The sequence below is a fragment of the Marinomonas sp. AWM4_232 genome, from assembly GCF_056158325.1.
Window position 1 is genome coordinate 2,857,501 of sequence record NZ_JBSWTA010000001.1, and the last position, 56,230, is coordinate 2,913,730.

Annotated in this window: 56 protein-coding genes, 2 tRNA genes and 2 rRNA genes (2 of these 60 running past the window's edge); 41 read left to right on the plus strand and 19 right to left on the minus strand. The window is 46.1% G+C overall.

Annotation, left to right across the window (positions count from 1 at the left end; translation table 11 throughout):
* The 4 genes from ACXAC1_RS13515 to ACXAC1_RS13530 all read left to right on the plus strand — a co-directional run.
* Positions 1–773, plus strand: a 23S ribosomal RNA gene (locus ACXAC1_RS13515) (it extends 2,114 nt beyond the left edge of the window).
* Positions 774–983: 210 nt separating this feature from the next.
* A 5S ribosomal RNA gene (gene rrf, locus ACXAC1_RS13520) occupies positions 984–1,098 on the plus strand.
* Positions 1,099–1,533: 435 nt separating this feature from the next.
* Positions 1,534–2,697 carry an IS256 family transposase gene (locus ACXAC1_RS13525; protein ID WP_475058256.1) on the plus strand — a complete coding sequence of 388 codons (1,164 nt, stop codon included), beginning with the start codon at positions 1,534–1,536 and terminating at the stop codon, positions 2,695–2,697.
* 540 nt (positions 2,698–3,237) lie between these two features.
* Positions 3,238–3,894, plus strand: a complete 657-nt coding sequence (locus ACXAC1_RS13530; protein ID WP_475062077.1) for a hypothetical protein — start codon at positions 3,238–3,240, stop codon at positions 3,892–3,894.
* On the opposite strand, the gene ACXAC1_RS13535 is transcribed toward ACXAC1_RS13530, so the two are convergent.
* On the minus strand, positions 3,854–4,813 hold the full coding sequence (locus ACXAC1_RS13535) for a LysR substrate-binding domain-containing protein (RefSeq protein WP_475062079.1): 960 nt from the start codon (positions 4,811–4,813) through the stop codon (positions 3,854–3,856). The two genes, ACXAC1_RS13530 and ACXAC1_RS13535, sit on opposite strands and share 41 nt — an antisense overlap.
* 103 nt (positions 4,814–4,916) lie before the next feature.
* Here ACXAC1_RS13535 and ACXAC1_RS13540 point away from each other — a divergent pair, with 103 nt between their 5' ends.
* A complete protein-coding gene (locus tag ACXAC1_RS13540) occupies positions 4,917–5,804 on the plus strand; it encodes a DMT family transporter (RefSeq protein ID WP_475062080.1) in 888 nt (295 codons plus the stop codon).
* A 40-nt stretch (positions 5,805–5,844) separates the two neighbouring features.
* On the opposite strand, the gene ACXAC1_RS13545 is transcribed toward ACXAC1_RS13540, so the two are convergent.
* Positions 5,845–6,408 carry a hypothetical protein gene (locus ACXAC1_RS13545; protein ID WP_475062081.1) on the minus strand — a complete coding sequence of 188 codons (564 nt, stop codon included), beginning with the start codon at positions 6,406–6,408 and terminating at the stop codon, positions 5,845–5,847.
* Positions 6,409–6,645: 237 nt separating this feature from the next.
* On the opposite strand from ACXAC1_RS13545, the gene iscR reads away from it, so the two are divergent.
* The 18 genes from iscR to ACXAC1_RS13635 all read left to right on the plus strand — a co-directional run bounded on the left by iscR (position 6,646) and on the right by ACXAC1_RS13635 (position 24,619).
* Entirely contained in the window at positions 6,646–7,137 is a 492-nt protein-coding gene (gene iscR, locus ACXAC1_RS13550; protein WP_133563711.1) for a Fe-S cluster assembly transcriptional regulator IscR, read from the plus strand.
* A gap of 50 nt (positions 7,138–7,187) precedes the next feature.
* Positions 7,188–8,624, plus strand: coding sequence for a Fe-S cluster assembly protein SufB (gene sufB / locus ACXAC1_RS13555; RefSeq protein ID WP_133563713.1), 1,437 nt, complete (start codon positions 7,188–7,190; stop codon positions 8,622–8,624).
* Between the two features lie 19 nt (positions 8,625–8,643).
* Entirely contained in the window at positions 8,644–9,429 is a 786-nt protein-coding gene (gene sufC / locus ACXAC1_RS13560) for a Fe-S cluster assembly ATPase SufC (protein WP_475062083.1), read from the plus strand.
* Between the two features lie 2 nt (positions 9,430–9,431).
* Positions 9,432–10,655, plus strand: a complete 1,224-nt coding sequence (sufD, locus tag ACXAC1_RS13565) for a Fe-S cluster assembly protein SufD (protein WP_475062084.1) — start codon at positions 9,432–9,434, stop codon at positions 10,653–10,655.
* Between the two features lie 11 nt (positions 10,656–10,666).
* On the plus strand, positions 10,667–11,884 hold the full coding sequence (locus ACXAC1_RS13570; protein ID WP_475062086.1) for an aminotransferase class V-fold PLP-dependent enzyme: 1,218 nt from the start codon (positions 10,667–10,669) through the stop codon (positions 11,882–11,884).
* 8 nt (positions 11,885–11,892) lie between these two features.
* Positions 11,893–12,246, plus strand: coding sequence for a HesB/IscA family protein (locus tag ACXAC1_RS13575; protein ID WP_475062088.1), 354 nt, complete (start codon positions 11,893–11,895; stop codon positions 12,244–12,246).
* A 4-nt stretch (positions 12,247–12,250) separates the two neighbouring features.
* On the plus strand, positions 12,251–12,781 hold the full coding sequence (gene sufT, locus ACXAC1_RS13580) for a putative Fe-S cluster assembly protein SufT (protein WP_475062090.1): 531 nt from the start codon (positions 12,251–12,253) through the stop codon (positions 12,779–12,781).
* Positions 12,782–12,925: 144 nt separating this feature from the next.
* Positions 12,926–13,351, plus strand: a complete 426-nt coding sequence (locus ACXAC1_RS13585; RefSeq protein WP_199461509.1) for a SufE family protein — start codon at positions 12,926–12,928, stop codon at positions 13,349–13,351.
* Positions 13,352–13,403: 52 nt separating this feature from the next.
* Positions 13,404–14,555 (plus strand): IscS subfamily cysteine desulfurase, encoded by a 1,152-nt coding sequence (locus ACXAC1_RS13590; protein ID WP_475062092.1) that lies wholly within the window; start codon positions 13,404–13,406, stop codon positions 14,553–14,555.
* Positions 14,556–14,710: 155 nt separating this feature from the next.
* Positions 14,711–15,118: a nucleoside-diphosphate kinase gene (ndk, locus tag ACXAC1_RS13595; protein WP_115468729.1), complete on the plus strand. Its 408-nt coding sequence runs from the start codon at positions 14,711–14,713 to the stop codon at positions 15,116–15,118.
* A 154-nt stretch (positions 15,119–15,272) separates the two neighbouring features.
* Entirely contained in the window at positions 15,273–16,388 is a 1,116-nt protein-coding gene (gene rlmN, locus ACXAC1_RS13600) for a dual-specificity RNA methyltransferase RlmN (RefSeq protein WP_475062094.1), read from the plus strand.
* Positions 16,389–16,706: 318 nt separating this feature from the next.
* Positions 16,707–17,672 carry a RodZ domain-containing protein gene (locus ACXAC1_RS13605; RefSeq protein ID WP_475062096.1) on the plus strand — a complete coding sequence of 322 codons (966 nt, stop codon included), beginning with the start codon at positions 16,707–16,709 and terminating at the stop codon, positions 17,670–17,672.
* A 9-nt stretch (positions 17,673–17,681) separates the two neighbouring features.
* Positions 17,682–18,794 (plus strand): flavodoxin-dependent (E)-4-hydroxy-3-methylbut-2-enyl-diphosphate synthase, encoded by a 1,113-nt coding sequence (gene ispG / locus ACXAC1_RS13610; protein ID WP_228191215.1) that lies wholly within the window; start codon positions 17,682–17,684, stop codon positions 18,792–18,794.
* Positions 18,795–18,805: 11 nt separating this feature from the next.
* Complete coding sequence (gene hisS / locus ACXAC1_RS13615) at positions 18,806–20,086, plus strand: histidine--tRNA ligase (protein ID WP_475062098.1); 1,281 nt, start codon at positions 18,806–18,808, stop codon at positions 20,084–20,086.
* A gap of 44 nt (positions 20,087–20,130) precedes the next feature.
* Positions 20,131–20,772: a YfgM family protein gene (locus ACXAC1_RS13620; protein ID WP_133563738.1), complete on the plus strand. Its 642-nt coding sequence runs from the start codon at positions 20,131–20,133 to the stop codon at positions 20,770–20,772.
* 3 nt (positions 20,773–20,775) lie between these two features.
* Positions 20,776–21,909, plus strand: coding sequence for an outer membrane protein assembly factor BamB (gene bamB / locus ACXAC1_RS13625; protein ID WP_475062100.1), 1,134 nt, complete (start codon positions 20,776–20,778; stop codon positions 21,907–21,909).
* A 96-nt stretch (positions 21,910–22,005) separates the two neighbouring features.
* Entirely contained in the window at positions 22,006–23,343 is a 1,338-nt protein-coding gene (der, locus tag ACXAC1_RS13630) for a ribosome biogenesis GTPase Der (protein ID WP_199461530.1), read from the plus strand.
* Between the two features lie 166 nt (positions 23,344–23,509).
* Positions 23,510–24,619, plus strand: coding sequence for an enoyl-CoA hydratase/isomerase family protein (locus ACXAC1_RS13635; protein ID WP_475062102.1), 1,110 nt, complete (start codon positions 23,510–23,512; stop codon positions 24,617–24,619).
* Here the strand turns inward: ACXAC1_RS13635 and rsmS are convergent.
* Positions 24,588–24,857, minus strand: coding sequence for a pleiotropic regulatory protein RsmS (gene rsmS / locus ACXAC1_RS13640; protein WP_475062103.1), 270 nt, complete (start codon positions 24,855–24,857; stop codon positions 24,588–24,590). The two genes, ACXAC1_RS13635 and rsmS, sit on opposite strands and share 32 nt — an antisense overlap.
* Positions 24,858–24,872: 15 nt before the next feature.
* On the opposite strand from rsmS, the gene ACXAC1_RS13645 reads away from it, so the two are divergent.
* The 4 genes from ACXAC1_RS13645 to ACXAC1_RS13660 all read left to right on the plus strand — a co-directional run bounded on the left by ACXAC1_RS13645 (position 24,873) and on the right by ACXAC1_RS13660 (position 29,271).
* Positions 24,873–25,511: a class I SAM-dependent methyltransferase gene (locus tag ACXAC1_RS13645; RefSeq protein WP_475062104.1), complete on the plus strand. Its 639-nt coding sequence runs from the start codon at positions 24,873–24,875 to the stop codon at positions 25,509–25,511.
* 102 nt (positions 25,512–25,613) lie between these two features.
* Complete coding sequence (locus ACXAC1_RS13650) at positions 25,614–27,917, plus strand: YgiQ family radical SAM protein (RefSeq protein ID WP_475062105.1); 2,304 nt, start codon at positions 25,614–25,616, stop codon at positions 27,915–27,917.
* A 257-nt stretch (positions 27,918–28,174) separates the two neighbouring features.
* A complete protein-coding gene (locus ACXAC1_RS13655) occupies positions 28,175–28,774 on the plus strand; it encodes a DUF6198 family protein (protein ID WP_133563750.1) in 600 nt (199 codons plus the stop codon).
* Positions 28,774–29,271, plus strand: a complete 498-nt coding sequence (locus ACXAC1_RS13660; protein ID WP_475062107.1) for a GNAT family N-acetyltransferase — start codon at positions 28,774–28,776, stop codon at positions 29,269–29,271. The genes ACXAC1_RS13655 and ACXAC1_RS13660 overlap by 1 nt, the downstream gene beginning before the upstream one ends.
* 118 nt (positions 29,272–29,389) lie before the next feature.
* Here the strand turns inward: ACXAC1_RS13660 and ACXAC1_RS13665 are convergent, their stop codons facing one another.
* From ACXAC1_RS13665 to ACXAC1_RS13680, 4 genes are all read right to left on the minus strand, one after another.
* Complete coding sequence (locus tag ACXAC1_RS13665) at positions 29,390–29,971, minus strand: fasciclin domain-containing protein (RefSeq protein ID WP_475062109.1); 582 nt, start codon at positions 29,969–29,971, stop codon at positions 29,390–29,392.
* Between the two features lie 83 nt (positions 29,972–30,054).
* A complete protein-coding gene (gene msrB, locus ACXAC1_RS13670; protein WP_475062111.1) occupies positions 30,055–30,534 on the minus strand; it encodes a peptide-methionine (R)-S-oxide reductase MsrB in 480 nt (159 codons plus the stop codon).
* Between the two features lie 113 nt (positions 30,535–30,647).
* The gene (locus tag ACXAC1_RS13675) at positions 30,648–31,343 is read right to left on the minus strand and encodes an anti-sigma factor (RefSeq protein ID WP_475062113.1); all 696 of its coding nucleotides are present in this window, start codon (positions 31,341–31,343) and stop codon (positions 30,648–30,650) included.
* Positions 31,340–31,882, minus strand: coding sequence for a sigma-70 family RNA polymerase sigma factor (locus tag ACXAC1_RS13680; protein WP_475062115.1), 543 nt, complete (start codon positions 31,880–31,882; stop codon positions 31,340–31,342). The genes ACXAC1_RS13675 and ACXAC1_RS13680 overlap by 4 nt, the downstream gene beginning before the upstream one ends.
* Positions 31,883–32,067: 185 nt before the next feature.
* On the opposite strand from ACXAC1_RS13680, the gene efpL reads away from it, so the two are divergent.
* Positions 32,068–32,640, plus strand: a complete 573-nt coding sequence (efpL, locus tag ACXAC1_RS13685; protein WP_475062117.1) for an elongation factor P-like protein EfpL — start codon at positions 32,068–32,070, stop codon at positions 32,638–32,640.
* Between the two features lie 95 nt (positions 32,641–32,735).
* Here efpL and ACXAC1_RS13690 read toward each other — a convergent pair whose 3' ends face one another.
* Genes ACXAC1_RS13690 through ACXAC1_RS13700 form a run of 3 tightly spaced genes read right to left on the minus strand, consistent with a single transcriptional unit; the run spans position 32,736 to position 36,167 of the window.
* Positions 32,736–33,800, minus strand: a complete 1,065-nt coding sequence (locus ACXAC1_RS13690; RefSeq protein WP_475062119.1) for an SO_0444 family Cu/Zn efflux transporter — start codon at positions 33,798–33,800, stop codon at positions 32,736–32,738.
* Positions 33,801–33,809: 9 nt separating this feature from the next.
* The gene (gene zntR, locus ACXAC1_RS13695; RefSeq protein ID WP_244937022.1) at positions 33,810–34,271 is read right to left on the minus strand and encodes a Zn(2+)-responsive transcriptional regulator; all 462 of its coding nucleotides are present in this window, start codon (positions 34,269–34,271) and stop codon (positions 33,810–33,812) included.
* 60 nt (positions 34,272–34,331) lie between these two features.
* Positions 34,332–36,167: an ABC transporter ATP-binding protein gene (locus tag ACXAC1_RS13700; RefSeq protein ID WP_475062121.1), complete on the minus strand. Its 1,836-nt coding sequence runs from the start codon at positions 36,165–36,167 to the stop codon at positions 34,332–34,334.
* Between the two features lie 161 nt (positions 36,168–36,328).
* Here ACXAC1_RS13700 and ACXAC1_RS13705 point away from each other — a divergent pair, with 161 nt between their 5' ends.
* Genes ACXAC1_RS13705 through ACXAC1_RS13740 form a run of 8 tightly spaced genes read left to right on the plus strand, consistent with a single transcriptional unit; the run spans position 36,329 to position 44,768 of the window.
* Positions 36,329–38,080: an AAA family ATPase gene (locus tag ACXAC1_RS13705; RefSeq protein WP_475062123.1), complete on the plus strand. Its 1,752-nt coding sequence runs from the start codon at positions 36,329–36,331 to the stop codon at positions 38,078–38,080.
* A gap of 43 nt (positions 38,081–38,123) precedes the next feature.
* Positions 38,124–39,449, plus strand: coding sequence for a cobyrinate a,c-diamide synthase (locus ACXAC1_RS13710; protein WP_475062125.1), 1,326 nt, complete (start codon positions 38,124–38,126; stop codon positions 39,447–39,449).
* Positions 39,450–39,455: 6 nt separating this feature from the next.
* Positions 39,456–40,577 (plus strand): cobalt-precorrin-5B (C(1))-methyltransferase, encoded by a 1,122-nt coding sequence (locus ACXAC1_RS13715; protein ID WP_475062127.1) that lies wholly within the window; start codon positions 39,456–39,458, stop codon positions 40,575–40,577.
* 9 nt (positions 40,578–40,586) lie between these two features.
* Entirely contained in the window at positions 40,587–41,363 is a 777-nt protein-coding gene (locus tag ACXAC1_RS13720) for a precorrin-6A/cobalt-precorrin-6A reductase (RefSeq protein WP_475062129.1), read from the plus strand.
* Positions 41,360–42,001: a precorrin-8X methylmutase gene (locus ACXAC1_RS13725; RefSeq protein WP_475062130.1), complete on the plus strand. Its 642-nt coding sequence runs from the start codon at positions 41,360–41,362 to the stop codon at positions 41,999–42,001. Before ACXAC1_RS13720 ends, ACXAC1_RS13725 begins: the two co-directional genes overlap by 4 nt.
* Positions 42,002–42,022: 21 nt before the next feature.
* Positions 42,023–43,300, plus strand: coding sequence for a precorrin-6y C5,15-methyltransferase (decarboxylating) subunit CbiE (cbiE, locus tag ACXAC1_RS13730; RefSeq protein WP_475062132.1), 1,278 nt, complete (start codon positions 42,023–42,025; stop codon positions 43,298–43,300).
* Positions 43,297–44,013: a precorrin-2 C(20)-methyltransferase gene (gene cobI, locus ACXAC1_RS13735; RefSeq protein ID WP_475062133.1), complete on the plus strand. Its 717-nt coding sequence runs from the start codon at positions 43,297–43,299 to the stop codon at positions 44,011–44,013. The genes cbiE and cobI overlap by 4 nt, the downstream gene beginning before the upstream one ends.
* Positions 44,010–44,768, plus strand: a complete 759-nt coding sequence (locus tag ACXAC1_RS13740; RefSeq protein ID WP_475062134.1) for a cobalt-precorrin 5A hydrolase — start codon at positions 44,010–44,012, stop codon at positions 44,766–44,768. The genes cobI and ACXAC1_RS13740 overlap by 4 nt, the downstream gene beginning before the upstream one ends.
* 4 nt (positions 44,769–44,772) lie before the next feature.
* Here the strand turns inward: ACXAC1_RS13740 and ACXAC1_RS13745 are convergent, their stop codons facing one another.
* Positions 44,773–45,924, minus strand: a complete 1,152-nt coding sequence (locus tag ACXAC1_RS13745; RefSeq protein ID WP_475062136.1) for a methionine aminotransferase — start codon at positions 45,922–45,924, stop codon at positions 44,773–44,775.
* Between the two features lie 187 nt (positions 45,925–46,111).
* Here ACXAC1_RS13745 and ACXAC1_RS13750 point away from each other — a divergent pair, with 187 nt between their 5' ends.
* Positions 46,112–46,546: an acyl-CoA thioesterase gene (locus ACXAC1_RS13750; protein ID WP_133563784.1), complete on the plus strand. Its 435-nt coding sequence runs from the start codon at positions 46,112–46,114 to the stop codon at positions 46,544–46,546.
* Positions 46,547–46,606: 60 nt separating this feature from the next.
* On the opposite strand, the gene ACXAC1_RS13755 is transcribed toward ACXAC1_RS13750, so the two are convergent.
* The 6 genes from ACXAC1_RS13755 to ACXAC1_RS13780 form a co-directional block, all read right to left on the minus strand.
* Positions 46,607–47,119 (minus strand): chemotaxis protein CheW, encoded by a 513-nt coding sequence (locus ACXAC1_RS13755; RefSeq protein ID WP_211342203.1) that lies wholly within the window; start codon positions 47,117–47,119, stop codon positions 46,607–46,609.
* A 105-nt stretch (positions 47,120–47,224) separates the two neighbouring features.
* A complete protein-coding gene (locus tag ACXAC1_RS13760; RefSeq protein ID WP_475062138.1) occupies positions 47,225–48,100 on the minus strand; it encodes a Tim44 domain-containing protein in 876 nt (291 codons plus the stop codon).
* A 16-nt stretch (positions 48,101–48,116) separates the two neighbouring features.
* On the minus strand, positions 48,117–49,127 hold the full coding sequence (locus ACXAC1_RS13765) for a tryptophan--tRNA ligase (protein ID WP_475062140.1): 1,011 nt from the start codon (positions 49,125–49,127) through the stop codon (positions 48,117–48,119).
* A gap of 87 nt (positions 49,128–49,214) precedes the next feature.
* A complete protein-coding gene (locus ACXAC1_RS13770) occupies positions 49,215–49,838 on the minus strand; it encodes an alpha-ketoglutarate-dependent dioxygenase AlkB family protein (RefSeq protein WP_475062141.1) in 624 nt (207 codons plus the stop codon).
* A complete protein-coding gene (locus tag ACXAC1_RS13775; protein WP_475062143.1) occupies positions 49,831–50,670 on the minus strand; it encodes a bifunctional transcriptional activator/DNA repair enzyme AdaA in 840 nt (279 codons plus the stop codon). Before ACXAC1_RS13775 ends, ACXAC1_RS13770 begins: the two co-directional genes overlap by 8 nt.
* A 120-nt stretch (positions 50,671–50,790) precedes the next feature.
* Positions 50,791–50,866: transfer RNA gene (locus tag ACXAC1_RS13780), tRNA-Ala, on the minus strand.
* Between the two features lie 223 nt (positions 50,867–51,089).
* On the opposite strand from ACXAC1_RS13780, the gene ACXAC1_RS13785 reads away from it, so the two are divergent.
* Positions 51,090–52,283, plus strand: a complete 1,194-nt coding sequence (locus ACXAC1_RS13785; RefSeq protein ID WP_475062144.1) for an EAL and HDOD domain-containing protein — start codon at positions 51,090–51,092, stop codon at positions 52,281–52,283.
* A 60-nt stretch (positions 52,284–52,343) separates the two neighbouring features.
* Positions 52,344–52,429, plus strand: a tRNA-Leu gene (locus ACXAC1_RS13790).
* Positions 52,430–52,469: 40 nt separating this feature from the next.
* On the opposite strand, the gene ACXAC1_RS13795 is transcribed toward ACXAC1_RS13790, so the two are convergent.
* Entirely contained in the window at positions 52,470–53,768 is a 1,299-nt protein-coding gene (locus ACXAC1_RS13795; protein ID WP_475062146.1) for an inosine/guanosine kinase, read from the minus strand.
* Between the two features lie 71 nt (positions 53,769–53,839).
* Between ACXAC1_RS13795 and ACXAC1_RS13800 the strand changes: the two genes are divergently transcribed.
* Together ACXAC1_RS13800 and trxB are read left to right on the plus strand one after the other, a co-directional pair.
* Positions 53,840–54,592 (plus strand): HesA/MoeB/ThiF family protein, encoded by a 753-nt coding sequence (locus ACXAC1_RS13800; RefSeq protein WP_475062148.1) that lies wholly within the window; start codon positions 53,840–53,842, stop codon positions 54,590–54,592.
* 122 nt (positions 54,593–54,714) lie between these two features.
* Positions 54,715–55,671 carry a thioredoxin-disulfide reductase gene (trxB, locus tag ACXAC1_RS13805; protein WP_475062149.1) on the plus strand — a complete coding sequence of 319 codons (957 nt, stop codon included), beginning with the start codon at positions 54,715–54,717 and terminating at the stop codon, positions 55,669–55,671.
* Between the two features lie 81 nt (positions 55,672–55,752).
* On the opposite strand, the gene ppa is transcribed toward trxB, so the two are convergent.
* Positions 55,753–56,230: the 3' portion of an inorganic diphosphatase gene (gene ppa, locus ACXAC1_RS13810; RefSeq protein WP_475062150.1), read on the minus strand. 53 nt of this gene lie beyond the right edge of the window; only the last 478 of its 531 coding nucleotides appear in the window; the start codon falls outside the window, past its right edge — the gene reads right to left on this strand; it ends in the stop codon at positions 55,753–55,755.

Sequence of the window (56,230 nt, forward strand, 5' to 3'; positions counted from 1 at the left end):
TGAAGTGCAGACGCCAGTTTGCATGGAGCCAATCTTGAAATACCACCCTGGTATGTTTGAGGTTCTAACTCAGGTCCCTAATCGGGATCGAGGACACTGTGTGGTGGGTAGTTTGACTGGGGCGGTCTCCTCCCAAAGAGTAACGGAGGAGCACGAAGGTGCGCTCAGCATGGTCGGAAATCATGCAAAGAGTGTAAAGGCAAAAGCGCGCTTAACTGCGAGACAGACACGTCGAGCAGGTACGAAAGTAGGTCTTAGTGATCCGGTGGTTCTGTATGGAAGGGCCATCGCTCAACGGATAAAAGGTACTCCGGGGATAACAGGCTGATACCGCCCAAGAGTTCACATCGACGGCGGTGTTTGGCACCTCGATGTCGGCTCATCACATCCTGGGGCTGAAGCCGGTCCCAAGGGTATGGCTGTTCGCCATTTAAAGTGGTACGCGAGCTGGGTTTAGAACGTCGTGAGACAGTTCGGTCCCTATCTGCCGTGGACGTTTGAGATTTGAGAAGAGTTGCTCCTAGTACGAGAGGACCGGAGTGAACGAACCTCTGGTGTTCCGGTTGTCACGCCAGTGGCATTGCCGGGTAGCTACGTTCGGACGGGATAACCGCTGAAAGCATCTAAGCGGGAAGCCTCCTTCAAGATAAGATCTCACTGGAACTTAGAGTTCCCTAAAGAGCCGTTCGAGACTAGGACGTTGATAGGTTGGGTGTGTAAGCGTTGTGAGGCGTTGAGCTAACCAATACTAATTGCTCGTGAGGCTTGACCATATAACACCAAAGTGGTTTTACTGAGATTGTTTCAGACAATCTCGAGTACTTCCTCCATCCATGGAGGTCGTGCACTACAAAGAATTTACGATACAAACCAACGGTTTGACCTTGGTTATCGACTACTTCAAAGTCTAATTGTTAAAGATATCAAGTTTACGAACTTGCGTGTTTTGATCAACAGAATCAGAACGAACGCAAACCCGTTTGCTTGACGATCATAGAGGCGTTGAACCACCTGATCCCATCCCGAACTCAGAAGTGAAAAGCGCCATCGCCGATGGTAGTGTGGGAGATCCCATGTGAGAGTAGGTCGTCGTCAAGCTTTTAAATAAAAAGAACCCCGTCCTGCGAAGCAGGGCGGGGTTTTTTGCTTTTTCTGAATTAAAAAGTGGAATCCCGTCACCTATCTGTCCACTACAATGGATCCATGTGATGACACGATGCTCCGCAGGACATACCGTCCCCAGAAGTGTGTCTAGTAAAGGACGTTGTATTAGGCGCCCCTCTCTCATTAAATGTTTTTGTTTCGACCAAAAAACAAACCATTTAACAAAAGAGAGACTATGGACACTTTAAAACTAAACACTCAACAGATACAAGCCGCCGTTGATCAGCTAACTTTGCAGCCTGACGGTATCAATAAATTACATACCGTCCCCAGAAGTGTGTCTAGTAAAGGACGTTGTATTAGGCGCCTCTCTCTCATTAAATGTTTTTGTTTCGACCAAAAAACAAACCATTTAACAAAAGAGAGACTATGGACACTTTAAAACTAAACACTCAACAGATACAAGCCGCCGTTGATCAGCTAACTTTGCAGCCTGACGGTATCAATAAATTACTCGAGATGGCGATCAACAGCCTGATGAAGGCCGAGCGAGCAGCTTATCTTGAGGCTGCTGTACAAGGCAATAAAGCAAATGGCTATCGCAACGTGAATGGCTTTGGTATCGGAGAGGCTTTATCACTGCAAATCCCAAGGGATCGATTAGGGCACTTCAAGCCGACACTACTCAATATTATGAGGAATCAATCGGACACGCTGAATGAGTTGTGTTTTGAGCTGTATGCTAAGGGCTTAACAACGCGTGATATCGAATCCATTACACATACTATCTACGGTCAGCATCTGTCAAAAAGCCAGATCTCTCGTATTACTGTTAGCTTGTCCGATGCAATGCGAGAGTTTAGAGAACGGCCACTAAACAGCTATTATCCCATCGTATATCTTGATGCCACGTTTGTGAAAACCAAACGAGAAAGAGTCTCCAGTGAGGCGTATTACATAGCGTTAGCGGTTTTACCTGATATGACTCGAGAAGTGATTGGTATCTATAATGCACCAACAGAGTCATCAAGTTTTTGGGATGAGATTTGCCAAGATCTTAAAGACAGGGGAATGCAGCAAACAGACTTATTCGTCATCGATAACCTTACCGAACTCGATAGCACATTAGAAAAGCACTTTGATGCTTCAATTCAAAAGTGTGTGCTACATCTCAAGCGATCCATACTGAACAAGGTCAAAAAGCAGCATCGCCTAGCCGTCGTCAGTGACTTGAATGAGATTTTTCAAATTGAAAATCGGGAGGATACAAAAGAACAGTTGCTAGACAGAGCACAACAAGTGGCCCAACGGTGGCAGCGCTACTACCCTCATATGAAAAGGCTAGCTGATCCATATTGGCTCTCATATTACTCAACTTATCTAAGCTTCGAGTATGATATCCGAAATATGATTTACACCACCAACTGGATTGAGCGACTGAACAAAGCCTTCAAAAGAACATTGAAAATTAGAAACTCGATGCCTAATGTTGAATCAGTGTTAACTCTTTTAAGCAAGGTTGCGATTGATATGAATAGCAGTACTTATCGTCACCCAGTGAGTCGATTCCAAAAGAGCAATTTATTTAAATAAGAGATAAATAAAGATGTTTGATGAGAGCAGAGACACACTCAATGGGACGGTACCGACATCGGTGGTACCGTCCCATTGAACCACCTGATCCCATCCCGAACTCAGAAGTAGCTCTTTATACGCCGCAGGCGCTCGCCATCGCCGATGGTAGTGTGGGCTTTGCTTGAATTTAAATGGCCATGTGAGAGTAGGTCGTCGTCAAGCTTTTAATTTAAAGAAGCCCTGATCGCTAGCGCGGTCAGGGCTTTTTTCGTCCGTCGAAAATACTCAGCCTTGATCACCCCTGGGGTTCTATCCCCGATAGAATCGGGTCGTACTATCCTGATGGTGTATTGCGCCATAGATAATCGAATTTAAGTGGTTCTTAAATCGTATAAGTATATTTGAAAGTCATTTTATTTATAAAAATATTCATATTAAGAATACTATTTTACACAATTCATCAATTAGGTAGTTATCAAGGAAGCAGTGTTCGGGACCTACTTACATCTTAAATACCGTATTAATATAACTTAAATATATTTATGGTAGGTAGGTGCTATGTTTATCTTTCGAGGTGTCCTTTATTTGCTGCTTCTGGTTGGTGTGGCACATTGCATTTCTTTGGAAGCTTTTGAGCTAGGCGTTCTAGCAGAGTATGGCGAAGGTTCGTTAACTGAAAAAATGCAGGATTTATTTGCATTTTCTAGTGCACTAACGTTTGCGTTTTGTGCTTTTTACTCTAAAGAGTTACGGCAAGCCTGTATTCTTTTGAGTGCTTTGATGCTGATGATGTTTATCAGAGAGTCTGACTCATTTTTAGATCATAATGTTTTTGATGGTGCGTGGCAGTTAGGGGTGTTCGCTGTCTTAACAACTACAATATTTTTACTACGCAATCAAGTGAAAGCCAGTTATCATTCTTTAAAAGTGTTTTCCCAAACAGCTAGTTTTGGTTTTATAACCGCAGGCCTGGTTATTATTCTTGGTTTCTCCCGCATGTTTGGGCGAAGTAGCTTTTGGCAAAGTGTTATGGGGGATGCATACGTCCGTAGCGTTAAAAACATCGTTGAAGAAGGAACTGAGTTACTCGGCTACAGTGTCGTTATGATAGCTGCGACAGAGCTTTTATTTTTTGTATTGGCAGCCGTTAAAGAGCATGAAAAACGGAACGCTACTAATCTGAGACCGTATTCAAAGATACACTTAACTCACTGAGCTCACTGCGTAGCCAGCGTCTTAATTGTTCTAGTGCTGGCTCATGCCGGCGACTGTGTTTGTAAGCAATATAAAAGTTATCAGTCGCTGTATGCGCTCCACAAGGAAGCTTAATTAGTCCATCTTTTGGGGCTGCTTCATTGAACATGTAATCGTTAACAAGTGCAATGCCAAGTGAGTGTATCGCTGCTTCATGAGCTAACATTAAGTGGCTAAATTGATGCAGCGTTACTTCCTTTGGAAGAGTCGTATTCTCTTCAGCAAACCATCTTCGCCAATCTTCGGCATAACTTTCATACATACTGTAAGACGTAATGAGAGGAAACTGAGCAAGCACCTGGGGAGATTGCTTGAGTCTGGCTTTTAATTCTTTTTCTGTCTGTGCATTGAGTGTTGATGCAATTTCTTGATATAGCTCCTCACTACAAACAGGGAAAAGTCGTTCCTTGTAAAACCATTCAAAGTCAAACCCTCGTTTCTCTTTTTCAATAGTGATAAAGCAGTCGGCAGTTCGATCAGATAGTTCAGGCTCAGAAAATGTCATCTCAATTGTGAGATCTAGGTTTGGATGCTGTCTCTTAAGTTTACTCAATCTGGGAATGAGCCAGGAGACTGCGAATGAGCTATAAACTGCAAGTCTCAGTTTGGTTTCTCTAATGCCTTTAGCATGTTCTGTTGCTCGTGCGATCTGGTTTAAGGAGCTACTAATGCTATCAAGGTAAACTTTTCCTTCATTTGTTAACTCTAGTTTACGACCCTGTCGTATAAATAGCTGTTCACCTAGAAAGTCTTCTAAACCTTTTATATGGTGAGATACTGCACTTTGGGTAATATGAAGCTCATTAGCGGCCAAGGAAAAACTGTTGAGTCGTGCAACCGATTCAAAAACAGGTAATGACTTGAGTGGTGGTAAATTCATATATTCAAAAAACTAATACTAAAAGAAAATATATCATTTTAATGGATTATAAGTCTTAGATAGACTGCTTGCCAATTCATTCATGTCATGTGTTGGAGTATTTGTGTCAGGAAAAACGATTAGTAGTGCGATATTAGTATTAGTGCTTGGCAATTTGATGGCAACAGTCTGTGATGTGCTAGTGAAGTTAGCCGATGCAAGCGATGCGGTATTTCAATTCACCTTTTACCGCGTTTTATTTATGTGCTTAGTCATCACTCCATTTGTAATCCGTAAACAAGTTGCTCGTCCACTTGCTGGACTTGGTTTGCATTTCATCAGAGGAAATTTGTGGGTGCTAACATCTGTTCTACTGGTAATCTCTTTGTCTCAGCTGCCATTAGCAACAGCGAATGCCGTGTTCTATACCGCTCCAATTTTCATCATATTACTAGCTGCGATTTTTTATCGTGAAAAAATTAGCAAGACCGTTGTTTTTGCTGCTGTTTCCGGTTTCTTAGGTGTCTTAGTTATTCTTAAGCCTAGTTACATTGGCTGGGGAATGTTAAGTGCACTTGGCTTCGCTTTTGTACTGGCGGTGAATAGTTTACTGGTTCGAAAGCTTCCCTCTGATCAAGGTGCTATGCATGGTTTGATGATTGCTCAATTGTGTGCACTGCCTTTATCGGGAGCATTGGCTATTTGGGAAGGAGGGCATTTGTCATGGGAGCAGTTGCTATTGGCTTTCTGCGCCTCAATTTGCTCTGTGATGTATAGCTTGGGTTGTTTGGTGGGTTATCGCTATGTTGCTTCTAGTCAGGTTAGCTCGGCGGAGTATTCAGGCTTGCTGTTCGCTATCATTGCTGGCTGGGTGATGTTTGCAGAGTCTATTGATGTCAGTCTACTACTCGGTGCAGCACTTATAATCTTGCCTCTGATTTATATTAGTAGACGAGATATTGTTGCTGAAAAGGCTAAGAAGCGCTCTGTTGCAGCAGCTCAAGTAGTTTAATCAAAAGGTGACGGACTTAAACGGTCCGTCGCTATCAAATCTAAGGGGCTGGAGCTGTTTGAGCAGGAAGGCCCTTTGACTGAACTGGCGGCTCTCCTGTTTTAAGTAGGTTTAGAAGAGTGCTTCTTTCCATGCTGGCCTTTAGTGCTAAGTCCATCTGATACTGATACGTGGTTTCCCATTCCGAGCTTTTCGGAACCAGTTCAGATAGGTCACCTACAGCTTGTCTCATTACCGACAGATAGGCCTGAATATTCTCTTCCTGATTGATTAAAATGTTCTTTAAGGCTGTTGCACTACTATGACGCAAATAGGTTTTTAATTGCTCATTGTTGGTGTTCATGGTTCTGAGTTGAGCATTCTGCTGCTCTATACTTTGCCTTAATGCTGATACTTGGGCTTCAATCTCTGCTTGCTGTTTGCTGATTTCTTCACTTGGGTTGTTCATCGACATTAGGGAGTAGGTGATACCAGCGGAAGATGCAATGCTCAGCAAGAAGCAAACAAGAAAACCGATACACAGCCCGATCGGGAGCTTCTTCTTACTTTTTGCTGCCACGTTATCGGCATTGGTTTCTTCGTTACTATCAGCTGACTTACTCATAATTTACCCCTAAATCCGAGGTGGTTGTTTAGTAATTGTACATATTGACTAACACTTTAAATATAACACAACAAAAATCTGAGAATTTGTTCAGTTTTGAGTCATATGCGCTTAAAATACGCGAAATTTTTAGTACTTGAGCTAATAACCTACTAATTCAGTCAGGTAAATACTTGATCAAAATAGTAGGTTTTGTGTATGATTTGTACCACTGATTAGCATTTGAGTGGAATGTGTATGCGCTTAACAACTAAAGGCCGTTATGCCGTAACGGCAATGCTTGACTTGGCTCTGCACACTGACAGTGGGCCAGTGTCGCTCTCTGATATCTCAAATCGTCAAGGCATTTCCCTTTCTTACCTTGAGCAGTTGTTTGCGAAGCTTCGCAAACAAAGCTTGGTAGTAAGTGTCAGAGGTCCTGGTGGTGGGTATCGCCTGAGTCGAGACCGCAGCGATATTTTTGTGGCTCAGATTGTGGATGCAGTGAATGAATCTGTTGATGCGACAGGTTGTAAAGGGCGTAGCGATTGCCAAGGTGGTAATACCTGTTTAACTCATCACCTGTGGTGTGATCTCAGTGATCAAATACACGACTTTTTGAGCGAGATTAGTCTCGAAAAATTGGTTAAGCGTCAAGATGTCCGCCAAGTAGCGGATAGGCAAGACAAAGATAGCAAGGTGTCGGCTTCAGCTTCTCAAGAGAAGATCTCTGCAGCCCTCATCGGTTAACGAACACAACTAGCAGGGCGCAGCCCTGGAAGAATGAGTGAGTTTCTAATATGACTGAGCAGATTGATAAGGCGTTAGCTCGAGAGTACGAAGCGGGCTTCGTTTCTGCAGTGGAATCAGAAACCTTCGAGCCTGGACTCGATGAAGATGTGATTCGCCGTATCTCTGAAGTCAAAGGTGAACCTGAGTGGATGCTTGAATGGCGTCTCAATGCGTTTCGTGTTTGGCAAGAAATGGAAGAGCCTGATTGGGCTCATGTATCCTACCCTAAAATCGACTTCCAAGCGGTGTCTTACTACTCAGCACCAAAGAGTATGAAAGACAAACCTAAGTCTCTAGATGAAGTTGATCCCGAACTTTTGCGTACTTACGAAAAGTTAGGTATTCCACTAGTTGAGCAACAAATGCTGGCAGGTGTGGCGGTAGATGCAGTCTTTGACTCTGTTTCAGTCGTTACCACTTTCCGTGAAAAGCTTGAAGAAGCGGGTGTTATTTTCTGCCCTATCTCTGAAGCGCTTCACAAGTACCCTGATCTTGTGAAGAAGTACCTTGGCAGCGTTGTGCCGACCAAAGATAACTTCTTTGCTGCGCTAAACTGCGCCGTATTTACTGATGGCTCATTTGTTTACATTCCAAAAGGTACTCGTTGTCCAATGGAATTGTCTACATACTTCCGTATCAATGAACAGAATACCGGTCAGTTTGAGCGGACTTTGATTATTGCCGACGAAGGTTCTTACGTAAGTTACCTAGAAGGCTGTACAGCGCCACAACGTGATGAGAACCAACTGCACGCGGCAGTTGTTGAGCTTGTTGCAATGGATGATGCTGAAATCAAATACTCGACAGTACAAAACTGGTACCCAGGAGATGAAGAAGGTAAAGGCGGCATCTACAACTTCGTAACCAAGCGTGGTGTGTGTCATACCAATGCTAAGATCTCTTGGACACAGGTAGAAACAGGTTCTTCTGTGACTTGGAAATACCCGAGCTGTGTTCTTAAAGGTGATAACAGTGTGGGTGAATTCTACTCGGTTGCTTTGACTCGTGGTCGTCAGCAAGCGGATACGGGTACCAAGATGATCCACATTGGTAAGAACACCAAGTCTACGATTATCTCCAAAGGTATTTCTGCAGGTAAGAGTAATAACGCCTACCGTGGTCTTGTTCGTATGAATCCAGGCGCAGAAGGCGCACGTAACTTTACTCAGTGTGACTCGCTACTGATCGGCGATCAGTGTGGTGCGCACACATTCCCGTACGTTGAAAGCCGTAACCCGTCTGCGATCGTAGAACATGAAGCGACCACGTCTAAAGTAAGTGACGATCAAATGTTCCTTTGTCGTCAGCGTGGTGTTGATCCAGAAAAAGCGGTCTCTATGATCGTAAATGGCTTCTGTAAAGAAGTATTTAAAGAACTCCCTATGGAGTTTGCTGTAGAAGCAGGCAAACTTCTCGAAATTAGCCTTGAAGGCTCTGTTGGTTAGGTTGAGGAACCCATTGAACATGTCAAACGAAAACACTTTGTTATCGATCAAAGATTTACACGCAAGTGTAGAAGAAAAAAACATTCTCAAAGGTCTCAACCTAGACATTAAACCAGGTGAAGTTCATGCCATCATGGGCCCGAACGGTGCTGGTAAATCTACAACAGGCTATATTTTGTCTGGCCGTGATGGCTACGAAGTCGATAGTGGCTCGGTGACTCTAGATGGCGAAGACCTTCTAGAAATGGAAGTGGAAGATCGCGCTCGTGCAGGTCTTTTCCTAGCATTCCAATACCCAGTTGAAATTCCAGGTGTTAGCAACCTTGAGTTTCTTAAAGTGGCGGTAGATTCTCAACGTGAAGCTCGTGGCGAAGAAGCGCTAACGTCTGCAGAATTCCTCAAGATGGCAAAAGAAGCGTGTAAGCAAGTGAACCTGCCCGTGTCATTCCTTAAGCGTGGTGTGAACGAAGGTTTCTCTGGTGGTGAGAAAAAGCGTAACGAGATCATGCAAATGATGTTGCTTCAGCCAAAACTTTGCATTCTAGACGAGACCGATTCAGGTCTAGATATCGATGCAATGCAAGTGGTTGCAAACGGTGTAAACAGCCAGCGTTCTCCTGAGCGTAGCTTTATTGTTGTAACACACTATCAGCGCCTTCTTGACTACATTAAGCCTGACTTCGTACACGTTCTAGCAGACGGAAAAATCGTTAAGAGTGGTGACGCGTCGCTGGCGAAAGAGCTAGAAGAGCAAGGTTACGCTTGGCTACAAACAGAGCCTACAGAAGACGAACTAGAGGATTAATCATGAGTGAATGGTTACAACAAGCCATCGCTCGTGCCGACAGCATTCAAGATGGTTTTGAAGACCAGCGAGCGGCGTCGCTTGCGCTTTTAAAAGATATTAAATGGCCTACACGTAAAACCGAAGCGTGGAAATACACACCGCTTCGTGCAGTAGAACGTAGCACGGCTATCTTCAAGGAAGAATCTCCAGAGCTTGATCCGGTAGCGGTTGTAGGCCTTGAGTTCCTTGAGCTGACATTTGTTGATGGTCAGCTGGTATCTCTTCCAGAAGAGTTGCCAGAAGGTCTAAGCATTGAGATGCAAGAGTCGAGTTTGTTTGGCACGATCAAACCAGAGCGTCATATTTTTGGTTTGGTGAACGATGTGCTAGCAGCAGATGTTGCCGTGGTAACGGTTGCTGAAGGTGTTGTTGTAGAGCAAGTGCTTCGCATTAACAACTTGTTAAGCAACGGTGCACAAGGTCATATCCGTGTCGTGGTTGATCTGAAAGCTGGTTCATCACTTAAAGTGGTGGAAAATGCAGAAGGTCAGGGTGCATCTCTAACAACTGCTTTTACCGAATACCAAATTGGCGTTGAGGCCAATCTTGAGCATTACCGCTTTGCGTTGCAGTCAGGCGACAATGTTGCTGTGGGTGGCAGTCACTTTAAGCTGTTTGAGAATGCTGTCATGAACAGCAGTATTATCGGCTTTGGTAGCGACCTACAGCGTATTGATACTGATATTATTTATGCTGGAGAGAAGGCAAATGCTAAGTTGAACGCGATTTACCTACTGGATGGTAAAGAGCTGTTTGACCTTCACGCAAACGTTGAGCACGCTGTACCAAACTGTACTACGGAAGAAAATATTCGCGGTATTGCTGGTGACAGCAGCCGTGCAGTATTCAACGGTCGTATTCATATTCATCGTGATGCGCAAAAAACATTGGCTGAGTTAAATAACCGCAATTTGTTGATGTCCAATAAAGCGGAAATCAATACTAAGCCAGAGCTCGAAATCTATGCCGACGATGTACGTTGTGCCCATGGTGCGACCATTGCTCAGATTGATAAGCAAGCCCTGTATTACTTGCAAACGCGTGGCGTGAGTCGTTCCCAAGCACAGCTAATGTTGAGCTTTGGTTTTATTAATGAGTTGATCGACCAGATGCCAACTGTTGAGTTGGCGGAATGGGTGCGTCCGATTATTCGTGACCGATTTGCTCAGATGGAAGTGAAATAAGCGAGAAGTCCATGAGTCTTGATGTCGCTGCTATTCGCGAGCAGTTTCCAATATTAAAACGCGAAATCGATGGCAATCCTCTTATCTATCTTGATAACGCGGCGACGACCCAGAAGCCGCAGTGTGTCATTGATGCGTTAGTGGATTACTACACGCAATGTAATTCAAATGTTCACCGTGGTGCTCACCGTTTAGCGGATGAGGCAACGCGCAAGTTTGAGAATGCACGCGACATCATTAAAGACTTCATTAATGCGCAAAAGCGTGAAGAGGTGATTTGGACGTCTGGTACGACCGAAGGCATCAACATGATTGCTAACGGTTTAGCAAAACTTCTAAAAAGCACTGACGAAGTGATTGTGACGGGGATGGAGCACCACGCTAACATCGTGACTTGGCAGCAAGCATGTAAAGCGGCAGGTGCTACTCTGCACACTGTGCCAGTGACTGATAAAGGCGAGCTAGACTTAGATGTTTATGTTTCTTTGTTGAACGAAAACACTAAATTAGTTGCTTTCCCGCACGTGTCAAACTCACTGGGTACTGTGAACCCAATCAAGTGGATGACTGAGCAAGCGAAGAAGTTTAGAGCTTGGGTTTTGGTCGATGGTGCCCAAGGCATTGCCCATGGCAACGTAGACGTGCAAGACATCGGTTGTGATTTCTATGCTTTCTCAGGGCATAAGATTTACGGTCCTATGGGGATTGGTGCGCTGTGGGGGAAAGAAGAATTACTAGCGGAATGGCCGATATGGCAAACCGGCGGTGAAATGATCTCGACAGTGACGCTTCAGGATGCTACCTGGAACGTATTGCCATACCGTCTTGAAGCGGGTACGCCAAATGTGGGTGATGCGATTGCGCTAGGTGAAGCGATTCGTTGGTTCAGTGAATTGGATTATGCTGAGGTAGCTGCTCACGAGAAAGCTTTAATGGCCCGTACTACTGAGCTGGCTAAAGAATTCGATGGTTTACGCATGATCGGTGAAGCCGAAGAAAAAGTAGGGGCGTTTAGCTTCGTACTTGATCAAGGTCACCCAGCAGATATTGGTTTCTTACTTGATCGACAAGGCATTGCAATCCGTACTGGTGATCACTGTGCGCAGCCGCTGATGGCACGCTTTGGTGTGCCTGGTACAGCACGTATGTCGTTCTCAATTTACAATACGATTGAAGAAGTTGAGCAATTCTTCAAAGCTTTGAAAAAAGTTCACATGATGTTGGCTTAGGAGGCATTATGTCGACGGAAACATTCGATCCGAATCAAACGGTCAGCATGACCGATGCGGCGCGTAAATTCTTTGCGTCAAAACTTAAGGTGCAATCTGAAGGAAGCTTGGTGCGCTTAAGTACTAAAGAGAGTGGTTGTACTGGTTACGCTTACGTTTTGGATATCGTTGAAGTGGCGCAAGACGGCGATGCCATCATGGACTTTGAAGGCGTAAAGCTAGCGATTGATGATAAGTCTCTGACTTTGCTTAAAGGTACAGAGATTGACTTGGTACGCGAAGGTATTAACCAAGTCGTGAAATTTAACAATCCCAATGTGGTTGCGGAATGCGGCTGCGGCGAAAGCTTTAGTGTGAATTAATAACATGCAGAAAATGGTCGTTACTCAGCGCGAGTGCCCAGCTCGACGAGTACCAAGCGGTGAACCAACCACCATCCCAGAAGGTCAGTTTATTACTATCAACCAGGCGTTGGGTGGTAACTACACTGTCACTTTCCAAGGCAATATGTTGCGTATAGATGGCACCGATGCGGATGCTATTGGTCAAGAGCCCGAAGTATTAAGGTTCAGTGATGATGGCTCAGGTCAAATTGTTGAGGATCAAGTATGGCAGGCATTAGATAGTGTTTATGATCCTGAAATTCCGATCAGTTTGGTGTCTCTAGGTTTGGTGTACAAGGTAACCTTGGATCAAGCTGAAAAGCAGGTTGCGATTCAAATGACGTTAACCGCGCCAGGTTGCGGAATGGGGCCAGTGCTTGTTAGTGATGTAAAATACCGCGTGGCGAAAGTGCCGAATGTGGCAGATGTTCATGTTGAGCTTGTTTTTGATCCGCCATGGTCACGTGAAATGATGAGTGAAGAAGCGCAGCTAGAAGCAGGCTTGTTCTTCTAACACATACAGTTACAGCGTAAAATCGACTACAATACCGACGGCCAATGATTTCAACCATTGGCCGTTTCTTTTTGTGCTACGGCAATGATGCGAAATAGCGTCTATCGCACTGTTTTATTTAGTAAGCCAACTTAGCGAGGCATTATGTCTTTACCGACAACAGAAGAGATTATCGACGACATTTCTTTCTTTGATGATTGGGAAGAGAAGTACAAATACATTATCGACTTAGGTAAAGCGCTACCTGAGTTTGATGACGCTTGGCGCACGCCAGAGCGCTTGGTGAAAGGCTGCCAAAGCAATGTTTGGATTCAGCCGGGTAGCACGCAAGATGCTGAGAAAGGCGAAGTGCTGGTTTTTTCTGTGGACAGTGATGCGGTTATTGTTCGTGGTTTGCTTGGCCTTGTGATGGCGGCTTACAATGAGAAAACGCCTGCAGAAGTGCTGGCGTTTGATATTGATGCATACTTTTCAGAGCTAGATCTTGAGCGTCACTTGAGCCCAACTCGTGGGAATGGCCTACGTTCGATTGTTGGCCGTGTTCAAGCCATCGCAAAAGCGTCTGTTTAACTGATTTAGCTTCGTAGCTTTGTTTTAATTTGCGTTACCTTGGAGAGTTCCAATGCAAACACCTGTTTACCTCGACAACTCAGCGACCACACCGGTTGATCCTCGTGTCGCGGAAAAAATGATGCAATGTCTTACTCAAGACGGCAACTTTGGCAACCCAGCTTCACGTTCGCACCTATTTGGTTGGCGTGCAGAAGAGGCTGTAGAGGATGCGCGTTTGCAGGTGGCAGAATTGATCGAAGCGGATGCTCGTGAAATTGTATGGACCTCAGGTGCAACCGAAGCGAACAACTTGGCGATTAAAGGCGTTGCTGAAGCCAACAAGCTAAAAGGTCGCCATATCGTGACGTCAATGATTGAGCACAAAGCGGTGTTGGATCCTTGTCGTCAGCTTGAAAAAGAAGGCTTTGAGGTGACTTATCTTAAGCCAAACGCCCACGGTGAGATCACCGTTGACAGTGTGATTGCTGCACTGCGTGAAGATACAATCCTAGTGTCTTTGATGCACGGTAATAATGAGCTGGGTGTGGTAACGGACATTGCGGCAATTGGCCAAGAAACTCGTGCACGTGGCATTTATTTTCATGTTGATGGCGCTCAGACAACGGGTAAAGTAGCGATTGATGTGAACGCTATGAATGTCGATCTGATGTCTTTGACGGCTCATAAAACTTACGGTCCAAAAGGCATCGGTGCGTTGTATGTGCGCCGTTCGCCAAAGGTGAAGTTAGAAGCACAAATGCATGGTGGTGGTCATGAGCGTGGTATGCGTTCAGGTACGTTGGCCACCCATCAAATCGTAGGTATGGGTGAGGCTTTTGCTATTGCAAAGGCTGACATGCAAAATGACTGCGAACGAATCTCTGCGTTGCGAGAAAAACTGTGGAATGGTCTATCTGAAATGCCAGGTGTTCATCTGAACGGTGATTCAGCTAATCGTGTTGCTGGTGTCATTAACGTTGGCTTTGATGGCGTGGAAGGTGAGGTGCTACTGATGTCTCTAGCAGATGTGGCGCTGTCTTCTGGCTCTGCGTGTACATCAGCTAGCCTTGAGCCCTCTTATGTATTGCGCGCTATTGGTTTGTCAGATGAGCTAGCGCATGCGTCACTGCGTATGTCGGTCGGACGTTTCACTACGGAAGAAGAGATAGATTTCGTTATTGAAACGGTAAAAAACGCTGTGACTCAACTGCGTGGCTTGTAAACATTCGAAAAAGGCGACTTTTCGTTTTTTAACCACAAAAAACGTGGCGAATACATACAAATTTCATAAAGACATGCGTATAATGCGCACGCTTAAAGTTATTAGTAGGTCTCGTAATTTCACGTGACCATTGAAATTCATATTTGGAGTTTAACATGGCACTAGAACGCACTCTATCTATCATCAAGCCAGATGCTGTTGCTAAAAACGTAATCGGTGAAATCTACACTCGTTTCGAGCGTGCTGGTCTGAAAATCGTTGAAGCTAAAATGATTCAACTAGACGACGAGCTAGCTGGCGGTTTCTATGCTGAGCACAAAGAACGTCCATTCTACAAAGACCTAGTTGCATTCATGACTTCTGGTCCAGTTGTTGTTTCTGTTCTTGAAGGCGAAGGCGCTGTTCTACGTCACCGTGAACTAATGGGGGCTACTAACCCTAAAGAAGCGGCTGCTGGCACTCTACGTGCTGACTACGCTGAGTCTATCGACGCGAACGCTGTTCACGGTTCTGACTCTGTTGAGTCTGCTGCACGTGAAGTTGCTTACTTCTTCGGTAAGTAATTGATTTAAAGCCTACCTTTTCGTTTTAGAAAAGCAGGTTTATGAGGAAGCGGGCCGATGGCCCGCTTCTTTGCAGAGGCTTCTGAAAAGCGTAATCCCTTTTCAGAAGCTTTTTTGTCTACACTTAACGCTTTAGAGCGAATGATTGATACCTATGACTGACACCCAGAAAGTAAATTTACTTGGCCTTTCACCAGAGAAACTCATCGAATTTTTTGAGTCGATTGGTGAAAAGAAATTCCGTGCTACCCAAGTGATGAAATGGATTCATCAAAAGGGTGCTGAGTCCTTTGAAGACATGACGGATGTTAGTAAGAAGTTACGCGCTAAATTAGAAAATATCTGCGAGATCCGGGCCCCAGAAATCGTCTCTCAGAATATTTCGAATGATGGTACCCGTAAGTGGATCATTCGAACTGAAGGTGGTCAGAATAACTGTGTCGAAGCAGTTTTAATCCCTGATGGTGATCGCGCAACGTTATGTGTGTCGTCTCAGGTTGGTTGTTCTTTGGACTGTAGCTTTTGTTCAACAGGAAAGCAGGGCTTTAACCGTAACCTTACGCCAGCAGAGATTATTGGTCAGGTGTGGATTGCGATTAAATCTTTTGGGCCTATGGACCCAAGCGGCCCTCGTCGCGTGACCAATGTGGTGATGATGGGTATGGGTGAACCATTGATGAACTTCGAGCCAGTAGTGGATGCCATGACCTTGATGATGCATGACAATGCCTACGGTTTATCGAAGCGTCGCGTGACCTTAAGTACCTCCGGTGTGGTGCCACGTATTTACGACTTGGTAAAACGCACCGATGTGTCGTTGGCGATTTCTCTGCATGCGCCTAATAACGAATTGCGTAATGAGTTGGTGCCAATCAACAAGAAATACCCAATCGAAGAGCTGCTGGAAGCTTGTCAGCATTACCTGGATAACTTGCCTGATAAGCGTCATATTACGATTGAATACACGGTTATGGCGGGTGTGAATGATCAGGAAGAGCATGCTCGTCAATTGTCTAAATTGCTGGAAAACTTGGAATGTAAGATTAACTTGATTCCATTTAACCCATTCCCGCATTCTGGTTATGAGAAGCCATCTAATAACCAAACGCGTCGTTTCCAAAAAATCCTAGCCGATGATGGTTACACGGTAACGGTACGTACGACACGTGGTGATGACATTGATGCAGCGTGTGGTCAGTTAGTGGGTGACTTCCTGGATAAAACTCGTCGTTCTCAGAAGTATATTGAACTGCGCCAAGTGACGGATTGATTTTCAAACTTCGATCCAATTAAGTGACGTATTGCTGAGATGTCAGTAATGCGTCAAATTCACTTAAATTCTTGCCCCTAATAGAAAAGTTTTTCATCATTTTGGTCTGTTAGGTTTGATGGCTGGCCTCAATCTTGATTTAATACCAAGTGAATAAATGAAAGCGCTTTTTATCATTATTCAGGCATTGGATAGCCCGCTCCTTTGGGCCCAAATACAAAGCTGTCAATTGTCTGTCGTCGCGTATTTTTTGCACGAAACTGACCATACACCCGGCCGCTTGGCGCTTTTGCTAGCCTGTTCCACCAAGGTAATAACATGACAACCGAATTAGAGATGGATGCTGCTACTGAGCAGAATCTGAAGTCGTTAGATATTGGGCAAATTCTTAGGGCGACTCGCCTTCATTTATCTATCGATGAACGCCAAGTTGCTACAGAACTAAAACTATCAATCGAGCATGTATACGCGCTAGAAAACTCTGAGTTTCAGCGTTTTAGGTCAGCAACATTTGCGCGTGGGTACCTTAAAACTTACTGTCGACTTTTAGGGCTAGACCACCGCCCCATTTTAGCTGCTTTCGACGAACAGCAGTCGGTTAAAGAGAATAACCTTAGACCAGTTGATAGCGTTCCCCCTCAGGCGTCTGGAAAAGACCCTATTTTTGTTATTGTTTCAGCTATTATTGTTTCTATTATCGTGTTCGTTGCTTTTTGGTGGCCTACACAGTCTTCCGAGCCGAGTTCTCCTGTTGTAGATCAAGCTCCAGTGGTTGAGTCAGAACCAGCGCTTGAAAACGAAGTTGATCAGATTTCTTCTGAACCAGAAGTAACAATTCCTGCTCAAGAAGTAGGGCAAGAGCTTGATACAACGGAAGCTGTAGAGTCAGATGAAGCCACGGACGTAGTGACGGGGTTGTCAGCGGAAACAATTGCCTTGCTTGAGGATGCGGGGGTTGACCCAGAGGAAGTGGTTGAGGCAACGAGAGAGCCTGAGATTCAGCCAGAACCTGTCGTTGAAGAAGCTCCTCAGCCTGTTGTGGCGAGTCATGATATTGTGATTCGTTTTGTCGCTGATTGCTGGACTGAAATTCGTGATAGCTCAGGGCGTATTCTTTTCTCTGGTGTGAAGAGTGCTGGCAGCAGTTTAGAGCTTGATGGTCAGGCGCCTTATCGTGTGACGTTAGGTTACGCGAGAGGTGTATCCGAATTCTTATACAAAGGAGAGTCTTTTGACTTCTCCTCTTATGTACGTAAAGATCTAGCCCGATTTGGGCTTGAGTAGAGATAAAATATGCATTTTGAGTCTCCTATTAAACGTCGCCAATCTCGCCAAATTATGGTGGGTGATGTTGCTGTCGGTGGTGGTGCGCCGATTAGTGTTCAAAGTATGACCAATACTGAAACGTGCGATGTTGACGCAACGGTTGCTCAAATCCGTGCGATTCAAGACGCAGGGGCGGATATCGTTCGTGTCTCAGTACCTTCAATGGATGCAGCGGAAGCGTTTAAGTTAATTCGTGAACAAGTCTCTGTGCCTCTTGTGGCAGACATCCACTTCGACTACAAAATCGCGCTTAAGGTTGCGGAATACGGGGTCGATTGTTTACGGATTAACCCAGGTAACATCGGTAACAAAGATCGTGTCCGCGCAGTCGTTGATTGTGCGCGTGATAAGAATATTCCAATCCGTATTGGTGTGAACGCAGGATCTTTGGAAAAAGACCTACAAAAGAAATACGGTGAACCGACACCGGATGCTTTGGTTGAGTCTGCTTTTCGTCAAATCGAGTACTTTGATGCCCTAGACTTCCAAGAGTTTAAACTGAGTCTAAAGGCGTCTGATATTTTTATGACGGTCGAGGCTTACCGCAAGATTGCATCGCAAATTGATAACCCACTTCATTTGGGAATCACTGAAGCGGGTGGATTACGTTCTGGTACGGTAAAATCTTCTATTGGTTTGGGGCTTCTTCTAATGGACGGCATTGGTGACACGCTTCGCGTATCGTTAGCTGCAGATCCTGTGCAAGAAGTTAAAGTAGGTTGGGATATGCTACGTAGTTTGAAACTGCGTAATCGAGGCATCAACTTTATTGCCTGCCCAAGCTGCTCGCGCCAGAACTTCGACGTGGTGAAAACCATGAACGAATTGGAAGAGCGTCTAGAAGATATTAAAGTCTCAATGGATGTTGCCGTGATCGGTTGTGTTGTAAACGGCCCTGGGGAAGCGAAAGAAGCTGACTTAGGACTTGCCGGTGGCACACCAAATAATTTGGTTTATTTAGACGGCAAACCTAACTCAAAAGTTAAAAATGAAACCTTGGTGGATGATCTTGAGCGTATGATTCGCGCCAAAGCGGACGCTAAAGAGAAAGAAGAATCCAATCTTATCGCTAAGTCATAAGGGCACGAACAGTGGGTCGTAAAGTACAAGCAATTCGCGGAATGAATGACATTCTGCCTGGCCAATCTTCCGTTTGGCAGTACCTAGAAAGAACCGTTTCTGAAGTAGTTAATGGTTATGGATATCAGCAAATCCGTTTCCCTATTGTTGAGCAAACAGAACTGTTCAAACGTGGTGTTGGTGAGACAACTGATATCGTTGAGAAGGAAATGTATACCTTCGAAGATCGTAACGGTGAGTCTCTAACTCTTCGTCCAGAGGGGACCGCTAGCTGTGTTCGTGCAGCTGATCAGGCAGGCTTGTTGTTTAACCAAACGCAGCGCCTTTGGTATGTGGGCCCAATGTTCCGTTATGAGCGTCCACAAAAAGGCCGTTACCGTCAGTTCCATCAAATTGGTGTGGAATCGTTTGGTATGGCAACGCCAGATATTGATGCAGAGTTGATTATTCTAACTGCTCGTCTTTGGAAGAAGCTTGGCTTGCTTGAGCATGTTGAACTGCAACTGAATACTATTGGTGTTGCCGCAGCGCGAGAAACATTCAAAGCAGCTTTGGTGGACTATCTGACGGAATTCAAAGATCAATTAGACGAAGACAGCCAACGTCGTTTATCGACGAACCCACTTCGTATTCTTGATTCAAAAGATGAAGCGACGCAAAAAGTGTTGCTGAATGCGCCAAGCCTTGAAGATTTTATTGATGATGAATCACGTGAGCATTTCGAGCGCTTGCAAGCTATCTTAAAAGCAAACGATGTACCATTTGTGATCAATCGTAGTTTAGTGCGTGGACTGGATTACTACGGTAAAACCGTATTTGAATGGGTAACCTCTCATCTAGGTGCGCAAGCTACTGTTTGTGCGGGTGGTCGTTATGATGGCCTAGTTGAACAGTTGGGTGGCCGTGCTACACCGGCAGTGGGCTTTGCCATGGGTGTTGAGCGTTTGGTACTTTTGCTTGAAACCCTTGAATTGATCCCTGGAGAAGCGAAAGATGCGACGGATATTTTTGTTGTAAGTTTTGGCGATGAAGCTGAGCTTGCGTCTTTTGTGGTAGCTGAACAACTACGCAACGCGAATCAAGGCTGGACGGTTTTACGCCACTGTGGCGGTGGTAACTTTAAGAACCAAATGAAAAAAGCCGATAAATCGGGCGCTCGTTTTACTTTGATTTTGGGTGAAAGTGAAGTTGCTGAAGGGATTGTACAGGTAAAAGATATGCAGTCTGGTGAGCAGGTTTCATGTGCTACCGATGCATTAGTGACTACCTTGCTAGAAAAGCTTAACGGCTGATCCATTAATACAGTCGTTCAATGTAGAATTATGAGGAACACGGTGTGTCTGAAGTAAAGACTGAAGAAGAACAAATTGAAGCGTTTAAGAACTGGTGGAAGAAAAACGGTACGTCACTGGTACTTGCGGTAGCAGTTGGTGTTGGCGGTTATTTTGGTTTTCAGGCTTGGCAAAACAGTCAGGCTAATCATTTAGCAGAAGCATCGGCGTTGTATCAGAATTTAACCGAAGCGGCAGCTGATCTAGATAAAGAAGAAAACCAAAAAACGGTTCGTTTCATTGCTAACCAGTTAGCAGAAGACTTTGATGATACTGGCTATGCTATGTTCAGTCAGTTATTTGTAGCTCGTATCGATGCTCAAGCAGGCAATTTCGATGAGGCAGTCTCAGCATTGTCCAAAGTTGTTGAGCAATCAGAAGACGCTTCGTTTGATGCCATTGCGAATCTACGTATTGCTCGCTTGCAAGCAGAGCAAGAAAAATACGATGCTGCAATTAAAACGCTCGCGTTAGTGACTCAGTCAGAGTTCGCAGCGCAAGTGTCGGAATTGAAAGGTGATATCTTGCTAGCCCAAGGTAAGCGTACGGAAGCACGTACTGCATACCAGAGTGCAGCAGATGCAATGGGGGCTGATGTGCAACATCCATTGTTAGATATCAAACTAAAAGATTTGGTCGAGGGCTGATAAATGATGTGGAAGCCTATCATTGCTGCGGCAGTGCTGAGTTCAGTGTTATTACAAGGTTGTTCAACACGACAGCTACCACCACCCTCTGGCGTTAGCCAAGCTGTGTATTTTGATGCGAACTGGCGAACTAAAGTGAACGGTGATTCTGGTGAGCAGACTGAGACATACAACATTGTGCCTCAGGGCGATACGCTAACCTTAGTCACTAATCGTGGTGCGGTATACGAACTTTTGCAATCGAATGGCTTACAGGTCAAGCACATCGATACCCTGATGAAACCAAGTGCAGGTGTATCTCGTGATGGCGATCGAGTGTTCTTCGGAACTTACGATGGCGAGCTTGTTGCTGTTTCGTTAGCGGATGAGTCTGTACTTTGGCGTAAAACGTTAACGTCTGAAATCTTGTCTGAGACTGGCAACGGTGAAGGCCGTGTTGCAGCCTTAACTGGAGACGGCTGGTTAACGGTGATGGATGCGAGCACAGGTGAAACGCTGTGGCGCGATAAAGAGGATTTGCCTGCTCTGACAGTACGCGGCACAACTGCACCAGTTATTGTTGACGGTAAAGTGATAGCCGGTTTTGCAAGTGGTAAAGTGAAAGCATACAACTTGCAAACAGGCGATCAGATCTGGGAATACGCTGTCGGTAAACCAGAAGGGCGTTATGAAATTGAGCGTCTTACCGATGTCAGTGGGCGCTTTGTCATTGCGAACAATATGCTTTACTCAGTGGCCTATAATGGCACTGTAACAGCATTGGCAATGCAAACGGGTCGCCCTGTTTGGCAGCGTAATATTTCTAGCGCGGTAGGTGTTGCAGTACAAGGCAACGAACTAGCTGTTATCGATCAGGACAATGTTGTTTATAGCCTCAATGCCCGTAATGGTTCGACACTTTGGCAAAATGATACATTGCAAGGTCGTGATTTGGCCTCACCAGTGTTCTATAAAGATTATGTTGCAGTGTTAGATCGTGGTGGCTGGATTCATCTGATGAATCGTGAAACAGGCGTGACTGAAGCATGGACTTTGGCTGACTCTCGACGCCCGGCTGGAAGTCGCATGGTGTCGAATGATGAACAATTGTTTATACTAACGCCAACTGCAAATGTAACGGCGCTTCACTACTGGTAGTAGTAACGCCCTGAGCGTAAGCTCAACGCAATTTTTGAAGAGGCTGCTTCGCTCACAAGGCGTAGCAGCCACTTTGTATTCTAATAGGTTGAAAAAATGATCCCAGTTATTGCATTGGTCGGTCGACCCAATGTTGGAAAATCTACTCTGTTTAACCAGCTAACGCGTTCACGTGATGCATTGGTTGCAGACTATCCTGGCCTTACGCGTGACCGTAAATACGGCGACGGTAAAGCAGGTGAGCATGAATTTATCGTGATTGATACGGGCGGTATCAGTGGTGACGAGCAAGGTATTGATGAGCATATGGCGCGTCAGTCACTGCTTGCGATTGAAGAAGCGGACGCGGTATTGTTTTTGGTGGATGGCCGTCATGGCTTAAACCCAGCAGATGAAATGATCGCTAATCATTTACGTCGTTCTGAGAAGCCAGTTTTTCTGGTGGTGAACAAAACTGACGGTATAAATGAAGACATTGCCTTGGCCGATTTTTACGCACTAGGTATGGGGGAGCTTTATCCTCTTGCAGCGGCTCATGGTAAAGGTGTGCGCTCGCTTATTGATACGGTGATGGAGCTGTTTGCGGAGCGTATTGCTGAAATGCGCGATCAAATAGAGTTTAATGCCAAAGGTATCCGTATCGGTGTTGTGGGCCGTCCAAACGTTGGTAAATCCACCCTAGTTAACCGTATGTTGGGTGAAGAGCGTGTGGTTGTGTACGACATGCCAGGAACCACACGAGACAGTGTTTATATTCCCTATAAGCGTCATGACAAAGACTACACACTGATTGATACAGCGGGTGTACGTCGTCGTAAGCATGTCAAAGAAGCGGTAGAGAAATTTTCTATCGTGAAAACCTTACAAGCGATTCAAGACGCCAACGTTGTCATCTGTGTGATCGACTCTCACGAAGACTTGGTAGAGCAAGATCTTCACATGATCGGCTATGTATTGGATGCGGGTCGTGGTTTGGTCATTGCGATCAACAAATGGGATGGCCTTAAGAAAGAAGACCGTGAACATATTAAGAAAGAAGTCGAGCGTCGTCTTGGTTTCGTACCTTACGCGAAAGTTCACTACATCTCTGCACTTCATGGTACCGGTGTCGGTGACCTTTACGACACCATCGAAGAGACATATGAATCGTGTTACGCGAAATGGTCTACTAACCGCCTAACTCGTATTTTGGAAGATGCTGTATCGGAGCACCAACCTCCAATGGTGAAAGGTCGTCGTATTAAGCTTCGTTACGCTCACCAAGGTGGCTCGAATCCACCGCGTATCGTTGTGCACGGTAACCAAACGGATGCATTGCCAGGTAGCTACAAGCGTTACTTGGAAAACAAGTTCCGTACTGTTCTAAACATTACGGGGACGCCAATTTCGTTTGAATTTAAGTCTTCTGATAACCCGTTTGCACCTAAGCGTTAATAAAGCGGTTATAAGAAACATTTAAAAGCCTCGCTTGATAACTTCAAGCGGGGCTTTTTGTCTCTGCTCGACATTAGTCTTAAAACTATTGTTCCTCGTGCTCCGATCCGCTACCTTGAAGAGGTAAATCAGATGGAAAAACAAGAAAAATAATAAGGGAGAGCCCATGTCACAATCGGTTCAATTCGCATCCTTGCCTTTTGCTAGCCACTTCAAGCTAGGTGTCATTCGGCTGAATTCAGAAAAGACGCTGAATGCGCTGTCTTTAGAAATGATTCATCTAATTCACAGCCAACTGCATGATTGGCAAGAAGATCCATACATCGTTGCAGTGCTTATTGAGGGACGTGGAGACAAAGCATTTTGCGCGGGCGGTAACGTGGTCGATGTCTATCGATCGATCGTTGAGACAGCGGACGATGGCGTTTTCAGTCAACATTACTTCAGTCATGAGTATGAGCTTGACCAATATATTCATGAGTATCGTAAACCGGTCCTTTGTTGGGGGCATGGTTATGTAATGGGGGGCGGCATGGGATTGTTTATGGCGTCCCGCTATCGATTAGTGATGCCATCAAGCAAACTTGCGATGCCGGAAATTAAAATTGGTCTGTATCCCGATGTGGGAGCAAGTTACTTCTTAAATCAACTGCCAGAACATTTTGCTCGTTTTTTAGCACTGACGGCCTACCAAGTGAATGCTACCGACGCCTGCGAATTAGGGTTAGCAACTCACTATGTTTGTGATGAAGCCTACTATGAAATTTTGAAGCAGTTAGCGTCTGGAGTACTTGATGACAATAGTCATGAGCATGTCATTCAGCATATAGAACGTGTGCTTCATACATTTACTATGTCGGATGAGTTGCCATTACTAAGGCCAGAACTGATCGCCCATGAAAAAGAGCTTGAAAAGCTGATGAGTGGTGACATTGTGAATATATACCATTCGTTAAAAGGCTTTAAAAATGACAGTTCTTCCTTGATGGCTGCGCGAGGTAACTTTTTAAAAGGTAGCCCTTTATCTGCATGCCTGATCATTGAACAGTTGGATTGGGCAAAAGGAAAAAGCCTTGCGGATGTGTTTGAACGCGAGACCTGTTTATCCGTCAACATTAGCCTATATGGAGATTTTTGTGAGGGTGTCAGGGCATTATTGATCGATAAGGACCAAAAGCCCGTATGGAAATATCACTCAGTGATAGAAGTGCCAAAAGATGCACTTGTGAAGTACGTTGAGAAAGTTACTCTGAAACGGGAGGAGTGCTCGAGTTAGTGACTTTATTTCGATAGTCACTCAGTACGATCTCTAGTGCTGCGATCGCTGTTTCGTTAGGGATTTCGTTTTCCTCAAGCAGAGCAATAAGGTCGACGGCGAGTTTGATATGATCTGGTGCGGAGTCTAGTGACATGGATTTATTCTGCATATTTGCTGTCATGTATTTGGAATAGGCGTTTAATACAATGGTGTTATCTAATGTATAGCGCCAATGTATGGCAAGAAATGTTAACACATCCTCGAGGTGCGCGTGGTTACAAATGAATTTTGGTTGGAGCGTTGGCAGTCTGGGCGAATTGGCTTTCATCGAGATGAAGTCAATCCTTGGCTGGTGCAATACTGGCCGCAGGTAGCACGTGGCGCTAGTGTACTGGTGCCTCTGTGCGGTAAATCTGCGGATTTATTATGGTTGGCTAATCAAGGCTATAACGTAACAGGTGTGGAGCTATCGCCCATGGCGGTGGTGGAATTCTTCGGTGATAACGACCTGACTTACCACACTGAGCAAGTGGGTTGTCTTAAAATCCACACGGCCAACGATTTGCCTTTGCGCATTGTCGAAGGTGATTACTTTGACTTTGATGAAACGGGATTTGATGCCTGTTACGATCGAGCGGCCTTGGTGGCAATGCCAGAAGAAAAGCGGGAGCAATACGTTCTCCACACTAAGCAGCGCTTAACGCCTCAAGCATCCTTGTTACTGGTTACGTTAAGTTATGATGGAGATCAATCTGGACCACCATTTTCAGTATTGGACTTTGAAGTTACTGAGCTTTGGGGAGAGTGGATTCGTAAAGTGGCTAGCGAAGATTTGCTGCAGGTCGATGAGCGTTATCAAGGTGTTGACCGTACATTTTACGAAGAAACAGTCTGGCGTATTACCAGCTAATAATATCCCTATATACCTGACTAATTTTCTGGGATAATACGCAGATCAACGATTCCAGATTCACCAATCTCCCAAGCGCTCTTCGCTTGGGATAGAGCTCATATGATCAAACGACACAAAACCGCTCCAGATATTTTTTCTTATTCGCCTTATTGGGCTGAATGTTACGGCGTTGCGCCATTCTTACCGACTAGCCGTGAGGAAATGGATGCCCTAGGTTGGGACAGCTGTGATGTCATCATCGTCACAGGAGACGCCTATGTTGACCATCCAAGCTTCGGTATGGCCGTGATGGGGCGAGTCTTGGAAGCGCAAGGGTTTCGTGTAGGGATTATTGATCAGCCTGATTGGCGTAGTCCTGATGACTTTATGCGCCTTGGACGTCCGAATTTATATTTCGGTGTGACCGCGGGCAACATGGACTCGATGATCAATCGATATACCGCTGATCTAAAGGTACGTAATGACGATGCTTACACGCCTTACGGTGAAGGTGGTAAACGTCCTGATCGTGCGGTCATTGTTTACTCTCAACGTTGTAAGCAAGCGTTCCACGATGTGCCTGTTATGATTGGTGGTATTGAAGCCAGCTTACGCCGTATCGCTCAGTACGATTACTGGAGTGATGAGGTACGTCGTTCTGTATTAGTGGATTCCACAGCTGACATCCTTTTATACGGAAATGCTGAGCGTGCCATCATAGAAGTCACTCATGCGATTGCTAATGGCAAAAGCATGGATGACATCGTTAATGTTCGTGGCACTACGATTATCCGTGATGTTCCGCCGGGTGGTTATACTGAAATTGACTCAACCCGCGTTGACTGGCCAGGCAAGGTCGATCAGATCTATAGCCCTTATGAATACATTCCAGAGGGTAAGTGCCAAACAGGTGAGCAGCAGGACGATAGTGATGTGATGCCGATTCGAGTCATCCCAGCACCGCTTCGTAAAGGTCAAAAACTGGATGCTGAGAAGACGTACATTCGTCTTCCTTCGTTTGAAAAGGTTTCTAAAGACCCTGTGTTGTACGCACACACGTCGCGTATTTTGCACTTGGAGTCGAATCCACATAACGCTCGTGCCTTGATTCAAAAACATGGCAAAAAGGAAATCTGGGTTAACCCGCCGCCAATTCCGTTGGAAACTCCGGAAATGGACGGTGTGTTTGATCTGCCTTACGCACGTATTCCGCACCCTAAATACAAAAAAGCACGTATTCCAGCGTATGACATGATCAAAACATCGATCAACATCATGCGTGGTTGCTTTGGTGGCTGTACTTTCTGTTCGATCACCGAGCACGAAGGGCGCGTGATTCAGTCTCGCTCACATGAATCGATCTTGAACGAGATTGAAGACATTAAGCGTAAGGTTCCAGGTTTTACGGGGCATATTTCCGATTTGGGTGGCCCAACGTCGAACATGTACCACCTAAACTGTAAGGACGATGAGATCCAAGCATCTTGCCGTAAGTTGTCTTGTGTCTATCCGACGATTTGTTCAAATCTAAAAACCGATCATAGTCCAACCACTGAGCTGTATCGTAAAGCTCGTGCTGTGGAAGGCATTCATAAGGTATCCATTGCATCTGGCTTACGTTACGATCTAGCCGTTGAAGATCCAGAATACGTTCGAGAGTTGGTGACTTATCACGTCGGTGGTTTGCTAAAAATTGCACCAGAGCACTCGGAAGAGGGCACTTTATCGAAAATGATGAAGCCGGGCATGGGCACCTATGATCGCTTCAAAAAGATGTTTGATAAGTTCTCGAAAGAAGCAGGCAAGAAGCAACACTTAATCCCATACTTTATTGCAGCACACCCAGGCAGCAGCGATGAAGACATGATGAACCTTGCCGTCTGGTTGAAGAAAAATGACTTTAAACCAGACCAAGTACAGACGTTCTACCCATCGCCAATGTCTTTAGCAACGGCTATGTACCACTCAGGCAAGAATCCACTGCATGGTGTGACGTATAAGAGTGAAAACGTACACACGCCTAAAGACTACAAAGAGCGTACCGTACAAAAAGGTTTCTTGCGTTACCATGATCCAAAGAACTGGCCTGCACTGCGTGAAACGCTTCGTACGATGGGGCGAGCAGACCTGATTGGTAATGGAAAAGGTCAATTGGTGCCTGACGAAGAGCAAGACAAGCGTACACCACGCCGCCCAACGAAAGCGAAGCCAGGCCAGAAAACGGGAGCATCACATACAAGCAACCGTCCGACCATACAGAAAAACGCTGAAAACGAACGTAATCGGCGCAAGTCGAATAAGGCATCCGGTAACGGTGCCGGTAATAGGCCTGCTGGAGCACGACCAAACGGCACGAGCCCAGCTGGAAAAGGCGGCGCAAATCGCTCGAAAAGCAAGTCGCCAGCAGCGCGAAGAGCCCGCTAATTTAAGCAAGTTGAAGCCCTATTTGGTGATGCTGAATAGGGCTTTTTTCTGCACACATATAACGCCTAAATCGTCCTCAAGTTTCGAAAAGGGTGCATTATCCTCGAAAATCTCGCATAATCACCGCCCATAACTGGTATAGAATCTGCATCGTAACTCATGACACGGTGCTAACCCGCGTTAAGGCCTCCACAAGAGGTTTGCGTTAATAACCTGCGCTTAACCAAAAGTGAGCGTGTTGATGATGGGACAATCTTATGAAACTTACACACCAATGGCTTTCAATTCTTGAAGGCTGCGTACTGGTTGCGCTTGGCTTGCATATCCTTAACTCTGTTGGACTGCTGATCAGTGGTACAGCGGGGATAGGTATGATCCTGAACACAGTGACAGACCTTAGCTTTGGTCAGCTGTTCTTTATTTTGAATTTACCTTTTTATGTGCTGGCTTGGCGCGCCCTTGGTAAAGAGTTCGCATTGAGAACGTTTATAGCCGTCAGCACTCTCTCAGGGTTATCTGAACTTCTACGTCACGTGGCGCATATTGATATTCATCCTATCGTGTCCGCGGTTTTAGGCGGTCTGCTGGTCGGGTTCGGCTTGATCATTCTATTTAGACACAATGCCTCCCTAGGCGGACTGAATATTCTAGCTGTGTACTTGGAGAGACGTTTTCAAATTCACGCAAGTCGCACGACCTTGGTTGCCGACATTGGAATTTTAGTGGCTGCTATCATGGTTTTAGACGGTTGGCGTCTCATCTGTTCACTGCTTGCTTTCCTTTTGCTAAGCTCCGTTGTTGGCCGTTATCATCGACCACCTACTTGGGCTCAAAATACTGAAACGAAGCACGCTTAATGTACTCAACGTCAATTGCTATACGAGAGTTTCAGAGCACGGAGATTGACTACCGTGCTCTTGTAAATGTATTTCATCGTAGTGTTCATGCAATCCCCGATGTGATTTATTCAAAAGAACAGAAATCCGCTTGGGCACCAGACTGCATAGATGGTGCCAGCTGGAAACTGCGTCTTGAAGAGCACTCTGTTTGGGTCGCTGTTGATGAGCGCAATCAAGAACCTCTGGGCTTTATTGAATTAAATAAAAACGGCGACATTGAATGCTTATATGTATGCCCTAGGGCCCAGCGGCAAGGCATTGCAAAATTGCTTCTGATTACTGCTTTTGAATCCATCCGCAAACACTATCCCAACAAGATACAGTGGCTGGTTCAGGCATCTGATGTTGCATATGAGTTTTTCATTAAGCACGGTTTCCTGCCTACGAAACGTAATCAGGTAGAGCGCTTTGGTGTGTCACTGGAAAATACGACCATGGCCAAAACGATCGCTTAAGAGTTGATTTAAAGGTTTGCCAAAAAGTGAGCTACTCTCTGCGTTATGAAAGACACGTAAAAAAGCCCAGAACATCTGGGCTTTTTCGTCAAGCTTTAGAGATACGCTGATCAGATTATTACTGCTTTGGTAGCAGCACAGTATCGATTACGTGAATCACACCATTGGATTGTTTAACGTCCGCAATGGTGACTGTTGCCATACGACCGTTTTCATCGGCAAGCATAATGGTGTCGCCTTTGTATGTTGCTGTCAGTGTACAACCACCTAATGTTGGAACTGGATGCGCTCCCATATCATCATCAATCATCGTAGTAATCGCGCCAGAAAGCGCATTAGTGCCGACAACATGGCAGGTTAGCACTTTTTGTAAAGCCGCTTTGTTCTCAGGTTTGAGCAAATTCGCAACGGCGCCACTAGGTAGCTTGTCAAAAGCTGCATTCGTTGGGGCGAACACTGTAAACGGACCGTCGCCTTGTAAAGTATCGACTAGGCCTGCTGCCTTAACTGCTGCAACGAGCGTAGTGTGATCTTTTGAGTTTACCGCATTCTCAATAATATTTCGGCTCTCATACATTGGTGCTCCGCCAACCATAGGATTGTCGTTCTTCTCGCTCATACCGTGGTTCTGTGAGCCAGTGCTAGAACAGCCGGTCATGACAAGTGCGCTAGTGATGGTTAATGTAGTTAGTAATTTCATGATGGATCTCCGAGTTTTTTTGTTGTTACTGCTTGGTATGTATAAATACGGAATCGATCTGAAATAGTTTCAAAAAAATTTAATTAATTTTCATAGAAGGTTAATGCGATGCCATTTATACAGTGACGAAGCCCTGTTGGGGCGGGTCCATCCTCAAAGATATGGCCCATATGGCTACCGCATCGACGACAATGCACTTCTGTGCGAGTAATGAACCAGCTGCGATCTTCTTTGGTTGCCACAGCGTTGGGTAGGCTGTCATAAAAACTTGGCCAACCGGTTCCACTATCAAATTTAGTTTTGGAGTCATAAAGTGCTAAATCGCATCCTTTACAATGAAACAGGCCTCCGCGTTTTTCATCGTTAAGAGGGCTCGTGTACGCTCTCTCAGTGGCTTCCTCCCTAAGCACAGAGTATTCAAAGTCGGTTAGTTGTGCTCGCCACTCGGCTTCCGTTCTAGTGATTTCGAAGTTGGCTTCCTGCACACCTGATGCGATTGCGGTTAGGCCTCGACTCATAAGTGCAATAGCTAAAGTGCCTTGTAGAAAAGTACGTCGATTCATGTCTGAGCTCCTCATGGTTGGTTAACTCTTTGTTAGAAACGATAAAAAAGCCAAGAAAGTTTCAGCTTTCTTGGCTTTAGACGTTGGTTGAACGATGTTTGTTACAGTTGAAGCTAGAGTGCAATGGTATCTGCTACAGCCAGAACCGGACCTGTTGGCTGGCCTGTAGGTGAGCCGCCCTTAGGTTCTAAACTGATTGCCATATGTGCATTGTCTAAGTTATCTATCCAATCGCCATCAAGTGAAAACTGAGCCGAGTTGGCGATGTCCAACACCCCAAGTGATATAGGAGCGCCATCGCCTACAGCTACCCATAATTCATAGTCTCCTTGCTCTGCAGGTTGACCTTTAATCGGGATGATTTTAATGGTCTGATCGTCGACATCGACTAACACATCGATAACCAGATCCGAGGCGCTAGAGGTCAAGTAGGTCTGATAATTGGCTTCGAAGGTGTTAGGGGATAGCCACCACATCCCAAGAGCAAGCACCAAAGCCGCGGCAATCCCCCAAATGGGTGAGCGACTTTTTTTCTCTTTCGAGTGTTTATCCATTGATGATGACAACTCAACGACGGTTTCTGTTTCCGCTCGGAGGAAATCATCGATCTTTGCTTTAACGTGTTCAGGTGGCACATGCTCTGGCCACTCACTGGCCAACGTCGCGAGACGTTCCGACCAGTAAATGTATGCGGACTTCAGTTCTGGGTCCGTCGACATTTGTTCTTCAAAGGCTTTTGCTTGTTGATCTGAAAGCAAGCCAAGAGCGTATTCTGCTGCAGTGATGTGATCTTCTGGTAATGAATTCATTGGCTCATACACCCCTTAAGTTTCTGAAGACTGCGACGTAGCCAAGTGCGCATGGTATTTAGCGGCACTGAAAATTTGTCCGCCAAGTCGGCATAGCTCAGGCCTTCTAAATAAGCACCTTTGACCGCTTCAGCTCGTTCCGCTTCTAAGGTGTCTAGGCAGTCTTCTATTTGTCGAGATATTTCATGGGAGTAAGTCACGGTCTCTGGACTGCTTTCTTCCGAATCCAAATCATAGTCATCAATGGATTCAGTGTGTTTGCTAGCCAAGGAACGTTTGCGATCAATGGCGCTGTTACGGGCAATCGTAATTAACCATGTCATAGGGCTAAGGCCATTGACCTGATACTGACTAGCGTTACGCCAGATCTTGATATACGTTTCTTGTAAGACATCTTGTGCCAAACTCTCATCTTCTAAGACACGTAAACAAATGCCATATAGTTTCGCGCTGGTGCGTTCATAAAGATCGCTCAATGCCAACTTTTGACCTTGTGCAATTTCTTCTAGTAGTTGCTCGACTCTAGAAACATCGTGCATAGTGACTTCCTTTAAAAGTTAGGCGCGTTTGGATGTGATTGTTTTATGTACGAATTAAAGTGTAAAAGAGATTGAGTGATATTGATAGAAAAGCTGGCGTAATGCCGAAAACTGACATAGCATCAGCGACTGTGAATAAGGGCTCGTTTAAGCACCTTGGTTAAATTTGTTTAGGACAATTGAAAATGCCAAAAGCCAGTGAAATCAAACGTAATAATGCCGTTGAATACGATGGTAAAACTTATATTGTGCGTGATATCGAACGCTCGGTTCCACAGGGGCGTGCCGGTGGTAGCTTGTACCGTATGCGCATGTACGACGTCGTCACTGGACGTAAAATCGATGAGACGTTCAAAGATTCTGAGATGCTGAATCTTGCTGATCTAATCCGCCGTCCAGTCAATTTCTCGTACTTGGACGGTGATGAGTATGTGTTCATGGATCAGGAAGATTACACGCCTTATAATCTGCACAAAGATGCGATTGCTGACGAGCTTGAGTTTTTCAACGAAGATACAGCCGGTATCCAAGTTGTTTTGGTGAGCGGTGCTCCTGTTGCGATTGAGTTACCACAAGTCGTTGAATTGACAGTGGTTGAAACAGACCCATCGATCAAAGGTGCTTCTGCAACGTCACGTACAAAGCCTGCGGTACTGTCGACTGGTGCGACTATCCAAGTACCTGAGTACATTGCTAGCGGTGAGCGTATTCGAGTAAACGTGGAAGAGCGTAAGTTCGGCGGTCGTGCTGAGAAGTAAACAGAGCTAGACGCTAGATTTACTTGATCTTATAAAGAAGCGGTTAATGCGATTAACCGCTTCTAATCCTCTAACAATTCCCTTAATCATCATACTCAATGATGGCTGTGCTGATGGCCTGATACTTGAGTTGTATACAATGATTTCCCTAAGCTTAATCCCAGCAAAATAACCAGTAGCAATGCGCTTAAGATCGCAAACCAATTGTCATGTGTTGCATCGGTGTATTGGCCCGAAGTGATTACCTGCCAGCCTGTGATGGACAAAACATAATCCACTATAAAACCGAATGCTAGTGCGCAGATCATGACGCCACCTAGGTAGCTAAATAGAGCGCGCTTACCCAGTAGCTTGTGGACGACGCCAAGAGTGGCGATGTTCGTAGCAGGCCCCGCCAACATAAATACAAGGACAGCACCAGGGGAAACGCCCGCGACCAATAAGCCCGCTGCGATAGGTGTCGATGCCGTTGCGCAAATGTACATGGGAATGGAGATGAGCATCATCACTAGCATGGCGAGCAGCCCATTGCCCCATTCTGCTAAAAAGCTCTGAGGCACATAGGCTTGTACAAGCGCTGCAAATCCCAGCCCTATGACTAACCAATTGGCAATGTCATCGACCATTTCAGTTGCGGCATATCGCATACCACGAATAAAACGCTGGCTTATACTTAAAGGGGCATCAGGCTTTTTCTGGCTACAGCAACCTTTGGTGGCGCAGGATGAAGTGGTGTTTAGACGGTCGTCTGAAGGCGATATAGACACATCTTTCCCTACGAGAAAGCCTGCTGTCACAGCACTGGTGATGGCTGCAATAGGGCGTATGATCGCCATAAAAGGGCCGAGCAAAGCCCAAGATAAAGCGATTGAGTCGACCCCTGTTTCGGGGGTTGAAATTAAAAAAGAGGTCGTTGCTCCTTTTGTTGCGCCAGCTTTCCTCAAGCCCGCCGCGGCAGGAATCACTCCGCAAGAGCAGAGTGGCAAGGGGGCGCCAATAAACGCCGCTTTGACAACGGAGAAGCGTGATCGACGACCGAGTTGCTTTTCCATCCAGCTCATGGGAACAAATTCTTTTAATAAGCCTGCGATGATCAACCCTAATATTAGCCAAGGTGCCGACTCTAGGAATAACTCAATTAACGCATTGAACCAATTCATAACAGCTCCTTATTCGTGATGGTGTTCAGGGACGATATCGAGTGTTTCAGATTCAAGTGCTTGGAGTATGGTGCAATCTTCAGCGCTTTCATGACCGCCACAACAGGCATTAGATAAGCGTTTCAACGAACGTTGGAAACGCTGTAACTCTTGGATCTTAGCCGTGACTTGGTCCAGCTTATCATCCACTAATGCTTTCACATCCGAGCATTCGCTGTTGGCTTTATCGACTTCAATGGAAAGCAAAGATTTGATCTCTGTTAGCGAAAACCCCACTTCCTTAGCGCGAAGGATAAAGCCTAGCGTTTTGGCTTCTTGCTCTGAATAAAGGCGATAGCCATTTGCTGCGACCGAACTTGGACACAATAAGCCTTGCTTCTCATAAAAACGTAGTGTGTCGGCGTTGATTGAAAATTTCTTAGCAAGCTCACCAATACGAAACATGATGTACTCCAAATCTTGATATGCCATCAGTATAAACCTTGGAGTAAACACAAAGGTCAAGCCTAGGTTTCGTATTGAGCAAGCTTTTTATTGGTATCCTTTTGCTTGCAGGGTGAATAGGTAAGCGTACCGCCCATCCATTTCCAATAATTGACTATGGGTACCTCGTTCAATGATTTTGCCGTGCTCCATTACAATGATCTCGTTCGCGAGACGCACGGTGGAGAATCGATGGGAAATGAGGATCGCCATTTTGCTGGCAGTATGTTCCTGAAAGTGAGCAAAGATTTCTGCTTCTGCTCCGGCATCCATCGCAGCGGTGGGCTCATCCAGTACCAGAATGTCTGCCTTTTCACGCATAAAGGCACGGGCCAAAGCTATTTTTTGCCATTGTCCGCCAGAGAGTTCTTGCCCGCCGCGGAACCATTTGCCTAATTGTGTTTGATAACCATGGTTTAAATCACTAATAAAGTCTGTTGCTTTACCGAGCTCAGCCGCGGTTGCCCAGCCTTGTTGATCATCAAAGCGATCGTTATCGCCTGCACCAATATTCTCACCCACAATAAATTGATAACGTACAAAGTCTTGAAAGATGACACCAATGCGACTCAACAAAGCTTGTTCTTGCCATTCGGTAAGGTCTAGACCATCCAGCAATATTCTTCCCTTGCTAGGTTGATAAAGGCGCGTTAATAATTTGATTAAGGTCGTTTTCCCTGAGCCATTTTCGCCAACAATCGCGAGACTGTTGCCAGGTTTAATATGGAGCGTGATATCGGTTAAAGCTGGGGTATCACTTTCAGGGTAGGAAAACGATACGTTTTCAAAGCGAATGCCATCCCCTGGGCGCGGTCCGTTTAGTTGGCCTTCAATATTTGCGACAGTCGGTTGTTCCAAGTATTCGTAGAGATTCGACAGGTACAAGTTATCTTCGTACATACCACTAATGCTGGTCAGGGATGAAGCAACCGCTCCTTGGCCTTGCTTAAACAGCAGCAGGTACATGGTCATTTGACCTAACGTGATCGCTCCCACAACGGTCGAGGTGACAATCCAGCCATAAGCACCATAAAACACTGCTGTGCTGAGAATGCCGAGCACAAAGCCCCAGAACTCTCGACGAAGAATCAGCTGCTTGTTTTCACGAAAAAGCTTCTCGAAAATGTCTCGATAACGTCCTAAAAATCGATTGCTTAATTGGTACAAGCGCACTTCTTTAATGTGATCTTCACGGGCAAGCAGTGTTTCTAGATAGTTTTGTTGGCGCACTTCAGGGGAGCGCCAACGAGCTAACATGAACGCATCGCCAGAGAACTTTGCTTCGGCAAAAAAAGCAGGTAATGCTCCAAGAATCAGTAATGTCAGAGCCCAAGGTGAAAACTGCCAAAGCAGCACGGCAAAGCTGGCAAGTGACACGCCATTTTGCAGTAGGGTAAAGGTTTTGGTGACAAGCGCGAGAGGGCGGCTGGAAGCTTCTCGTCTTGCCCGAACTAACTTGTCGTAAAACTCTGAATCTTCAAAATCAGCAAGGGTGAGCTGCTGCGCTTTTTCCATGATCATCATGTTCACACGTTGACCTAAAGAGAGCCTAAGGATTGACTGCAAAGCCACTAAGCCCCGTTGATTGGCGCTGGTCAGTAAAACCAGTGCTCCCTCTAGTAGAACGAACAATAAAGCAGGGAAATACTGTAGGGTTTGCGTTTGTTCATAGTGCTCCATGGCGGCGACCACAGAGTCGACAATTAACTGACCAACGTATGCCATCAGAGCAGGCAATACACCAGCAATCAGAGTCAGTAGCGCTAATCCCAGTGTTAAACGTGGGGAGGTTTGCCAAACGAGGGTGATGGCGCGTTTGCTGTATCGAAAAACACCTAGCATATTTTTATCGATGGTGTTTTTAGGGGGCGCAGCAGGCTTCATGGAACGGTCCTTGATAAATGAATCGCGGTCATTCTAACGCCAATATCAATACTGTTCACGCAACAGTGTGTGTTTTCAATTTGACTTGCTCATAGGGCACGGATAAGGTTCAAACTCAGATTTTATAAAGGTTTCACGAGCGAAACCTTGGATAGGTAAACATGGCAGACGGTTCTTTTCACAACTTTCCTTTCACCGCAGTCGCGGGGCAAGAGTCACTCAAATTGGCGTTGGTGTTAACCGCGATCAATCCTCGTATTGGTGGGGTGTTGATATCAGGCCCGCGAGGCAGTGCTAAGTCGACCCTAGCTCGTGGCTTAGCGGGTGTAATGCCTCACCTTGATAGCAATGAAACTGCGTTTGTGACCTTGCCACTAGGGGCGACAGAAGACCGTCTGCTGGGCTCCCTTGATATCGATTCGGTACTCAATGACAAACAAGTGAAATTTCAGCCAGGGCTATTGGCGCAAGCGGATCAAGGCGTCTTGTATGTCGATGAAGTCAACCTACTTGCTGACAGTCTGGTCGATGTCTTGCTTGATGTGAGTGCCAGCGGCGTCAACCGAGTGGAGCGTGATGGTGTAAGCCATGTGCACGACTCACGTTTTGTTTTAGTCGGCACCATGAACCCAGAAGAAGGGGAGCTGCGCCCTCAGTTGAAAGACCGCTTTGGCTTGATGGTCACGCTGTTCAATCAATATACCTTGGAAGAGCGTGTACAGATCGTGCGGCTACGTGATGAATTTGATCAAGATCCGAAAGGTTTCTGCGATGCGTTCAAGTACAAACAACGCAACTTGCGCCAAAGTATCACTCAAGCCAAAATTCGATTAAATACGATTAAGTGCGCGGATGCGCTTCGTATGGACATCGCTAGCCGTTGCCAAGATGCCAATGTCGACGGTGTGCGTGCGGATATCGTGTGGGTGCGTGCAGCCATTTCTCATGCCGCATGGCGTGGCGCAAACACAGTTTCAATTGAAGATGTGCAAGCGGTAGAAGATTTTGTCCTCGCACATCGCCGCCAAACGCCGCCGCAATCAAAGCAATCGCCATCTCCAAGCTCTCCGCCTAATTCAGCGCCCCCATCTTCACGCCGACCACCTGATTCTCATAAACAAGATGAGGGCCAAGGGCCGGGAAAGTCTTCACCTTCACCGCAGAATGATTCTGTTGGTGAATGGGGAAGCATGTTGCCAGAGTTACAAACGACCAGTGACGCAGTGGTCATTGGAACTCAATTATTTAGTGAAGCCCCAGCGCAGAGTGGCAATTCAGCGCTGTTAGCCGGAAAGCAGCGCGGCTCAAGCAAAGGTGGAGCAAACCTTGGTAAGCGTCAGAGCGGCAGTATAGATATGGCACAGACTCTTAGAAGCAGTGCCGGGGAATGGCCCCCAAAGCAACTCGTGCGTCACAAAGGGCGAGAAGGTAAACCGGTACTGCATTGCATTTTGCTTGATACATCGGGGTCGACTTTAGCTGACCAGACATTTGCAAAAGCCAAAGGTGTGATTTTGGACATCGCTGAACGTGCCTATTTAAGACGTGAGCAAATCAGTATCCTTGGCTTTGGTGGGGATCAAGTGGATTGGCTGCTGCCACAAGTGCGCGCTCCGCAAAATATTCGTGCACAACTGGATACGTTCAGTGCTGGTGGCGGTACGCCCATGCATCAAGCGTTAGTCGATGCACAGCAATATCTGGTTCAAGCGCTACGGCAGCAGCCAGAGCTTGAGCTAAACAGCTATATTTTAACGGATGGGCGCGTGTCAGGTGATTTTCCTGTCGCTGCTTGGCAAGGTGCTTTGGCTGTCATTGATACAGAGCAGTCGCCGATTAAACGTGGTCGTGCACAGGAGCTTGCCCAAGCATTGAATGCCGATTACCTTTCATTAAGTCAGTTGATGGCTTAAGTTAGCCGAGCCAACGAAAGCGAATTTTAGATAAGTGAATAACATGACAACTCAAGTGGCTCATTGCCCTGCATTATTCCTAACCGCGCCAGCATCAAACCAAGGTAAAACCACTATTACTGCCGCCTTGGCACGCTATTTTACCGAGCAGGGGAAAGTGGTGCGTGTATTCAAAACGGGGCCGGATTACCTTGATCCACAGATTTTAGCGCAAGCTTCCAAGCAGCCCGTCGAGCAGCTCGATATCTGGATGGCGGGCGATGAATACTGTCAAAAAATGCTATTCGATGCGGCCCAAGAAGCGGACCTGATCTTGGTCGAAGGCGCAATGGGGATGTTTGACGGCGAGCCATCAAGTGCCGATCTTGCCGCACGTTTTAACATCCCAGCTGCCATTGTGATGGATGTAAAAGGTATGGCGCAAACCGCCGCTGCGGTGGCGACCGGTTTGGCGAATTTTCGTAGCGATGTCAAAGTAGCCGGTTTAATTGCTAACCGTTGTGGTAGCGAACGTCATGCGCAATTGATCCGTGATGCTTTACCCGAAGATTTACCATTATTAATCAGCTTAAAGCGTGATGATGAAGTGACCTTACCTGAGCGCCATTTGGGGTTGGTGCAAGCTTCCGAAGTGGGCGATGAGCTAGAAGAATGCTTTACTGCCGCAGTGCGTTGGTTGACTGAGACCGAAGATCAAACTCTGCTGACGCTTCCCGAGCCAGTAGCATTTTATGCGCCAGAGCAAACGATCGCTGAGCAAGATGTTTGCACACCGCTTTCGGGTAAAACCATTGCCATTGCCAAAGATGAAGCCTTTAGTTTTATCTACGATGCCAACCTTCGTGTGTTAGAAAAATTGGGAGCTAAGGTCACGTTCTTTTCGCCGCTTCATGATCAACAATTACCGCAGGCGGATGCCCTTTGGTTACCGGGGGGCTACCCAGAACTCCATGCCGAAAAGCTCTCGCAAAACCATAGCATGCTAGATCAGATTCAAACGTTTTTTGCAGCGGGCAAACCGATCTTGGCAGAGTGTGGCGGTATGCTGTATAGCCTCGAAACTCTAACGGATCTTGAGGCTAACACCTATCCTATGCTTGGCTTGCTGAAAGGCGCAGGCGCAATGCGAGGCAAACGTGGCTGCCAAGGGATGCAAACAGCACCACTGCCAGAGGGCGATATTCGTGGTCATGCCCACCATCGTTCTCGCAGTGAGAATACACCTGAGCCATTAAGCCATGGTCGCCGTCAGCGTCACCCTGCACCAGGTGAAGCAATCTACCGCGAAAAAGGACTCACAGCGAGCTACCTGCATTTATTCTTTGCGTCAAATTTCGCGGCCACGGCAGCGTTATTTAAGGGTGTTTAACGACCTATGTGGCCAGAAAGTAGTGACGAGCCAAAGCCGCTTCGATCAGGGCTGACGACAGGCACATGTGCCACTGCATGTTCGGTGGCGGCTGCCATGGCGTTGCTCACGAAACAGCAAGCGTCTAACGTATTTGTCACCTTGCCCAAAGGCCAAGAAGTGTCTCTTGAGATCATTTCTTATGACATCGCTGATCACTCTGTTAAAGCCACCACTATTAAAGATGCCGGGGACGATCCTGATGTTACCCACGGTGCAACGGTTTGGGTTGAACTAGCGCTTACCTCAGAACAAGGCATTAAGTTTGTGGCAGGCAAAGGCGTTGGTACGGTCACACGAACAGGGCTCTTGCTTGACGTAGGTGAGCCTGCCATCAATCCCGTGCCGCGAAAAATGATCTCTGATCATTTGAATGCCATTGCCCGAGAGCAAGGCTATCAAGGTGGGTTTCAGGTGACCGTTGGTGTAGAGCAGGGCGAGCAGCTAGCTCTTAAAACCATGAATCCACGTTTGGGCATTCTCGGCGGCATTTCCATTTTAGGCACCACGGGCATCGTACGCCCGTTTTCCTGTGGCGCTTACATTGCTTCGATCCAGCAAGGGGTTGATGTGGCCCGTGCCAATGGACATCGATATATTGCCGCCACCACTGGTAATGCCAGTGAAACGGCGATTCAAGAACGCGATGGTTTAGACGATATGGCGTTGATCGAGATGGGCGATTTCGTTGGGGCATTGTTAAAGCACGTGAAACGTTTAGAAAGCAAAGAAGCTCACCTTGAAAAACTCACCATCTGTGGCGGTTTTGGTAAAATAAGCAAACTGGCACAGCAGCATATGGATTTAAACTCCCGTGCCTCGTCCATTAATTTAGATGCCTTGGCAGAGCTCGCCAAAACATTAGGGGCGTCTGAGGCTCTACAAGGTAACATGTGCCAAGCCAACACCAGTGTCGAAGCGTTAAAATTCGCTCAAGCAGAAGGCATCGTATTAGCCGATGCAGTGTGCCAGCAAGCCCTCGATTTTTGTCGTCGCTTTGTGCCAATGCATATGGCACTTGAAGTGCTGGCTATTGACCGTAAAGGTCAGTTTGTCGGACAAGCGCTTGATCAGGGCATATCGAACTAAAGGAAAGCTATGAAAATTCTTTTATTAGGCGGCACCGCCGATGGGCGCCATTTAGCCGAACGCTTTAGTCAGCTCGGTTTTGACGTGCTGTATTCGATAGCGGGGTTAGTGCGCGTCCCGACATTACCTTGTGAAGTTCTTGTTGGTGGTTTTACCCAGTTTGGTGGCTTGGCCTCTTTTCTTAAGGAGCGTCAGATTGATTTAGTCATTAACGCAACGCACCCTTATGCCGCCACCATGAGCGATAAAGCCGTGACAGCAGGTATGGAAACCGGTGTGCCGGTTTGGCGTTTCTTGCGTCCAGCTTGGCAGGCTCAAAAGGGCGATGATTGGCATTTTTCCCCAACGGATGACGACTTATTAGAGCGCCTAAAAGGCTTTAAGCGCCCATTGCTTAGCGCAGGGCAAATGTCTTTAGAGCAATTACTTACGATCACTCAAATAGAAGGTTTTGAACAAGGCGTTTGGCGCACGGCAGCTCTGCCAAAATTTGATGTGCCTGATAAAATTTCTTGGCTGAAAGCCATTGGTCCGTTTGATATCGAGCACGAGAGACACTTATTAAAAGAGCATCAAATTGATGTGATCGTGACCAAAAATAGCGGTGGCGACTCCACGTCGGCGAAGCTTGATGCCGCTCGTGAATTAGGTATCAGCGTATTACTACAGCAGCGTCCAGACGAGAGAGACGCAGTACGGACTTTTTCCGACTACTCCCAACTTATTAAAGCGGTGCAGGCATTGAAAGGCCCTGCATCCACTGCTCAGGAATCCCAACAACAGTGACTTATCAGTACGATCCTACGCCACAAGGCATTGAAAACGAAAGCTTCCGCCAAATCCGTGAACTGACACAGCTTGATCATTTATCCCGTGATGCTCAGCAAGTGGTGATGCGCGTGGTGCATAGCCTTGGGCTTCCTGATGTGGCTGAACAAGTACGCTTTAGTGACCATGCCTGTGAAGCTGGCCGAGCGGCGCTCGCGAAAAATTGTCCTATTCTTTGTGATGTAGAGATGGTCAAGCAGGGCGTCACTAAACGCATGATTGAGCGTGAGCCGCTGTGCTTCTTGAATGATCCGCGTACGGCAGATCTTGCTAAATCAAAAGGCGAGACCCGCTCTATGGCGGCGCTAAGCCTTTGGCAGGAGCTGCTGGAAGGCAGTGTGGTTTTGATTGGTAATGCACCGACGGCTTTGTTTCGATTACTTGAAATGATCCGTGCTGGCGCGCCAAAGCCTGCATTGATCATTGGTATGCCGGTAGGCTTTGTTGGCGCCGCTGAGTCTAAGCAAGCGTTATGGGATGATCACAAAGCGCTGGGCATTGAGTGTATTACCTTGCTCGGTCGAATGGGCGGCAGTGCGGTGACCTCTGCCAGCTGTAACGCATTGCTGCGTTGTAACATCGGTGAATATTATTAATTTAAGCGGTAAGGGTTAACAGTGAAAATTCACGTGATAGGACTGGGCATCAATGAGCAAGCGCAGCTACCAAAAGAAGCGCAGGATGTTCTGGCAAAGCTAACCGAGCACGATAAGCTCGTTGGCAGTGAGCGTCAGCTATCGATGGTCAAAACCTACGGCACCAAAGCGCAGACGCATGTGCTGCCAAAGCTGAATGACTTAAAGCATCATATGGATGAGTGGGCGTCTTTAGGGGTTGAGCGAGTGGCGATTTTGGCTTCAGGCGACCCTCTGTATTACGGTATCGGTGCTTGGGTGCATCGCTCATTTGCCGATCAAGAAGTACGCTTTTATCCCAATGTTTCAAGCATTCAAGCCGCTTGCCACCGTCTCGGGATCTCCTTACAAAACGCGCAAGTGTTCAGTGTCCATGGTCGACCTTTGGCATCGATTCGTACTCAGTTACACCCTTCCAAAACCTTGTTGCTGTTGACCGATAAAACCAATAATCCACAGGCGATTGCCAAAGAGTGTGTGGAGATGGGGCTTGGTTTAAGTGAGCTGTTTGTCTGTGAGCGCTTGGGCTATGACCATGAGCGTGTCACGCGTTATACCGCGAACAGCTTAGCGCAAGTAGACGACATCTTTGATCCTCTCAACGTGGTGATCGTCAATACCAGTGCTCAGCCAGGCCGCTTACCATCGACACCAGGTTTTAAAGATGGGCTTTTCATTACGGATAAAGGCGATGGCCAAGGCATGATTACTAAGCGTGAAGTACGTTTAGCGGTTTTGTCTTATCTCGGTGTCGAAGCGAAAGAAGTTGTATGGGACATCGGTGCTGGCTGTGGCGGCGTCAGTGTTGAATTGGCTTATTGGAATCCTGAGAGCGAGATATATGCCATTGAGCACCATGAAACGCGATTGTCTTGTCTTGAGGCTAACCGCGAGCATTTTGGTGTGGTGAAAAATCTGCATGTCGTTCATGGTCGAGCGCCGGAAGCCTTTGCTAATTTACCCGCACCAAAACGTGTGTTTATCGGCGGTAGTGATGGTGAAATGGCAGATCTGTTAGACGATGTTTGGCAGCGACTGCCGCTTGGTGGCGTGTTGTTAGTCAATGCTGTCACCGATGTGACTATGATGGAAACCATGGCATTTCTTGCCAAGCGCGATGCGGCACAAGATGCTTACGACGAAAGTTCGACGATTCAGGTTTATCGTAGTGAGCGTTTGGCGGGTAAGCGTATTCGACGCCCCCATTTGCCTGTGAGTTTATGGCGGTTTGAGAAATGTCTACCAGGAGAGCATTTATGAGCGGCACATTCTTTGGCATCGGTGTCGGCCCTGGCGATCCAGAATTAGTGACCTTAAAGGCCATGCGTTTGATTCAGCAGGCCGATGTATTGGCGTATTTAGTTGGCGAGTCAGGTCAATCGCAGGCGAAGCAGATTGCAGTGTTGGCACTAGAAGGCCGTCAATCAAGCCATTCTGATATTGTTATTCCCATGCCTATGTCGACTCGTCGTGAAGCAGCCAATAATGCTTATGACGAAGGCGCGCAGGCGATCTCAGAAGCGCTTGAAGTAGGGCTTAATGTCGCGTTTTTATGTGAAGGCGATCCACTGTTTTTTGGTTCGTTTACCTACTTGATGGAACGTTTAGAAGGCAAAAGTCTGATTCAAGTGGTGCCAGGGATTTCCAGCATTCATGCGGCGGCGGCTGAGCTTCAACATCCGTTGACGGTATTAAAAGAATCCTTTTGTGTGGTGAGTGGTCGTCATACAGAGCAGCAACTTGTAGAAGCGCTGCGCTTACATGATTCGGTTGTGATTATGAAAGCAGGCCGTGCCCGCCCAACGATTATGAAAGCCTTAGCGCTCACCGAACGCATAGAAGACGCTAAATATGTGGAATACGTGGGACGAGATAATCAGTTAGTAGAAAACGATGTACGCCACCTGCAGAATGAGTATGGACCATATTTTTCATTGTTTATTGTTTCACGCAAAGAGCGCGGCACACGATGATTCGTATTATTGCGTTAACTGATGCAGGACAGGCGCTAGGAAAGCGTCTGGAAGCATTGCTACCAGACAGCCAATTATATTTTAAGCCCAAGCCATTTACTGAAACCGTTCAAGGCTTTTTTCGCGAAGGCGATCCGCTACTCTTCATTTGCGCAACGGGCATTGTCATGCGTACGTTGGCGCCTGTCATAGAGAGCAAGTTACAAGACCCACCGGTATTGGTATTAGATGAATTGGGGCGCTTTGTGATTCCTCTATTATCTGGTCATGAAGGTGGTGCCAATCAATGGGGTAGTGAGGTAGCTGAGACGCTGAATGCAGAGTTGGTGATGACCACCGCTAACGCCTATTTAAATCCAGTCTATGTGCTTGGTATGGGCTGTGAGCGAAACTGTCCACTTGAATATCTGGAAAGCTTGATGCTCGAAGCGCTGGAGACAGTTGGCTTACAGCCAGATCAGATTGCAGGGCTTTACAGTATCGATATTAAAGCTGATGAAACCCACTTGATTGAGTTAGCTGAAAAATATCAATGGCCTTTTATTACTTACGATGCCGCTGCGCTTAAGAATGTAGAGCCTTTATTAAGTACGCGTTCTGAGTATGTGTTTAAAACGGTTGGGGTGTATGGAGTGGCTGAGTCAGCGGCGCTTCTGGGTGCTCAGAATTTGACGCATGGGAGCCCAGAACTTTGTTTAAACAAGATTAAAAACCCTAAAGCCACCTGTGCGGTGGCTCGGGTGTATCAGGCTTAAATCCTTAGAGAGTAGTAAGGTCTTGCGTCGCTGCACTCAGTGTGCTGGCTTGCTTGGCAAAACAGAAACGAACCAAGCGCATATCTTCAGGGGGCGTTTGGTAGAACACAGAAATCGGAATCGCTGCGACGCCAGCCGCCCCAATTAACCAAAGCGCAAATTCCGTATCCGGCACATCTTTGATGGCGCTGTAATCCATTAATTGAAAATAAGTACCAGGTGATGGTGTGAAAGTGAAGCGGCTTTCACTCATGGCCTTATTGAAGAAGTCACGTTTTTGTTGGTAGAAACTTGGCAGTACTTCATCGTGTTCAGGATGAGCGTTTAAAAAATCCGCCAAAGCGAGTTGCATCGGTGTGCTGGTACTAAAGGTCAGGTACTGGTGCACCTTACGTACTTCTGTCATCAGTGGCGTCGGCGCAACACAGTAGCCAATTTTCCAACCTGTAGTGTGGTAAGTCTTTCCGAAAGACGATACGACCACGCTGCGCTTCGCGAGTTCTTTGTGGCGCAACACGCTTTGATGTTCGGCACCTTCAAACACAATGTGCTCGTAGACTTCATCGGATAGCACCAACAAATCATGTTGATCAGCAATACTGTACAGCGCTTCTAGATCATTAGCCGAAAATACTGTGCCCGTTGGGTTATGAGGCGAATTGACAATGATGGCTTTGGTGCTGGGGGTAATCGCGTTCACGACCGTTTGCCAATTAATCGCAAAACTAGGCGGCAGCAAGGCGATATGCACAGGTGTACCACCATTTAAGCGAATCGCAGGGTCGTAAGAATCGTAGGCAGGGTCAAATACAATCACCTCATCGCCAGGGCGCACAAACGCTGAAATAGTGGCGAACAAGGCTTCGGTGGCGCCAGAGGTCACCGTGATGTCCGTATCAGCATTCGCCTGATAATCATAGCAACGAGCCAGCTTAGCACTGATGGCTTGGCGTAATGATGGTACGCCCGTCATCGGAGCATATTGGTTGGCGCCATGCTGAATATAGTGATCCACTCGACTTAGCAGCTCGCTTGGCCCATCAAAATCAGGAAAACCTTGTGATAAATTGATCGCCTGATGCTTGGCGGCCAATTCCGACATTTGCGTAAAAATGGTCGTGCCGGTACTGGGGAGTTTGCTGTCGAACTGGCGCATGAGTGATTCCTATCTACTGCGTAATAAAATCAAGAGTTCAATCCTAATGCAGTGGCAACACGAGATAAAGATCCAATATGTGTCCGTTTAACAGGTTTTTAAAATCGAAGGTTAGATCATTCTTTTACTGAATCTGGCGTTTAGCTCTGCTATAACAAAGAGATAACTGGAACCAAGAGGTGTATGGATGTCCGACGAAAAAATGCAAACTAAAGGTCGTTTAACGACGCGTACTGTCGCAATGCCAGGTGATACCAACCCTGCAGGGGATATTTTCGGTGGATGGGTTGTGTCTCAAATGGATATCGCGGCAGGGATTTGCGCTGGCCAGCGGGCGCAATCCAGAGTTGTGACGGTTGCGCTGGATAGTATGAGTTTTATTCGCCCCGTGAAAGTAGGGGATATTTTAGGTGTATATACCTACGTCGAATCTGTTGGACGCACTTCCATGAATATTCATGTTGAAGCATGGGTCCGCCGTGGTCGTATTGGAAAACGTGAAAAAGTAACCGAGGGTATGTTCAAGTTCGTAGCAATCGATGAGGAAGGGAAATCTATGCCGATTCCAGCAGAGGAAGACTTGCCTGATTACGTCCATGAAACGATGAATGAATTGTATTAACTAGAGCCAAAATAAAAAAAGCAGCCAATGGGCTGCTTTTTAGAATCCTCAACAACTGACTTAAATCATTGAGCCAATTGCTAGCTGCTCGTTATCAGCATCAATCATTTTGTTCAGATCTAGCAAGATAACCAGCTCTTCATCTTTTTGATAAACACCTTGGATGAACATTAGAGCTTCGTCGTTACCCACGCTTGGGCTCTGCTCAATCTCCCCTTGGTAAAGGTAGAAAACTTCTTTTACAGCGTCTACCAGCATACCAATTTGCTCACCGTCGTGCTCGATAATGATGATGCGAGTGTCATCTGAAATGGTGCATTCAGGTAGACTGAAGCGCACGCGAGTATCAATTACTGTGACAACATTACCACGAAGGTTAACGATCCCTAGTACGTAAGATTGGGCGCCTGGTACAGGTGCAATCTCATTGTATCGCAGTACTTCCTTAATCTGCATTACGTTAATGCCGTAGGTTTCATCTAAAAGTTTGAAGGTAAGGTACTGTAATAACTCACCCTTTTTACTTTCTGTTGGCAGATTTCCCGCTTCTTTGATTGTCGCTAATTCAGACATGGCTCTACACCTATTATCAATCCGGTGATATGCGCATACGCGCTGCTCGTTTATTTAGTAGAATAGACGAATTACAGCGCGATGGCTTGATAAATTAAGTAACAATTAGTTGCCTTGTTGTATGCCAACAATCGTCCAATTGCCACGAGCGTCCTCAAGGTTTTTCTCTAGGTGCCAGATCTCGTTAGTTTCATTAGTTTGATCGCCTTCTTTGATCCAACCTGTGAAACGAAGAGAAATAGAAGCTGTAGAGCCGATAAACTCACCGCGAACGAGGTCTACCATCAGGGAGACAACTTCAGTGCGTGGTTTATCTGAACCGTATTTCGCTCGTTCTTGACGCAACATACCACAAAGATCTTGACTAAAGTAGTCGCTAATCTCATCGAAGTTGTTGTCGTCCCACGCTTTTTGCAACGTTACGTAGTGATTTTTTGCTTCTGCGATAAACGCTTGCTCGTTGAAGCCTGGTGGCAGTTGAATCTCAGGTTGCGCACCAAAGCCTGACATGCCAGCCATTGGCGATGGTTGTACATTATCGCGTGTTGAATTTGGCATTTCACGGTACATGCCTTGTGCGCCAGCGGCTTGTGCTGCTTGACGTTTCTTGGCGAAGAAAAATTTATAAACCAAGAAGCCGATCAGAGCGAACAATAAAATGTCACCAAAAGAGATGCCATCAAATGCGCCAGAGCCTAGTAAGGCTGCGAAAATACCGCCTGCCAGCAAACCACCAAGTAGGCCGCCGCCTAGTCCACCTAAGAAACCAGATTTCTTAGTTGTTGAGCCAGCCGCTGCTGAGGTGCCAGTGTTGTTTGTTCCAGATGTCGCGCTAGAGCTGGTTGGGCTTTTGCTGACAGAGTAGCTTTTACCAAAGCTCTTGCTGCCGCCAAGTTTCTTAGCGTGTACGTCGGAAGCAAAACCACCAACGCCAATCGCCAATACAAATGCCATTAATAGGGCATATACGGATGTTTTCACTTTTTGTTCTCCAAAGTTAGACGAAATTAACCAAACCAACTGCATTACGAAGGTCAGAGATCAGAGCTCGTGCTCGGGCACGGGCTTTTTCAGCACCGGCCTGTAAAACTGCTTCGATTTCGGCAGGGTTCGCCATGAGCTCAAGATATTTTTCTCTTGGCTCAGACAGTTGACCATTGATCAGTTCAAAAAGTTCCTTCTTCGCTTCACCCCAAGCAATGCCCTCTGCAAACTTCTGACGCATTTCTGCAGTCTGTTCCTCTGTGGCGAAGGCTTTGTAGATATCAAATACCGTAGAGCCATTTGGATTTTTTGGCTCACCAGGCTCAAGAAGGTTAGTAACGATCTTGTTAATGCCTTTTTTCAGTTTTTTCTCGGTATCGAAAAGAGGAATGGTGTTGTTGTAACTCTTACTCATCTTACGACCGTCTAGGCCCTTAAGAATTGCGCTGTCATCTTCTGCCACGACGGCTTCAGGCAGTACAAAGTGTTGACCAAATAAATGGTTAAAACGTGCAGCGATGTCGCGTGCCATTTCAATGTGCTGAATTTGGTCACGTCCAACGGGTACTTTGTTGGCATTGAAGGCAAGGATATCCGCAGCCATAAGAACTGGGTAGCAGAACAGGCCCATTGTGACACCGTAATCAGGGTCTTGGCCGTTGTTGACGTTTTCATCAACGCTGGCTTTGTAGGCGTGGGCACGGTTCATTAACCCTTTACCTGTGACACAGGTCAGCAGCCAATTCAGCTCTGAAATCTCAGGAATATCAGATTGACGGTAGAAAGTTGCTTTGTCGGTATCAAGGCCGCACGCAAGCCAGGTTGCGGCAATCTCTAGACGAGACTGTTTTACACGCTCTGGATCTTGGCATTTGATTAATGCGTGATAGTCAGCCAAAAAGAAGAAAGACTCCGTGTCTTCACGACGGCTTGCTTCGATAGCTGGGCGGATAGCGCCAACATAGTTACCAAGGTGAGGTGTGCCTGATGTTGTAATACCGGTTAAAACAATTTCTTTACCCATTTTCCCTTACTCAATCATATAAAAAGGTGCGTGTACCCTACCATAAAAAGTAGGGTAGACGTAGCTTAAAAAGAGCTCGATGTACTACTAAGGTGATACGGTTTGAATTTGACGGAAAGTCAGGTTAATCCTGGGCGAGTTAACCTTTTTTGTTGTGGGTAAAGAATGCAGCCAGTGGCTCTGAGTTTCGCCTTGCATAACAAGTAAGCTGCCGTGCTCTAATTGGATAGAACGGGTTTCTTTGCTGGTCTTATGTTTAAAGGAAAATTTACGCTCGGCTCCTAAACTGATCGAAGCAATGGTGCCGTTTACCTCCAGCTCTTTTTCAGCATCACTGTGCCATGCCATGCCTTCAGCTCCATCATGATACAAGTTAAGCAAGCATGAGTTGAATGGCGTATTACAATGTTGCTCAGCCAGACATTTTAATGCCTGTAGTAGTGGTGTCCAAGGCTTCGCCACTTTAGTGGTCTTGGAATAGGTATAGCGAAAGGGTTTGTCGGCATACCATGCTACTTTGCGCTTTGTGATGATGTGTTTACCATAGATAATCGCTTCATCGTGTTGCCATTCTATATCATTTAGAAGGTCACGGTAGTGCTGATCGGCTTGTGCTGCTGGAATGACTTGGCCATGATAGAGAACTGAACCATCATAAGGTAATAGCTCCAATACTGGCGCTGGCTGCCCGGCAAATAAATCTTCAATCATTACTTCTTACCTGAGATGATTCCCAACCCACCATGGCGGTTTTTCTTAAGCTTCCCCAACGATAGTTACCGAATTCGCCAGTGTTTCGGATCACTCGATGGCAAGGAATGATGTAAGCAATAGGGTTGTTGGCTATGGCTGTACCCACCGCCCGCGCAGCTTTTGGTTGGCCAATACGTTCAGCAATCTGGGCATAATTTAAAAGCTGCCCTGTTTCGATGCTTAACAAGCATTGCCATACTTTCAACTGGAATGGGCTTGCTGCGACATGAAGTTTAATCATCGAAGGTGGTTGATCTAGTGACTGAAAAAAACTGAGCCCTTGCTGATGAATCGGATGAGGTTGTTTGAAGCACTCGGCGTTCGCAAAAAATGTTGTCAGCTCTTGCTCTGCCTTACCCCAGTCATCATGAAAGGCCATATGGCAAATACCAATATCAGTTGTAGCAATAATAAGGGAGCCAAATAAGGTTTCATAAAAGTCGTAATAGATCCTAAGACCAGCGCCTGAAGATTTATACTGCCCCGGAGTCATACCTTCGATAGAAACAAAGAGATCATGTAGTCGTCCAGTGCTGGATAGTCCTACTGCATGAGAGGTTTCTTGTAAGCTTTTATGGCTTTCCAATAACGACTTTGCATGCTCTACGCTGATAAATTGTATGAATTTCTTGGGAGAGACTCCTGCCCACTTTTGAAATAGGCGCTGAAAATGGTGTGGGCTAAGATGAACAGCTTGGGCTATTTCATCAAGTGAAGGTTGTCTCGGCCTTGCCAAAATAATGAATTCAATTGCTTTCTGAATACGAAGGTAATCACGAGAGTCAGTCATAGAGAATATTGTATACCAATGAAAACATGTCTTCATGGTAGCGATTTCTATTGAAAGATCGACCCAAAACTTGTGAAGTTTAGATTTTAATAAGAAGGTGTCATGCAGAAGAGATGTGGTTGGTGGAGCTAAGCGGGATCGAACCGCTGACCTCTTGCATGCCATGCAAGCGCTCTCCCAGCTGAGCTATAGCCCCAATTCAGAACTGAATTTTATATATCGAAACCAATAAGTCAACATAACATTATGTTACTAAAGTATTTGTACATCAAAGAGGAAATTTAGTACAACAGGGCGGTGTATTTTTATTTCTAAGTAAAGTATCTTTTGGGAGCTTGGTGTAAGTTTGCCAATTAAGGAAATAACATGAACTCTAGGAAGTAATGATGGAGTTAGCGATAACAGGACATGATGAGTTAATGATGGCGCAACAGCCAATCTACGACCGTCGTAAGAATTTGTTTGGCTATGAGTTGCTGTTTCGAGGCAATCAGGAGGGCGAAGCAGTTTTTGATGACCCTGAAGCAGCGACTAGCCAAGTTATTGTAAATTTGTGTATCGGCATTAGTAACCTAGAAGCACAAACACGACAGCCTTTCTTTATCAACATGACTACAGAGCTGGTGTTGTCAGATGCTTTTTTTCCAATATCGCCTGAAGCCGTCTATATTGAAATCCTAGAAGACCAAAAAATCACACAGGAATTTATAGATGCTGTGATTCGCTGGCATAGCAAAGGGTTCCGATTTGTTCTTGATGATTATCACTTCACCTCTTCCTATGATCCGCTTTTACCCTACATGTCCATGGTAAAAATAGATGTACTAAAAACTCCGCCTAGCTCAGTTTTACAGGAAATAAAGGCTTTACAAAATCGTGAGATCGAGCTGGTAGCTGAAAAGGTAGAAGATGAGATTATGTTTCAGCAATGTCTAGGATTAGGTTTTCAGTATTTTCAAGGCTATTATCTGCGCCGCCCTGAGATTATCAAAGGAAAAAAGATAGAGTCGGATACCCAAAGCTCGTTAAAACTGGTTAATGCGCTGCAATCTGACACGATTTCAATTGGAGTTGTGGCTGCAATGGTGGAGCAAAATCCAACGTTGTCTTTGCAAATGCTGCGTTTAATGAATAGCCCTGTAGTGGGGCTAACTCGAAAAGTTGAATCCATTAAAGAAGCGGTTGTTTATCTTGGTCTAACGCAAATAAAGCGTTGGTCATTGTTAATAGCTCTGAGTTCCCAGGGAACGAAGAATATAGAATTGCTAAGAACTTTATTGATTAGAGCAAAGTGTTGCGAGCTTTTGGCGGAACAGTCGAAATCGATTTCATCGGATCAGGCTTTTACGGTGGGGATTATCTCTGGAATGGATCAACTGCTACAAATGCCCCGTAAAGAGCTGATGTCGCAGATTGCACTCGCCTCAGAGCTGCAATCTGCAATTATGGAGTTTCGTGGACCGCTTGGAAAAATACTGTATAGCGTTACTCTCATGGAAGACGAAAATTGGAGTAGAATATCCAAGTTACCAATTAAAATAAGACGATCCGTTAATTCTGCTTTTTTTGATGCTTTGAGTTGGGCAAATCAGGTTACCGAGACATTAAAATAAATTGAACTAAACCATTGACACTAAAGTTAAAAGCACTAAAATGTGCCCCACAATTTCAAAGCCAGTGTGGTGGAATTGGTAGACACGATGGATTCAAAATCCATTGCCTATAAAGCGTGCCGGTTCGAGTCCGGCCACTGGTACCATATTAAAAAAGCCGACTTTTTCAAGTCGGCTTTTTTATTTCTATCTTGCCCAATAAGCTTGTTCTAAGCTGTCTTCTTTTTCTGGTAATCCTTTTGATAGCCTTGGCGAATGTTGACTAAGAATTTCGTAACTCACGCGATTTGCGTATTTACAGATTTGCGCAAAGGAAGAATAAGCAAGATGGTTCTCACTGTGTTTACTGCTGTGTGGCACCTGCTGTTGGTGAAAGCTGTTCGCGGCTATGTCGTGTAACAATGCGGATAGGGCGCCATCGCCTGCGCCATTTGTATTGCGAATGCGCTCAGGCCCGCCCATGTAAGGGTCAATGTGAGAGTAAACTTTTATAGGGCTTTTGCAGTCGCGTTTACGTTGTGGTCGCGAGAACTCCCACTGGTTAAAATCGGCAATGTCTTGAGATTTGATGGGATGTGTCGTGGCACGTTTGAGCTGATCATCTGTGTATCCGCACAGGTACAGACCGACTGGACCAGCTGTGAGTAACACCATGTCACACCATTCTAGTGTTTTCTCGGCTGCTTTAAGTACCTTAGTTTCTCCCGTAAGCGCTTCGGCTTCTTGCTCATTCATAGCGACGACCGACGCGTACTCTTCAATAATTTGCTGGATCTCATCGCGGTATTCTTCTACTAGGTGTTGTGTGCCTAATGTAATAATGACGGGGACGTGATGTTTCTTCGCAAGTTGTAAACATTTCATCAAGGTGGCTTTAATTGGCTTGCCTGCATGGCGCAAAGGGTATGCGCAAGTCACAAAAGCCGCAGCATTGGCGATAACGTCTTCATTGACGCTTTCAGGCTCGACATCGTCCATAGCATTAGGTGCGATAGCGAAAGTGCGTTCGCCGTCTTCAGTGATGAGAGTAATACCGCGTCCGATATCACCCGCAACGCCTTGTAAGTGATTCATGTCGACTTTGCTGCTGGTGTCACAAATGTAGTGATACTCTGGTGATTTGAGGCTGATCTGATTTGACATGACACCCAATAGAACAGACTTATCATCCGCTAATACTGAGTAGTTGTGCAAAGTGTTGCCGATGGTTCCGCCTGCGAAATGATCTGAGATACGTTCTTCTGCGACCAGCTCTTGGTAGATCGCACTTGCGGTCTGGGGATCGACTAGGTTTGATAGCCCTTTTCGGATACTATGTCGCGCCAGAAAAGCGTCATCCACCTTAGCGATAACATCGACAATGGTTTCATCTAGGCCCACGATATAAGTGTCTTTAGTGGGTTGGACTTCTGACTTTGGTAAGCCATTGTTTGCCTGTGCAACAGGAAAGTAGTGTTTGATCTTACGGCGACCGGGAAATTTCATCGTTGTTATCCAATGTTTAAGTGTGCGCATTTTAGCAAAAATATTGACCAAACGGGCAGGAAATAAACGGTATGAACGAACAGTCATTGATGCGTTATAGCCGACAAATACTTCTTACCAACTTTGATATTGAAGGTCAGATGAACCTATCTGGCAAGCATGCAGTGGTGATTGGCGCAGGTGGGCTTGGCAATATTGCTGCGACCTATCTTGTAGGCGCTGGTGTTGGGGGGCTTTCTATCATTGATGATGATGAGATTGAGCTAAGCAATTTGCCACGCCAAGTGCTTTATACCGAGCATGATATAGGTAAAGCAAAAGTGCAGGCCGCAGCGGCGCAGTTACAAGCTCGAAACTCTGATGTGACGATTGAGGCGCATCAGTTGAGATTAACCGCTGACAATATTGATCAGTACTTAGCGGACTGTGATGTTATCTTAGATTGCTGCGATAACTTCTCGACTCGCCAAATAGTGCATCGTTGGGCGCAAAGGCATCAGGTTCCTTTGGTAAGTGGTGCCGCGATACGCTGGGAAGGGCAGTTGGTGGTGTTTCGTTATGATGAACAGACAGCGCCATGCTACGAATGTTTATACCCAGACCTGTCTGATCAGCAGTTGAGCTGTAATACCAATGGTATCATTGGCCCTGTCGTCGGTACGATTGGTGTGCAGCAAGCCTTATCAGCGATCAAGTTGTTAAGTGGGACAGGGGCTGTAAAACATGGTGTATTGCAGTTATTTGACGGGTTAAGTGGTGATTGGCGTAGTATGCGACTTTCACAAGATCCGGAATGCCCTTGTTGTGGCCTTCAAAATTCATAGAATACCCCTATTTTATTAATAAATTTTCTTCGGTGTCTATTTGTTAGCGGTTTCTTTATCCTATGCCCATAACGAAGCCGTATTACACCTCGGCTAGGATATCTAATTAAGGAGCATTCCAAATGAGCGATGTTAAGCACGCTAAATTAATGATCTTGGGCTCAGGCCCTGCAGGCTACACTGCAGCGGTATACGCAGCACGCGCCAACCTAAATCCGGTAATGATTACAGGTATGCAAATGGGTGGTCAGCTGACAACAACAACAGAAGTTGATAACTGGCCTGGCGATGTTCAGGGTGTTCAAGGTCCTGAATTGATGGAGCGTATGCGTCAGCACGCTGAGCGTTTTGAAACAGAGATCGTATTTGATCATGTGAACAAGGTGGATCTTCAGAATCGTCCTTTCCGTCTTGAAGGCGATAGCGGTATCTACACTTGTGATGCGTTGATCATTGCAACGGGTGCAAGTGCTCAATACCTAGGTATGGAAAGTGAGCAGAAGTTCATGGGCCAAGGCGTATCAGCGTGTGCAACCTGTGATGGGTTCTTCTATCGTAACCAAGACGTTGCCGTTATCGGTGGTGGTAACACGGCTGTAGAAGAAGCGCTGTACCTTGCAAACATTGCTAAGTCGGTAACGGTGATTCACCGTCGTGATAAATTCCGTTCAGAAAAAATCCTTGCGGACAAAATCCTAGATAAAGCTCAGAACGGTAACGTGAACATCGAATGGAACAGCGAGCTGGACGAAGTGCTAGGCGATGATGCTGGTGTAACTGGTGTTCGTATTAAAAATAACCAAACTGGCGAAACAAAAGAGCTTGCAGTGGCTGGTCTATTCGTAGCGATTGGTCACAAGCCAAATACGGATATCTTTGCTGGTCAGCTGAATATGAAAGATGGTTACCTAACTGTTCAATCTGGCACTAAAGGAAATGCGACACAAACAAGCATCGAAGGTGTGTTTGCTGCAGGCGATGTGAGCGATCATATTTACCGTCAGGCGATCACTTCTGCGGGTACTGGTTGTATGGCTGCCCTAGACGCAGAGCGTTACCTAGATGATTTAGAAGCGTAGTAAAGATAAAAGACTATAAGTCTGATTACAAAAAAGCCGATCTAGTAGATCGGCTTTTTGATGCATATTGTAATCGAAAGATTACTGAGCGTTGTAAGCTTCTACGCCTTCAACTAGCGCTTTGCGAGCTTCTTCAGCATTCGCCCAGCCTTCAACTTTAACCCACTTACCTTTTTCAAGCTTCTTGTAGTTTTCGAAGAAGTGCTCGATTTGGTCACGTAGAAGTTGTGGGATATCGTTCACGTCTTGGATGTGACTGTATTCTTTGCTTAGCTTCTCGTGTGGTACTGCTACAAGCTTAGCGTCCATACCTGCTTCGTCAGACATGTTTAGTACGCCAACTGGACGGCAACGAATGACGGAGCCTGGAACCACTGGGTAAGGAGTGATCACTAGAACGTCAACTGGGTCGCCGTCGTCAGCTAGCGTGTTGTTTACGTAGCCGTAGTTCGCTGGGTAGAACATAGGCGCAGTCATGAAACGGTCTACTACTAACGCGTCCATATCTTTGTCTACTTCGTATTTAACTGGGGTTGCCTCAGCAGGGATTTCGATGATT

Excerpts from the sequence above, each read along its gene's own strand:
- ACXAC1_RS13655 (WP_133563750.1), top strand. The coding sequence starts at position 28,175 with ATGAAACTTACACACCAATGGCTTTCAATTCTTGAAGGCTGCGTACTG.
- trxB (WP_475062149.1), top strand. The coding sequence starts at position 54,715 with ATGAGCGATGTTAAGCACGCTAAATTAATGATCTTGGGCTCAGGCCCT.
- rlmN (WP_475062094.1), top strand. The coding sequence starts at position 15,273 with ATGACTGACACCCAGAAAGTAAATTTACTTGGCCTTTCACCAGAGAAA.
- ACXAC1_RS13800 (WP_475062148.1), top strand. The coding sequence starts at position 53,840 with ATGAACGAACAGTCATTGATGCGTTATAGCCGACAAATACTTCTTACC.
- ACXAC1_RS13570 (WP_475062086.1), top strand. The coding sequence starts at position 10,667 with ATGAGTCTTGATGTCGCTGCTATTCGCGAGCAGTTTCCAATATTAAAA.
- ACXAC1_RS13530 (WP_475062077.1), top strand. The coding sequence starts at position 3,238 with ATGTTTATCTTTCGAGGTGTCCTTTATTTGCTGCTTCTGGTTGGTGTG.
- ACXAC1_RS13650 (WP_475062105.1), top strand. The coding sequence starts at position 25,614 with ATGATCAAACGACACAAAACCGCTCCAGATATTTTTTCTTATTCGCCT.
- zntR (WP_244937022.1), bottom strand. The coding sequence starts at position 34,271 with ATGGCATATCAAGATTTGGAGTACATCATGTTTCGTATTGGTGAGCTT.
- ACXAC1_RS13525 (WP_475058256.1), top strand. The coding sequence starts at position 1,534 with ATGGACACTTTAAAACTAAACACTCAACAGATACAAGCCGCCGTTGAT.
- ispG (WP_228191215.1), top strand. The coding sequence starts at position 17,682 with ATGCATTTTGAGTCTCCTATTAAACGTCGCCAATCTCGCCAAATTATG.
- ACXAC1_RS13585 (WP_199461509.1), top strand. The coding sequence starts at position 12,926 with ATGTCTTTACCGACAACAGAAGAGATTATCGACGACATTTCTTTCTTT.
- ACXAC1_RS13775 (WP_475062143.1), bottom strand. The coding sequence starts at position 50,670 with ATGACTGACTCTCGTGATTACCTTCGTATTCAGAAAGCAATTGAATTC.
- sufD (WP_475062084.1), top strand. The coding sequence starts at position 9,432 with ATGAGTGAATGGTTACAACAAGCCATCGCTCGTGCCGACAGCATTCAA.
- ACXAC1_RS13575 (WP_475062088.1), top strand. The coding sequence starts at position 11,893 with ATGTCGACGGAAACATTCGATCCGAATCAAACGGTCAGCATGACCGAT.
- ACXAC1_RS13660 (WP_475062107.1), top strand. The coding sequence starts at position 28,774 with ATGTACTCAACGTCAATTGCTATACGAGAGTTTCAGAGCACGGAGATT.
- ACXAC1_RS13680 (WP_475062115.1), bottom strand. The coding sequence starts at position 31,882 with ATGCACGATGTTTCTAGAGTCGAGCAACTACTAGAAGAAATTGCACAA.
- ndk (WP_115468729.1), top strand. The coding sequence starts at position 14,711 with ATGGCACTAGAACGCACTCTATCTATCATCAAGCCAGATGCTGTTGCT.
- cobI (WP_475062133.1), top strand. The coding sequence starts at position 43,297 with ATGAGCGGCACATTCTTTGGCATCGGTGTCGGCCCTGGCGATCCAGAA.
- ACXAC1_RS13705 (WP_475062123.1), top strand. The coding sequence starts at position 36,329 with ATGGCAGACGGTTCTTTTCACAACTTTCCTTTCACCGCAGTCGCGGGG.
- ACXAC1_RS13535 (WP_475062079.1), bottom strand. The coding sequence starts at position 4,813 with ATGAATTTACCACCACTCAAGTCATTACCTGTTTTTGAATCGGTTGCA.
- ACXAC1_RS13755 (WP_211342203.1), bottom strand. The coding sequence starts at position 47,119 with ATGTCTGAATTAGCGACAATCAAAGAAGCGGGAAATCTGCCAACAGAA.
- ACXAC1_RS13590 (WP_475062092.1), top strand. The coding sequence starts at position 13,404 with ATGCAAACACCTGTTTACCTCGACAACTCAGCGACCACACCGGTTGAT.
- ACXAC1_RS13605 (WP_475062096.1), top strand. The coding sequence starts at position 16,707 with ATGACAACCGAATTAGAGATGGATGCTGCTACTGAGCAGAATCTGAAG.
- ACXAC1_RS13720 (WP_475062129.1), top strand. The coding sequence starts at position 40,587 with ATGAAAATTCTTTTATTAGGCGGCACCGCCGATGGGCGCCATTTAGCC.
- ACXAC1_RS13635 (WP_475062102.1), top strand. The coding sequence starts at position 23,510 with ATGTCACAATCGGTTCAATTCGCATCCTTGCCTTTTGCTAGCCACTTC.
- sufB (WP_133563713.1), top strand. The coding sequence starts at position 7,188 with ATGACTGAGCAGATTGATAAGGCGTTAGCTCGAGAGTACGAAGCGGGC.
- ACXAC1_RS13795 (WP_475062146.1), bottom strand. The coding sequence starts at position 53,768 with ATGAAATTTCCCGGTCGCCGTAAGATCAAACACTACTTTCCTGTTGCA.
- ACXAC1_RS13785 (WP_475062144.1), top strand. The coding sequence starts at position 51,090 with ATGATGGCGCAACAGCCAATCTACGACCGTCGTAAGAATTTGTTTGGC.
- ACXAC1_RS13545 (WP_475062081.1), bottom strand. The coding sequence starts at position 6,408 with ATGAGTAAGTCAGCTGATAGTAACGAAGAAACCAATGCCGATAACGTG.
- ACXAC1_RS13750 (WP_133563784.1), top strand. The coding sequence starts at position 46,112 with ATGTCCGACGAAAAAATGCAAACTAAAGGTCGTTTAACGACGCGTACT.
- der (WP_199461530.1), top strand. The coding sequence starts at position 22,006 with ATGATCCCAGTTATTGCATTGGTCGGTCGACCCAATGTTGGAAAATCT.
- efpL (WP_475062117.1), top strand. The coding sequence starts at position 32,068 with ATGCCAAAAGCCAGTGAAATCAAACGTAATAATGCCGTTGAATACGAT.
- ACXAC1_RS13665 (WP_475062109.1), bottom strand. The coding sequence starts at position 29,971 with ATGAAATTACTAACTACATTAACCATCACTAGCGCACTTGTCATGACC.
- ACXAC1_RS13710 (WP_475062125.1), top strand. The coding sequence starts at position 38,124 with ATGACAACTCAAGTGGCTCATTGCCCTGCATTATTCCTAACCGCGCCA.
- ACXAC1_RS13740 (WP_475062134.1), top strand. The coding sequence starts at position 44,010 with ATGATTCGTATTATTGCGTTAACTGATGCAGGACAGGCGCTAGGAAAG.
- sufC (WP_475062083.1), top strand. The coding sequence starts at position 8,644 with ATGTCAAACGAAAACACTTTGTTATCGATCAAAGATTTACACGCAAGT.
- ACXAC1_RS13675 (WP_475062113.1), bottom strand. The coding sequence starts at position 31,343 with ATGAATTCATTACCAGAAGATCACATCACTGCAGCAGAATACGCTCTT.
- ACXAC1_RS13715 (WP_475062127.1), top strand. The coding sequence starts at position 39,456 with ATGTGGCCAGAAAGTAGTGACGAGCCAAAGCCGCTTCGATCAGGGCTG.
- ACXAC1_RS13690 (WP_475062119.1), bottom strand. The coding sequence starts at position 33,800 with ATGAATTGGTTCAATGCGTTAATTGAGTTATTCCTAGAGTCGGCACCT.
- ACXAC1_RS13770 (WP_475062141.1), bottom strand. The coding sequence starts at position 49,838 with ATGATTGAAGATTTATTTGCCGGGCAGCCAGCGCCAGTATTGGAGCTA.
- ACXAC1_RS13745 (WP_475062136.1), bottom strand. The coding sequence starts at position 45,924 with ATGCGCCAGTTCGACAGCAAACTCCCCAGTACCGGCACGACCATTTTT.
- ACXAC1_RS13765 (WP_475062140.1), bottom strand. The coding sequence starts at position 49,127 with ATGGGTAAAGAAATTGTTTTAACCGGTATTACAACATCAGGCACACCT.
- ACXAC1_RS13700 (WP_475062121.1), bottom strand. The coding sequence starts at position 36,167 with ATGAAGCCTGCTGCGCCCCCTAAAAACACCATCGATAAAAATATGCTA.
- sufT (WP_475062090.1), top strand. The coding sequence starts at position 12,251 with ATGCAGAAAATGGTCGTTACTCAGCGCGAGTGCCCAGCTCGACGAGTA.
- iscR (WP_133563711.1), top strand. The coding sequence starts at position 6,646 with ATGCGCTTAACAACTAAAGGCCGTTATGCCGTAACGGCAATGCTTGAC.
- bamB (WP_475062100.1), top strand. The coding sequence starts at position 20,776 with ATGATGTGGAAGCCTATCATTGCTGCGGCAGTGCTGAGTTCAGTGTTA.
- msrB (WP_475062111.1), bottom strand. The coding sequence starts at position 30,534 with ATGAATCGACGTACTTTTCTACAAGGCACTTTAGCTATTGCACTTATG.